The 52,826-nt window shown below is 37.8% G+C and carries 55 protein-coding genes and 1 pseudogene; 35 read left to right on the top strand and 21 right to left on the bottom strand.

Going from position 1 to position 52,826, the window contains the following annotated elements:
* From RMB06_RS03720 to RMB06_RS03700, 5 genes are all read right to left on the bottom strand, one after another.
* A partial coding sequence (locus RMB06_RS03720) for a CoA-transferase (protein ID WP_311078407.1) occupies positions 1-260 on the bottom strand: 260 nt, incomplete at its 3' end.
* Between the two features lie 18 nt (positions 261-278).
* On the bottom strand, positions 279-950 hold the full coding sequence (locus RMB06_RS03715; RefSeq protein ID WP_311078405.1) for a 3-oxoacid CoA-transferase subunit A: 672 nt from the start codon (positions 948-950) through the stop codon (positions 279-281).
* A 134-nt stretch (positions 951-1,084) separates the two neighbouring features.
* Positions 1,085-2,005 carry a catechol 1,2-dioxygenase gene (gene catA / locus RMB06_RS03710; RefSeq protein WP_002113693.1) on the bottom strand — a complete coding sequence of 307 codons (921 nt, stop codon included), beginning with the start codon at positions 2,003-2,005 and terminating at the stop codon, positions 1,085-1,087.
* A 159-nt stretch (positions 2,006-2,164) separates the two neighbouring features.
* Positions 2,165-2,455, bottom strand: coding sequence for a muconolactone Delta-isomerase (catC, locus tag RMB06_RS03705; protein WP_000897236.1), 291 nt, complete (start codon positions 2,453-2,455; stop codon positions 2,165-2,167).
* Positions 2,456-2,478: 23 nt separating this feature from the next.
* Positions 2,479-3,585, bottom strand: coding sequence for a muconate/chloromuconate family cycloisomerase (locus RMB06_RS03700; RefSeq protein ID WP_025466487.1), 1,107 nt, complete (start codon positions 3,583-3,585; stop codon positions 2,479-2,481).
* 100 nt (positions 3,586-3,685) lie between these two features.
* Between RMB06_RS03700 and RMB06_RS03695 the strand changes: the two genes are divergently transcribed.
* Entirely contained in the window at positions 3,686-4,600 is a 915-nt protein-coding gene (locus RMB06_RS03695) for a LysR family transcriptional regulator (protein ID WP_017386078.1), read from the top strand.
* A gap of 80 nt (positions 4,601-4,680) precedes the next feature.
* Entirely contained in the window at positions 4,681-5,475 is a 795-nt protein-coding gene (locus RMB06_RS03690; RefSeq protein ID WP_311078404.1) for a TorF family putative porin, read from the top strand.
* Between the two features lie 67 nt (positions 5,476-5,542).
* Here RMB06_RS03690 and RMB06_RS03685 read toward each other — a convergent pair whose 3' ends face one another.
* Both RMB06_RS03685 and RMB06_RS03680 read right to left on the bottom strand, forming a co-directional pair.
* Positions 5,543-6,259, bottom strand: a complete 717-nt coding sequence (locus RMB06_RS03685; protein ID WP_005069141.1) for a FadR/GntR family transcriptional regulator — start codon at positions 6,257-6,259, stop codon at positions 5,543-5,545.
* Positions 6,260-6,342: 83 nt separating this feature from the next.
* Positions 6,343-8,076: an IlvD/Edd family dehydratase gene (locus tag RMB06_RS03680; protein WP_311078401.1), complete on the bottom strand. Its 1,734-nt coding sequence runs from the start codon at positions 8,074-8,076 to the stop codon at positions 6,343-6,345.
* Between the two features lie 169 nt (positions 8,077-8,245).
* Between RMB06_RS03680 and abaQ the strand changes: the two genes are divergently transcribed.
* From abaQ to RMB06_RS03655, 5 genes are all read left to right on the top strand, one after another.
* Positions 8,246-9,550 (top strand): multidrug efflux MFS transporter AbaQ, encoded by a 1,305-nt coding sequence (gene abaQ, locus RMB06_RS03675; RefSeq protein WP_311078400.1) that lies wholly within the window; start codon positions 8,246-8,248, stop codon positions 9,548-9,550.
* Between the two features lie 10 nt (positions 9,551-9,560).
* Positions 9,561-10,559: an AraD1 family protein gene (gene araD1 / locus RMB06_RS03670; protein ID WP_311078399.1), complete on the top strand. Its 999-nt coding sequence runs from the start codon at positions 9,561-9,563 to the stop codon at positions 10,557-10,559.
* A gap of 10 nt (positions 10,560-10,569) precedes the next feature.
* Positions 10,570-12,144, top strand: a complete 1,575-nt coding sequence (locus tag RMB06_RS03665; protein ID WP_311078397.1) for an aldehyde dehydrogenase (NADP(+)) — start codon at positions 10,570-10,572, stop codon at positions 12,142-12,144.
* Between the two features lie 276 nt (positions 12,145-12,420).
* Positions 12,421-13,251: an alpha/beta hydrolase gene (locus RMB06_RS03660; protein ID WP_311078395.1), complete on the top strand. Its 831-nt coding sequence runs from the start codon at positions 12,421-12,423 to the stop codon at positions 13,249-13,251.
* Positions 13,252-13,430: 179 nt separating this feature from the next.
* A complete protein-coding gene (locus tag RMB06_RS03655) occupies positions 13,431-14,123 on the top strand; it encodes a type 1 glutamine amidotransferase domain-containing protein (RefSeq protein ID WP_311078393.1) in 693 nt (230 codons plus the stop codon).
* A 93-nt stretch (positions 14,124-14,216) separates the two neighbouring features.
* Here the strand turns inward: RMB06_RS03655 and RMB06_RS03650 are convergent, their stop codons facing one another.
* Positions 14,217-15,422, bottom strand: coding sequence for an FAD-dependent oxidoreductase (locus RMB06_RS03650; protein ID WP_311078391.1), 1,206 nt, complete (start codon positions 15,420-15,422; stop codon positions 14,217-14,219).
* Positions 15,423-15,580: 158 nt separating this feature from the next.
* Entirely contained in the window at positions 15,581-16,129 is a 549-nt protein-coding gene (locus tag RMB06_RS03645; protein ID WP_033847134.1) for an Rrf2 family transcriptional regulator, read from the bottom strand.
* A 407-nt stretch (positions 16,130-16,536) separates the two neighbouring features.
* On the opposite strand from RMB06_RS03645, the gene RMB06_RS03640 reads away from it, so the two are divergent.
* Positions 16,537-16,905 carry a hypothetical protein gene (locus tag RMB06_RS03640; RefSeq protein WP_311078409.1) on the top strand — a complete coding sequence of 123 codons (369 nt, stop codon included), beginning with the start codon at positions 16,537-16,539 and terminating at the stop codon, positions 16,903-16,905.
* A gap of 57 nt (positions 16,906-16,962) precedes the next feature.
* Here the strand turns inward: RMB06_RS03640 and RMB06_RS03635 are convergent, their stop codons facing one another.
* The 3 genes from RMB06_RS03635 to RMB06_RS03625 form a co-directional block, all read right to left on the bottom strand.
* Positions 16,963-17,982 carry an MBL fold metallo-hydrolase gene (locus RMB06_RS03635; protein ID WP_311078389.1) on the bottom strand — a complete coding sequence of 340 codons (1,020 nt, stop codon included), beginning with the start codon at positions 17,980-17,982 and terminating at the stop codon, positions 16,963-16,965.
* Positions 17,983-18,121: 139 nt separating this feature from the next.
* Positions 18,122-18,691 (bottom strand): TetR/AcrR family transcriptional regulator, encoded by a 570-nt coding sequence (locus tag RMB06_RS03630; protein ID WP_311078388.1) that lies wholly within the window; start codon positions 18,689-18,691, stop codon positions 18,122-18,124.
* Positions 18,692-18,771: 80 nt separating this feature from the next.
* Entirely contained in the window at positions 18,772-19,818 is a 1,047-nt protein-coding gene (locus RMB06_RS03625) for an AraC family transcriptional regulator (protein WP_206217868.1), read from the bottom strand.
* Between the two features lie 107 nt (positions 19,819-19,925).
* On the opposite strand from RMB06_RS03625, the gene RMB06_RS03620 reads away from it, so the two are divergent.
* Genes RMB06_RS03620 through RMB06_RS03600 form a run of 5 tightly spaced genes read left to right on the top strand, consistent with a single transcriptional unit; the run spans position 19,926 to position 24,553 of the window.
* Complete coding sequence (locus RMB06_RS03620; protein ID WP_311078386.1) at positions 19,926-20,729, top strand: SDR family oxidoreductase; 804 nt, start codon at positions 19,926-19,928, stop codon at positions 20,727-20,729.
* Complete coding sequence (locus tag RMB06_RS03615) at positions 20,726-21,472, top strand: acetoacetate decarboxylase family protein (RefSeq protein WP_206217866.1); 747 nt, start codon at positions 20,726-20,728, stop codon at positions 21,470-21,472. Before RMB06_RS03620 ends, RMB06_RS03615 begins: the two co-directional genes overlap by 4 nt.
* 13 nt (positions 21,473-21,485) lie before the next feature.
* Positions 21,486-22,355: a metal-dependent hydrolase gene (locus RMB06_RS03610; RefSeq protein WP_206217865.1), complete on the top strand. Its 870-nt coding sequence runs from the start codon at positions 21,486-21,488 to the stop codon at positions 22,353-22,355.
* A gap of 57 nt (positions 22,356-22,412) precedes the next feature.
* Positions 22,413-23,642, top strand: a complete 1,230-nt coding sequence (locus RMB06_RS03605; protein ID WP_311078384.1) for an NADH:flavin oxidoreductase/NADH oxidase family protein — start codon at positions 22,413-22,415, stop codon at positions 23,640-23,642.
* A 35-nt stretch (positions 23,643-23,677) separates the two neighbouring features.
* On the top strand, positions 23,678-24,553 hold the full coding sequence (locus tag RMB06_RS03600) for a metal-dependent hydrolase (protein WP_311078383.1): 876 nt from the start codon (positions 23,678-23,680) through the stop codon (positions 24,551-24,553).
* Between the two features lie 39 nt (positions 24,554-24,592).
* On the opposite strand, the gene RMB06_RS03595 is transcribed toward RMB06_RS03600, so the two are convergent.
* Complete coding sequence (locus RMB06_RS03595) at positions 24,593-25,528, bottom strand: LysR family transcriptional regulator (RefSeq protein WP_311078381.1); 936 nt, start codon at positions 25,526-25,528, stop codon at positions 24,593-24,595.
* A 178-nt stretch (positions 25,529-25,706) separates the two neighbouring features.
* On the opposite strand from RMB06_RS03595, the gene RMB06_RS03590 reads away from it, so the two are divergent.
* The 13 genes from RMB06_RS03590 to RMB06_RS03530 all read left to right on the top strand — a co-directional run bounded on the left by RMB06_RS03590 (position 25,707) and on the right by RMB06_RS03530 (position 39,963).
* Positions 25,707-26,471 (top strand): SDR family oxidoreductase, encoded by a 765-nt coding sequence (locus tag RMB06_RS03590; protein WP_000190712.1) that lies wholly within the window; start codon positions 25,707-25,709, stop codon positions 26,469-26,471.
* Positions 26,472-26,483: 12 nt separating this feature from the next.
* Positions 26,484-27,239 (top strand): glucose 1-dehydrogenase, encoded by a 756-nt coding sequence (locus RMB06_RS03585; protein ID WP_311078378.1) that lies wholly within the window; start codon positions 26,484-26,486, stop codon positions 27,237-27,239.
* A 44-nt stretch (positions 27,240-27,283) separates the two neighbouring features.
* Complete coding sequence (locus tag RMB06_RS03580) at positions 27,284-28,195, top strand: SDR family NAD(P)-dependent oxidoreductase (protein ID WP_000154577.1); 912 nt, start codon at positions 27,284-27,286, stop codon at positions 28,193-28,195.
* Positions 28,196-28,197: 2 nt separating this feature from the next.
* The gene (locus RMB06_RS03575) at positions 28,198-28,659 is read left to right on the top strand and encodes a MaoC family dehydratase (protein WP_311078377.1); all 462 of its coding nucleotides are present in this window, start codon (positions 28,198-28,200) and stop codon (positions 28,657-28,659) included.
* Between the two features lie 9 nt (positions 28,660-28,668).
* Positions 28,669-30,492, top strand: a complete 1,824-nt coding sequence (locus RMB06_RS03570; protein WP_311078376.1) for an acyl-CoA dehydrogenase — start codon at positions 28,669-28,671, stop codon at positions 30,490-30,492.
* 156 nt (positions 30,493-30,648) lie between these two features.
* Positions 30,649-32,022 (top strand): long-chain fatty acid transporter, encoded by a 1,374-nt coding sequence (locus RMB06_RS03565; protein ID WP_311078375.1) that lies wholly within the window; start codon positions 30,649-30,651, stop codon positions 32,020-32,022.
* A 137-nt stretch (positions 32,023-32,159) separates the two neighbouring features.
* A complete protein-coding gene (locus tag RMB06_RS03560; protein ID WP_311078373.1) occupies positions 32,160-33,800 on the top strand; it encodes an AMP-binding protein in 1,641 nt (546 codons plus the stop codon).
* Between the two features lie 73 nt (positions 33,801-33,873).
* Positions 33,874-34,776: a bile acid:sodium symporter family protein gene (locus RMB06_RS03555; protein ID WP_311078371.1), complete on the top strand. Its 903-nt coding sequence runs from the start codon at positions 33,874-33,876 to the stop codon at positions 34,774-34,776.
* 366 nt (positions 34,777-35,142) lie between these two features.
* On the top strand, positions 35,143-35,304 hold the full coding sequence (locus tag RMB06_RS03550) for a hypothetical protein (RefSeq protein ID WP_153227538.1): 162 nt from the start codon (positions 35,143-35,145) through the stop codon (positions 35,302-35,304).
* Between the two features lie 234 nt (positions 35,305-35,538).
* Positions 35,539-36,093, top strand: coding sequence for a TetR/AcrR family transcriptional regulator (locus RMB06_RS03545; protein WP_311078370.1), 555 nt, complete (start codon positions 35,539-35,541; stop codon positions 36,091-36,093).
* Positions 36,094-36,228: 135 nt separating this feature from the next.
* Positions 36,229-37,422, top strand: a complete 1,194-nt coding sequence (locus RMB06_RS03540; RefSeq protein WP_202732357.1) for an AAA family ATPase — start codon at positions 36,229-36,231, stop codon at positions 37,420-37,422.
* Entirely contained in the window at positions 37,419-38,384 is a 966-nt protein-coding gene (locus RMB06_RS03535; protein WP_202732358.1) for a hypothetical protein, read from the top strand. Before RMB06_RS03540 ends, RMB06_RS03535 begins: the two co-directional genes overlap by 4 nt.
* Before the next feature lies 1 nt (position 38,385).
* Positions 38,386-39,963 (top strand): DUF262 domain-containing protein, encoded by a 1,578-nt coding sequence (locus tag RMB06_RS03530; protein WP_202732359.1) that lies wholly within the window; start codon positions 38,386-38,388, stop codon positions 39,961-39,963.
* A 127-nt stretch (positions 39,964-40,090) separates the two neighbouring features.
* Here the strand turns inward: RMB06_RS03530 and RMB06_RS03525 are convergent, their stop codons facing one another.
* The 4 genes from RMB06_RS03525 to RMB06_RS03510 are packed head-to-tail and all read right to left on the bottom strand — an operon-like array spanning position 40,091 to position 42,452.
* Positions 40,091-40,543, bottom strand: a complete 453-nt coding sequence (locus RMB06_RS03525) for a hypothetical protein (RefSeq protein WP_311078369.1) — start codon at positions 40,541-40,543, stop codon at positions 40,091-40,093.
* Between the two features lies 1 nt (position 40,544).
* Positions 40,545-41,156 (bottom strand): hypothetical protein, encoded by a 612-nt coding sequence (locus RMB06_RS03520; RefSeq protein ID WP_014206866.1) that lies wholly within the window; start codon positions 41,154-41,156, stop codon positions 40,545-40,547.
* 5 nt (positions 41,157-41,161) lie between these two features.
* On the bottom strand, positions 41,162-41,695 hold the full coding sequence (locus tag RMB06_RS03515; RefSeq protein WP_014206865.1) for a PAAR domain-containing protein: 534 nt from the start codon (positions 41,693-41,695) through the stop codon (positions 41,162-41,164).
* A gap of 22 nt (positions 41,696-41,717) precedes the next feature.
* Positions 41,718-42,452: a hypothetical protein gene (locus RMB06_RS03510; protein WP_086398767.1), complete on the bottom strand. Its 735-nt coding sequence runs from the start codon at positions 42,450-42,452 to the stop codon at positions 41,718-41,720.
* 352 nt (positions 42,453-42,804) lie between these two features.
* Here RMB06_RS03510 and RMB06_RS03505 point away from each other — a divergent pair, with 352 nt between their 5' ends.
* Together RMB06_RS03505 and RMB06_RS03500 are read left to right on the top strand one after the other, a co-directional pair.
* Entirely contained in the window at positions 42,805-42,945 is a 141-nt protein-coding gene (locus RMB06_RS03505; protein WP_000770264.1) for a hypothetical protein, read from the top strand.
* Positions 42,946-43,073: 128 nt separating this feature from the next.
* Positions 43,074-43,517 carry a hypothetical protein gene (locus RMB06_RS03500; RefSeq protein WP_032063363.1) on the top strand — a complete coding sequence of 148 codons (444 nt, stop codon included), beginning with the start codon at positions 43,074-43,076 and terminating at the stop codon, positions 43,515-43,517.
* Positions 43,518-43,653: 136 nt separating this feature from the next.
* Here the strand turns inward: RMB06_RS03500 and RMB06_RS03495 are convergent, their stop codons facing one another.
* The gene (locus RMB06_RS03495; RefSeq protein WP_311078364.1) at positions 43,654-44,586 is read right to left on the bottom strand and encodes a LysR substrate-binding domain-containing protein; all 933 of its coding nucleotides are present in this window, start codon (positions 44,584-44,586) and stop codon (positions 43,654-43,656) included.
* Positions 44,587-44,685: 99 nt separating this feature from the next.
* Between RMB06_RS03495 and RMB06_RS03490 the strand changes: the two genes are divergently transcribed.
* The 3 genes from RMB06_RS03490 to RMB06_RS03480 all read left to right on the top strand — a co-directional run bounded on the left by RMB06_RS03490 (position 44,686) and on the right by RMB06_RS03480 (position 46,490).
* Positions 44,686-45,120 carry a DMT family transporter gene (locus RMB06_RS03490; RefSeq protein ID WP_311078363.1) on the top strand — a complete coding sequence of 145 codons (435 nt, stop codon included), beginning with the start codon at positions 44,686-44,688 and terminating at the stop codon, positions 45,118-45,120.
* 9 nt (positions 45,121-45,129) lie between these two features.
* On the top strand, positions 45,130-45,588 hold the full coding sequence (locus tag RMB06_RS03485) for a DMT family transporter (RefSeq protein ID WP_311078361.1): 459 nt from the start codon (positions 45,130-45,132) through the stop codon (positions 45,586-45,588).
* A 203-nt stretch (positions 45,589-45,791) separates the two neighbouring features.
* Positions 45,792-46,490 (top strand): helix-turn-helix domain-containing protein, encoded by a 699-nt coding sequence (locus RMB06_RS03480; RefSeq protein ID WP_311078360.1) that lies wholly within the window; start codon positions 45,792-45,794, stop codon positions 46,488-46,490.
* Positions 46,491-46,552: 62 nt separating this feature from the next.
* Here the strand turns inward: RMB06_RS03480 and RMB06_RS03475 are convergent, their stop codons facing one another.
* Together RMB06_RS03475 and RMB06_RS03470 are read right to left on the bottom strand one after the other, a co-directional pair.
* Positions 46,553-47,872: an MFS transporter gene (locus tag RMB06_RS03475; protein ID WP_311078359.1), complete on the bottom strand. Its 1,320-nt coding sequence runs from the start codon at positions 47,870-47,872 to the stop codon at positions 46,553-46,555.
* Between the two features lie 75 nt (positions 47,873-47,947).
* A complete protein-coding gene (locus tag RMB06_RS03470; protein WP_005305610.1) occupies positions 47,948-48,925 on the bottom strand; it encodes a hydroxyacid dehydrogenase in 978 nt (325 codons plus the stop codon).
* Positions 48,926-49,136: 211 nt separating this feature from the next.
* Between RMB06_RS03470 and RMB06_RS03465 the strand changes: the two genes are divergently transcribed.
* The 3 genes from RMB06_RS03465 to RMB06_RS03455 all read left to right on the top strand — a co-directional run bounded on the left by RMB06_RS03465 (position 49,137) and on the right by RMB06_RS03455 (position 51,489).
* Positions 49,137-49,814, top strand: a complete 678-nt coding sequence (locus RMB06_RS03465; RefSeq protein WP_311078356.1) for an RraA family protein — start codon at positions 49,137-49,139, stop codon at positions 49,812-49,814.
* A 156-nt stretch (positions 49,815-49,970) separates the two neighbouring features.
* Complete coding sequence (locus RMB06_RS03460; RefSeq protein ID WP_311078354.1) at positions 49,971-51,239, top strand: DcaP family trimeric outer membrane transporter; 1,269 nt, start codon at positions 49,971-49,973, stop codon at positions 51,237-51,239.
* A 61-nt stretch (positions 51,240-51,300) separates the two neighbouring features.
* Complete coding sequence (locus RMB06_RS03455) at positions 51,301-51,489, top strand: type II toxin-antitoxin system Phd/YefM family antitoxin (RefSeq protein ID WP_199986056.1); 189 nt, start codon at positions 51,301-51,303, stop codon at positions 51,487-51,489.
* Here RMB06_RS03455 and RMB06_RS03450 read toward each other — a convergent pair.
* Positions 51,486-51,557 (bottom strand): annotated as a pseudogene (locus RMB06_RS03450) (hypothetical protein); the annotation flags it as partial. The gene RMB06_RS03455 and the pseudogene RMB06_RS03450 overlap by 4 nt on opposite strands.
* Positions 51,558-51,764: 207 nt before the next feature.
* Here RMB06_RS03450 and RMB06_RS03445 point away from each other — a divergent pair.
* Positions 51,765-52,826: Ig-like domain-containing protein (locus RMB06_RS03445; protein WP_311078351.1), on the top strand; the 1,062-nt coding region annotated here is incomplete at its 3' end.

Here is a 52,826-nt window from a genome sequence, read left to right as displayed (position 1 = left end):
TGGAAAAAGCTACCACCTTCAAGCATGGTCACAAACTCTTTACCCGCATTAATCAGTTCAGGATCTTCTTCACCTGCAGCTGGCGGTGGGCCAAAAGCCAAAAGGCCATTTTCAGAATGAAGGAAAATATCTTTATCGTTAGGTAGGTAGCTTGCAATCTTGGTTGGTAAGCCAATGCCTAGGTTTACATAGGCACCATCTGGAATATCTTGTGCCACACGTTTTGCAATCTGGTCACGGCTGAGTTTCTGGTAGCTCATGTTATTTCTCCTTATTGCTTACTGCGCGGGCTGTACATGTACAACGTGCTGTACAAAAATACCTGGGGTAATGATGTGCTCTGGATCTAGGCCACCTAGCTCAACCACTTCAGAAACCTGAACAATGGTGACATCCGCAGCCATGGCCATAATCGGGCCAAAGTTGCGTGCAGATTTACGGTAAACGAGATTGCCCCAGCGATCGCCCTTGTAAGCTTTAATTAAGGCGAAGTCAGCCTTGATCGGATACTCAAGCACATAATCTTTCCCATCAATCTCACGGGTTTCTTTGCCTTCAGCTAAAAGTGTTCCGAAGCCTGTTGGGGTAAACACAGCGCCTAAGCCCATACCCGCTGCCTGAATACGACACGCCAGATTACCTTGCGGGACCACTTCAAGCTCGACCTTTCCGGCACGGTAAAGTTCATCAAACACATAAGAGTCTGACTGACGCGGGAAAGAACAGATGACTTTTTTAACCGAACCGGCTTTAAGCAGTTTCGCCAAACCATAATCGCCATTACCGGCATTGTTACTGACGATGGTTAGGCCTTTAACACCGAGTTCAATAAGACCATCAATGAGTTCAGCGGGTTGTCCTGCGGTACCAAAACCACCAATCAGAATGGTTGCACCATCTTTAATCTGCGATAGAACCTCGCTTAGTGAGGACTTACTTTTGTCAATCATGTGAGAAACCTTAGAGCATGAGGTAACGTGATGTATTACTACCGCTAAAAATTTATTTAAATTCTTAATGGTAGTAATAAATGGAATAAATTTTGTGAGTCAAAAGCGAACTTTTAACTCACATATACTTTCAATTAAGCACTAGCGCGACGACGTTCAACTTCAGTTGAAGGAGCAGCAGCGGCATCTTTAACAAGTTCGATGTTAAATGTGATGTGTTTGAAAGCGTGATCTAAACCACGGCGTTGAATTTCAGCTGGGTCAGTTACATCAACTGCTGTTGCAACTAAGCCGTCACGGGTTGCGAAAGCAAAGTCATCCCATAAGTACTCATCACCCTCAATGTTGAATTGAGTAGTCAGCTTGCGGTAACCTGGTGCAGAAACGAAGTAATGAACGTGAGATGGACGGTTACCATGACGGCCTAATTTGTTAAGAAGGGCCTGAGTTGTACCTTCTGGCGGGCAACCATAACCTACAGGCATAGTTGTTAATGCAACATACTTACCATCAGCATCAGTCAAGATGGTACGACGTAAGTTGAAGTCAGATTGAGACTTATCAAAGAATGAATAGTTACCCAAACTGTTGGCATGCCATACTTCAACTTTGGCATTTTCAATGATATTGCCATCAGTATCAGTTACAGTACCTTCAATAATTAAGGTATCGATTTTGCCAGATTCTGTACCATCATCCATACGTGCAAAACCAACAGATTCAGGCGCGCCAGCTACATAAAGTGGGCCTTCGATGGTACGTGGTGTGCCACCCGTAACACCAGCTTTGGCATCAGCTTCATCTGCACGTAAATCAAGATAATGCTCTAAACCTAAGCCAGCTGCCAAAAGACCAAGTTCGTTTGCTTGACCAGCATCTGTGAAATATTCCAAACCTTTCCATACTTCTGAAGGTTGGATGTCTAAATCTTCAATGGCTTGAAATAAATCCCCGAGAAGGCGCACTACAATTTGTTGAACACGTGCATCAACTTCGCCTTTTGCAGTGTCGACATTCATTTGTTTTACAAGCGCATCAATTTGTTGACGGTTCATACTAAAACTCCTTAAGTATGCAATACGGTTTTGGGTGGCAGCGCTGCGGGCATTTTGTCTTGCTAGCGAATAATTGCCGCCACGTTCCTTGTTACCTTCTGAATAATCTGCTTGGTTTTTAAATGGACTTCAGAGATCACATTTAAAAAATTCTTTTATTTACGAATCATCATCACGAACAGAAGAAGGGTGGCGATTAAGTGCCATCACTTCGATGTTCATGTAGGGATAGAGAGGTAAACCCTGTAAAATATTGTGCAATTCTTCATTACTCTCGACATCAAAAATACTGATGTTTGAGTACTGGCCTGTAATACGCCAGATGTGACGCCATTTACCTTGACGCTGTAAGTCTTGCGAATAGGCTTTTTCAACAGCCTTAATTTCATTTGCTTTGTCGGCTGGCATATCAAGTGGAATATGCACATCCATACGTACATGAAATAACATTGGAAACTCCTTATCCTGTTGCCTTAACGACGTAACTTCTCGACTTTATCTTCATCAATTTCAATGCCTAAGCCTGGAGCCGTTGGCAAGTGCAATTCAAAGTTTTCGTAACGTAGCGGTTCTTTCAGAATTTCTTCGGTAAGCAATAACGGACCAAATAATTCAGTACCAAACGCTAATGTTTCAAAGGTTGCAAACGCATGAGCAGAAGCCATGCTACCTACAGGGCCTTCAAGCATAGTGCCGCCATAAAGATCAATTCCAGCCAAACCTGCAACCTTGGCAACTTCACACGCTTCGATCAGACCACCAGATTGTTCAATCTTCACTGCAAATACATCTGCACCATGACTTTTTGCAATACGATATGCGCTGTCAGGACCAGTTAAAGCTTCATCCGCCATGATTGCGACATCAAAACGTTGGGTGAGGCGAGCAAGTGCTTCAGTATTTTGAATAGCACAAGGCTGTTCAATTAAATCAATCCCGCCATCTTGTAGCTGTTGAATACCTTGAATACATTCCAGCTCTGACCATGCACGATTTACGTCAACGCGTACACTAATATCTGCACCGAGTGCTTTTTTAATTGCAATCACATGATCAACATCGTGTTGCAAAGGGCGTGAACCAATTTTGAGTTTGAACGTGTTATGACGTTTTAACTCAATCATTTTCCGAGCTTCAGCAATATCTTTTTCTGTGTCACCAGACGCGAGCGTCCAAAGTACAGGTAAACTATTACGCAGACGGCCACCTAAAATTTCACTTAATGGCACGCCTAAACGTTTTGCCTGAATATCAAGTAGAGCGGTCTGAATGGCACATTTCGCAAAACGGTTACCATTAATATTCTTACGAATCAGTTTTAGTGTTTGAGCCACATTTAAATCTTTAACTGATGCGAGTAATGGTGCAAAGTAAGTATCAATATTGGCTTTGACACTTTCAGGACTTTCTTCACCATAGTTCAGTCCACCAATGGTGGTCGCTTCACCCCAACCTACAATACCATCCGTGGTCGTAATTTTAACGAGCACCAAAGTCTGAGTACGCATGGTAGTTACAGACAACTGGTGAGGACGGATAGTTGGAATATCCACAAGTATGGTTTCTATGGTTCTATACATGAAGTTTCAACTATTTCAAACTTGTTTACATACCATAGAAGAATGTAATAGCCTAAAATAGATATAGAACGGTATTTTAAGATACTAAAAAGGTATATTAATGGAATTAAGACATCTACGTTATTTTGTTACCGTTGTTGAAGAACAAAGTCTGACTAAAGCCGCTGAGAAGCTTTTTATTGCTCAGCCACCACTCACGCGTCAAATCAAGAAACTTGAGGAAGAGTTAGGCATTGATCTGTTTGTGAAAGGCTCACGTCCATTAAAAGTGACAGAAGCAGGGCTGTTTTTTTACCAACATGCTGTTCAGATTTTAACGCATACGGCTCAAGCAGCGTCTATGGCAAAAAAAATGAAGCTGGTCGAGAATGTTGTTAAAGTTGGCTATGTGAGTTCGCTTCTTTATGGGCGATTACCACAGGTCATTTATCTATTTAGACAAAAAAATCCTGACATTCATGTCGAGCTTATTGAATGTGGTACACGAGATCAGGTCGAAGCCTTAAAGTTAGGAAAAATTGATTTAGGTTTCGGACGGCTACCTATTAGCGATCCTGCCATTAAGCGACTTCTACTTCGAAAAGAAAAATTAAAACTCGCGATTCATAAAAAACATCCTTTAAGTGAGTTTCAAGAATCAGGAATTTATTTATCTCAAATTATCAATGAGACAATTTTCTCTTATCCAACGACACCTAAACCAAATTTTTCGACCACTATTCAAGCTTTATTTACCAAATTAGGTCTTGTTCCTGCCAAACTGACTGAAGTCCGCGAAATTCATATGGCACTTGGCTTGGTGGCATCTGGAGAGGGTATTTGTATTATTCCAGAAAGTGCCTGTGATATTGGAATGAAGAATCTAACTTATTTAAATATCTTAGACTTAGAAGCCTATAGTCCTATTTCTCTATCGATGCGCAATATGGACCAAAGTTCATATATTCCTAAAATCTTAGATTGTATTGAAGAGATCTATAGCGAAGAAGAAGTATCCAGAAATTTAAATTTATAACTTTTTAATACGTTTTAAATTGAATTATCATGTTATTTTAAAACTTTAAACTTATAGGTAATATTTAAAAGGATTATTAGATGAGAAAAATTTTAGGGATAGCTTCTCTTATTATGTCTAGTGGTTTTGTACATGCTGAGCAAATAAATGAACAAGAACAAATTTCTCCATACAGTGCTAATGTAACCTTCGCAAGTCAATATATATCACGTGGTTTTCAACAAACTTGGGGCAAGCCTGCTTTACAAATTGGTCTAGATTATGCAAATCCGAATGGATTATTTGTAGGGACTTGGGCTTCAAATGTAAGTTCTAACTATCTTCGAAATGCTTCAGTTGAGTGGGATTTTTACACAGGTTATATAAAAACTTTTGATAAGTTTTCGGCTGGAATGACGGTTTTTTATTACTACTATCCGGGAGCTAAAAGTACACCTGAAACGGGGAGTACCAGTTATAACTATGGCGAAATTGTGCCTCAAATTGGTTATGGGCCTTTGACTCTTAAATATTTTATTACCTATACCCCAGATTATGCAGGCTATAACTCAGATACGATGGGTGGTACAGAAGGTAAACGTTCACGAGGAACAACTTATCTAGATTTAACTTTTACTCAGCCTATCAATGAGTCTTGGACTTTTGGTGCTCACTATGGCTATGAAAGAATTAAAAATTTCTCGGAAGCTAACTTTCAAGATATGAAAGTCGAATTGATTAAAGATTTAGGGGATGGCTGGACTACTGGTTTAGCGTATACCAAAGCTTGGGATAAAGATGGGTTCTATAAGAAGTATAGTAATGGTGAACCCGATGCACCAATTTCAAACCCGATTGATTCGACATTTACTGTCTCAGTTAAAAAAGTATTCTAATTTATAAATAAAAAAGCCTGATGACTTTATTTTGAGCATCAGGCTTTAAATAGAAAATATATAAAAATTATTTTTTAATTAAATCGTAAGCCATTTTGGTGTCGTCAAGCTGAACAAGTGAAGCATGGCGAGCAGAAAGCGGATCTTTATTTTCAATTGCTGTCAAAATTGCTTTATGTCTAGGTAGTGAATGGCCTTGTAAATTTGGGCGCAGACTGGTGACTTGAATAGATTGCTGCAAAGGTAAAACCAGCATTTTCGACATATAAGCCAGCAAGTCATTATGGGTTGCTTTGGCAATTGCCAAATGAAATTGAATATCTGGCTCTATAAATTCTTCAACTGTTGTTGCTTTTTCCATTCCTTCATAGGCATGCTTAATACGTTCAATATCTTCTTCGTTTGCTGTACTTGCCGCAATATAGGCTAACTCTGGTTCCAAAACGCGTCGTACAGTAGAAAGGGTTTTAAAAAATTCGTGTTCAGGAGTGGTTTGAATCAACCAAAACAGTACATCCGGGTCAAGTAAATGCCATTCTTCTTTAGGCCTCACCACCGTTCCGATTTTTGGTCTAGAGTAAGTTAAGCCTTTAGCATTTAAAACGCGTATTGCTTCGCGAAAGACAGGGCGGCTGACTTTATATTCCTCACATAAATCAACTTCACTTGGGAGTTTTTCATTTTCTGAAATTTCTCCAGAAACAATTTTTAATCCCAATTGTTGAACAATTAATGCATGTTGGCTTTTGCTTGGAATAGGATTTTTATAGTCAGCTTTACTCATATTTCACTATTACGACATGTTGAATATCCTATGGTATAGATGACCTTGTGTTTTAACAAGATCATCTTTTTCAAGAATAAATATTAATGAGAATGACGTGGAACTTCTGAGCCACGGCAACCGACCAAGAAATCAAAATCACACCCTTCATCAGCTTGTAAAACATGTTCTACATAGAGTTTGCGGTAGCCACCAATAAAACTTGGCGGAGCTGGAGGTGCTAAATTCTCAAGACGTTGCTTAAGTTCTTCATCACTTACTTCTAGGTGGAGTTTACCTGCATAGGCATCGAGTTCAATAAAGTCACCATTTTGAACTACAGCTAAAGGTCCGCCAGCCATGGCTTCAGGGGCAACATGTAAAACCACCGTGCCATACGCTGTTCCGCTCATACGTGCGTCGGAAATACGAACCATATCGGTAATGCCTTTGGCTAAAATTTTTGGTGGTAGGCCCATATTTCCAACCTCGGCCATGCCCGGATAGCCTTTAGGGCCGGCATTTTTCATGACTAGAATACAAGTTTCATCGACATCAAGGTCTGGGTCATTAATACGGGTTTTATAATCATCAAAGTTTTCAAATACGACTGCACGACCACGGTGTTTCATCAGTTCAGGTGTGGCAGCAGATGGTTTAAGTACCGCACCTTTAGGCGCTAAATTACCGCGCAAAATACACATACCGCCATCTTGTCGAATTGGATTATCTATTTTCCGAATCACTTTATCGTTATAAATAGGTGACTGCTGGCAATTTTCCCAAATGCCTTGACCATTTACGGTTAAAGCCTGTGGATGTGGCAAAAGATTGGCTTCACCCATACGACGAATCACGGCTGGCAAACCGCCGCTATAATAAAACTCTTCCATTAAAAAATGACCCGAAGGCTGTAAGTCAACAATGGTTGGCATGCCACGGCCAACACGGTTCCAGTCATCCAGTTGTAAATCAACCCCAATACGTCCGGCAATTGCCTTTAAATGAATGACTGCATTGGTTGAACCACCAATAGCTGCATTGACTTTAATGGCATTTTCGAAAGCTTCTTTGGTTAAGATTTTAGAAAGGCGTAAATCTTCATGAACCATGTCAACAATACGCATACCAGACAGATGAGCCAGCACATAACGGCGCGAATCTACCGCTGGAATGGCTGCATTGTGTGGTAAAGAAGTGCCTAGGGCTTCAGCCATACAGGCCATTGTAGAAGCTGTGCCCATGGTGTTACATGTACCAGCCGAGCGCGACATACCAGACTCAGCAGATAAAAATTCATTTAAATCAATTTTTCCTGCTTTTAACTCTTCATGCATTTGCCAAACGATGGTACCTGCACCAATGTTTTTGCCTTTGTGCTTACCATTCAGCATAGGACCACCAGTCACTACAATGGCAGGAATATCACAGCTTGCAGCGCCCATTAATAATGCAGGGGTGGTTTTGTCACAGCCTGTCAGTAACACTACGCCGTCAATAGGGTTACCACGAATAGCTTCTTCGACATCCATACTGGCTAAGTTGCGGGTAAACATAGCGGTAGGGCGTAAATTCGACTCACCATTTGAAAACACTGGAAATTCAACAGGGTAGCCGCCCGCTTCTAAAATTCCTTTTTTTACGTGTTCGGCAATTTTTCGAAAATGCGCATTGCATGGGGTGAGTTCAGACCACGTATTACAAATTCCAATGATGGGCTTGCCTTGAAACTCATGATCTGGAATTCCTTGGTTCTTCATCCAGCTGCGATACATAAAGCCATTTTTATCCGTTGTACCAAACCAGGCAGCCGAACGAAGAACTTGTTTGTTATTCATACAAATTTCCCTATATAGTATTACTATTAGAATTAATTAATTTAAAAATACACCATAAATTTTATTTTTAAAAGGTTTGAAATTTAAATAGTATTACTATATTTTAAATTAAAAGGATAATTTACGAGCAAGATGCTCTATAAGTAAATAATAGGAAATGGAGTCGAACATGGATTTCGAAAAGGATGTAATACGGACGGTCACGTTTAAGCTGATACCTGCATTAGTCATACTATATCTGGTGGCATACATTGATCGGGCCGCTGTTGGGTTTGCCCATCTGCATATGGGTGCAGATGTAGGAATTGGTGATGCTGCCTATGGTCTAGGAGCTGGCTTATTTTTTATTGGATATTTTCTTTTTGAAGTTCCAAGTAATTTGCTTTTAGACAAATTTGGTGCTCGTAAATGGTTTACCCGCATTTTATTAACATGGGGCCTCATCACCATGGCCATGGCGCTTATTCAAGGCCCTAAAAGTTTTTATCTATTACGGTTTTTACTCGGTGTAGCAGAGGCAGGTTTTTTCCCTGGTGTTTTATATTTAATTACACAGTGGTATCCGGTGCGGCATCGCGGAAAAATCATGGGAATGTTTGTGCTTTCACAACCGATTGCCATGATGATTGCAGGGCCTTTAGCTGGTCTATTACTTGGCATGGATGGCATTGCAAACTTACACGGTTGGCAATGGTTATTCATTGCAGTCGGCTTACCCGCAGTTTTGTTAGCTCTACCGACATTCCTGTGGTTACCCGATAACATTGAGAAAGTGAAATGGTTGAGCATTGAACAAAAGAAGTGGCTTAAAAATGAACTTGTTAAAGATGAAGCCGAATATGACCAAACTCGACATGCTAATCCATTACATGCTTTAAAAGACAAACGCGTACTTTTATTAGCATTGTATTACTTACCAGTGACTTTAAGTATTTACGGTTTAAATCTCTGGCTTCCTACCATTATTAAGCAATTTGGAGGCGGTACTGATATTCAAATTGGGTTCTTATCTAGCATTCCCTACGTTTTTGGAATTATTGGATTATTAATTATTCCACGTAGTACTGACCGCCTGAAAGATCGTTACGGACACCTAAGTTTTCTGTATGCACTAGGTGCTTGTGCAATGTTTTTAAGTGCTTGGCTAAATTCTCCAGTCATGCAGTTGGCAGCTTTGGCTGTAGTTGCGTTCTGTCTATTTTCATCGACTGCCGTGTTTTGGACATTACCGGGTCGTTTCTTAACGGGTGCAAGTGCAGCGGCTGGTATCGCCTTAATTAACTCTGTTGGAAATTTAGGTGGCTATGTCGGGCCATTTGGCATCGGACTTTTAAAAGAATACACAGGAAATATGGCTGCTGGTTTGTATTTCTTATCTATCGTCATGCTTTTTGGCTTGATTTTGACTTATATCGTCTATGCCAAGCTCGAACGTCAAAAAACACAAACAGTGAATATTCAAAAGCCTTTGTAAGGAATAAAACATGCAAATTATTCAATTTGAAAATCGTGCAAATCAACGTGCCGTTGCCAAAGTAGAAGGCAATATGGCATATCCGATTAAAAATATTCAATCGGTTCGTGATTTAGCACTTTTAGCAATCCGCAATAAAGTTTCACTGGAACAACAAGTTGAGACATTAGGGTTTGAGTCCGAAACTTATGATTATTCATCTTTATTAGCAGACTTAAAGGTATTGCCGCCTTTAGATCATCCAGACCCAACGCACTGTTTAGTTTCTGGTACAGGTTTAACCCATTTAGGTTCTGCATCTGCACGCGACAAAATGCATCAACAAAATTTAAGTGATGACAGCTCGGTGACCGACACTATGCGAATATTTCAATGGGGGCTACAAAAGGGGCGTCCAGCACAAGGTCAGATCGGTGCACAACCGGAATGGTTTTATAAAGGTGACGGTTCAATCGTGGTAAGGCCAGGAGCTGAATTACCTTTACCACCATTTGCTGAAGACGGCGGCGAAGAACCTGAAATTGCAGGCCTCTATGTTATTGGCGAAGACTTAAAGCCTTACCGAATCGGGTTTGCGCTGGGCAATGAATATTCTGACCATGTGATGGAGCGTCGTAATTATTTATATCTGGCGCATTCAAAATTACGTTTTTGTAGTTTTGGTCCAGCTTTACGAACAGGCGAATTACCGAAACATTTAGTGGGAACCAGCCGCTTACGCCGTGATGGAAAAATCATTTGGGAAAAAGAATTTTTGTCGGGTGAAGACAATATGTGTCATAGCTTGGCAAATCTGGAATATCACCACTTTAAGTATCAACAATTCTTAAAAGCAGGGGATGTTCATATTCACTATTTCGGTACAGCCACTTTGTCTTTTGCCGACGGTATTCAAGCGCAAGTCAACGATGAGTTTGAAATAGAGATGAAAGAGTTCGGTCTCCCTCTTAAAAACAAACTAGCCCATACCCAACCAGAGCTATCGATTGGTTCAGTTATAACACTTTAAGGAATTTAAAATGGTCATTGGACACAACTTTATTGGCGGTTCACGCAGCGCACAAGGTACAACCTTATTAAAAAGCATTCATGCTACGACTGGTGAGGCTCTACCTTATGAGTTTCACCATGCAACCGAGCAAGAGGTGAATCAAGCTTGTGAAGCAGCAAGTCAAGCGTTTAAAACTTACCGCCATACATCACCTGAACAGCGCGCTACCTTTTTAGAAAATATTGCCGATGAACTCGATGCATTAGGTACAGATTTTCTTGAAATTGTCTCACAGGAAACCGCTTTACCGCTGGCACGTTTGCAAGGTGAACGTGCCCGTACTAGTGGACAAATGCGCCTGTTTGCCAAAGTACTACGCCGTGGTGATTTTTTAGGCGCCCGTATTGATACCGCTTTACCTGAGCGTCAGCCTTTACCTCGACCAGACTTGCGACAGATTAAAATCGGTGTTGGCCCTGTGGCAGTCTTTGGGGCAAGTAACTTTCCTCTAGCATTCTCAACTGCGGGTGGTGATACTGCTTCGGCACTAGCGGCAGGTTGTTCGGTGGTGATGAAAGCCCACAGTGGACATATGGCGACAGCAGATTTTGTAGCGCAGGCAATTGAGCGTGCCGTAGAAAAATCAAGTATGCCAAAAGGTGTATTTAACATGATCTACGGTAATGGCGTGGGTGAACCTTTAGTGAAACATCCTTTAATTCAGGCTGTGGGTTTTACCGGTTCACTTCGTGGTGGTCGCGCTTTATGTGACATGGCCGCAGCCCGTCCACAGCCAATTCCCGTATTTGCTGAAATGAGCAGTATTAACCCGATGTTGTTGTTGCCAGAAGCCTTAAAAAACCGTGGAGAAAAAATTGCACAGGACTTAGCCGACTCAGTTGTTTTAGGCTGTGGTCAGTTCTGTACCAATCCGGGTTTAATTTTAGGTATTAAATCAGCTGAATTTAGCCAGCTCATTAACAACCTAACCGAAATTATGGGTGGCAAACCTGCACAGACTATGCTGAATGCCGGCACCTTAAAAAGTTATACCGCTGGTCTTGAGCATTTAACTGAGCATCAAGGTATTGAACATTTGGCAGGCAATACTCAAAAAGGCAATCAGGCGCAGCCGCAACTGTTTAAAGCGGATGTTGAATTATTACTGGCAGGCGACCAACTTCTGCAAGAAGAAATCTTTGGGCCAACTACGGTCATCATTGAAGTGGCAGATAAAGCCCAACTCATTCAGGCGCTACAAAGCATGAATGGTCAGCTGACTGCAACTTTAATTGCCGATGAAGCAGATTTAACCGAGTTTGCAGATGTAGTTCCTGTGCTAGAAGAAAAAGCCGGTCGATTACTTTTAAACGGTTACCCAACAGGTGTAGAAGTATGTGATGCCATGGTACACGGCGGGCCATATCCAGCAACCTCAGATGCACGAGGCACCTCAGTCGGAACCTTGGCCATTGACCGTTACTTAAGACCTGTGTGTTACCAGAACTATCCGCAAAGCTTATTGCCAGAGGCTTTAAAAGACAGCAATCCATTGCAAATTTTAAGGTTGGTGAATGGTGAGATGACCAAAGAAGCCATCTAAAAATTAAAAAGAGACCACAAAATGGTCTCTTTTTATTCTTGTAATGAATAATAGTCGATAAACCTAATTCATTTAGCAATATAGTTAATCAGTTGTTATATCTTTTGAAAAAATTACTTTTACATTAATTGACTGAGTAATTACTGTTGCTCATATCAGAGCATGTTAATTTATGTGCAATATTGTTATTAGAACATCAAAGCTCATTTTAACTGAGTATAAATATTCAAACCTTTATAACGAATCTATAAACAGTTTTTCATCAGGAGAACAAAGATGGGATATGTAACCACAAAAGATGGCGTAGAAATTTTCTATAAAGATTGGGGACCACGCGATGCCCAAGTTTTATTTTTTCATCATGGTTGGCCTTTAAGTTCAGATGATTGGGATACACAATTACTTTTCTTTTTAGGGCAAGGTTATCGTGTTGTCGCATATGATAGACGTGGACATGGGCGTTCAAGTCAGGTGTGGGATGGTCACGATATGGACCATTATGCAGATGATGTGGCAGAAGTAGTTAAACATCTGAACATTAAAAATGCAATTCATATTGGCCATTCAACAGGTGGTGGTGAGGTAGTTCGCTATATCGCACGTCATGGTCAAGAAAACGTTACAAAAGCTGTCCTTGTTAGTGCGGTTCCACCACTTATGGTTAAAACTGAAAATAATCCTGAAGGTTTACCAAAAGAAGTTTTTGATGACCTGCAAAATCAAGTTCTCACAAACCGTGCGCAATTTTTCCGTGACTTGCCATCTGGCCCGTTCTATGGATTTAACCGACCAGATGCGAAGCCATTGGAAGGTATCATTTCGAACTGGTGGCGTCAGGGCATGACGGGTAGTGCAAAAGCGCATTACGACGGTATCGTCGCTTTTTCACAAACCGACTTTACAGAAGATTTAAAGAAAATCACTATTCCTGTTTTGGTATTACATGGTGACGACGACCAAATCGTGCCTTATAAAACTTCTGGGGTGAAATCGGCAGAATTGCTTCAAAATAGCCAACTCAAAATCTATCCAGGCTTTTCTCACGGGATGTTAACCGTGAACCATGAAGTGATTAATGCAGACTTATTGGCATTTATACGCGAATAATTAAAAGTCTTTAAACTTTAAAAAAGGCATTTTGAATGCCTTTTTTTATAATAAAAATAAATTGTAATCAAAATTGAAATAAGGTTCATAACTTTACCAAGCGCACACTTTCAGTAACAGCTTTCTATGTTTTGATAGATGAACGATAGAATTATAAGTATGAAAAATGAGGTGATGAAATGTCTAAACGCATATTACATGTCGTGACCAATGTTTCACGCTATAAGGATGTCGATGAACCAACAGGGCTGTGGTTAGGCGAGCTCACTCATGCTTATGACGAATTTGAAAAACAAGGTTATGTGCAAGATATTGTGAGTCCAAATGGCGGAAAAACTCCAATTGAACCAAAATCGCTTGTGCCTTTAGTGGCAGATAAATCTGTTAAAGACCGAGAAAAAGATCAGGCTTTTATTACGCTGCTGGCAAATACCTTTAAGCCTTCCGATATTAATTGGCAAGACTATGACGTGATCTATTACACAGGTGGCCATGGGGTGATGTGGGATTTTTTAGATAATCCTGAACTTCAAGAAATCACCAAAAACATTTATGAAAAGGGCGGCATTGTTTCGAGTGTTTGTCATGGCTATTGTGGCTTGCTCAATGTCAGACTTTCAAATGGTGACCGACTTATAACAGGCAAAAAGTTAACAGGCTTTGCATGGAGTGAAGAGGTTTTGGCAGGAGTAGCAAAAAAAGTGCCATACAATGCCGAAGAGTTAGCAAAAGAATATGGTGCTCGTTATGAAAAAGCTTTTATTCCTTTTGCACCATACGTCGTTCAAGATGGTAAGTTAATTACGGGTCAAAATCCGTTTTCAGCTAAAAAGACAGCTTTAGCGATAATAGAAGAGCTAGAAAAGTCGTAATTTAATGATTCAAATATAAAACCCTAAAAGTAGAACCAGCGATGGGCTTGCTTTTAGGGTTTTAAATAAATGAATTGGTGTAAAAAATTAACCTTAAGGAACAATTACAAAATCAGGGTTTGCTATTGCAAAAACTGCTTCACGGTCAGCAACTGGTGGATAAATCCAGACAGTATTAATTTCCTGTTTAATTTTTTTCGCTTCTTCACGCACAAATTGAACTTGTCGATCCCAACCTTCGGTATAAAGTGCACCCCAAGGACCTAAGTCAACACACGTCACATACTTCGGTTGGCTGTATGGATGAAGGGGTAAATCAACCAATTCTGCCGCAGCATTGTAACCCGCCACACGGCCTAAGCTCATAGCATGCTGACACGACATCACATTAAAATTGCCTAAATCATCGGTTGGAACTTTTACAGTGTCGCCAGTCACAAAAATGTTTTTTGCTTCAGGTGCATGTAAATAAGCATCCCCAATCAAACGGGCTAAATTATCTTTTTCTCCAGCAATTTGAGAAGTGAGTGAGTTAGCTCGCATGCCTGCAGTCCAGATCACTGTTTCTGCTTCAATTTTTTCGCCATTAGAAAGTGTCACGCCAGTAGCATCTAACGCCGTAACTCGTAGCCCAGCTTTACCCTCAACACCTAGCTCGTTAAGGGCTTCTCGAATGACAGCCGCAGCTTGGTCACCCATCGCCGCGCCAATTTCTGTTGAGGAATCCACTAAAACTACACGGGCATCAGTTTCACCTAAAATGCTACGCAGACGTTCAGGCATTTCGGTCACAGTTTCTAGGCCAGTAAGACCACCACCAGCAACAACCACTGTATTACGCGCTGCATTTGCAGGTTTGTTGGCTAAATTTTTAAGATGTTGATCTAATTTTTCTGCATCTTCTAGGGTGCTTACACTAAATCCATATTCGGTAAGGCCTGGTATAGGTGGCATAAAAGTCGTACTACCGGTTGCCAGAATAAAACGGTCATAGCTTAAAGTTTGTTTGCTGCTATCGGTGGTTGAAACTTCAATTGTTTGTTGATCGGTATTAATTTTATCTACCCAACCTGCCAGAAATTTAACCCCAACCACACTTAATAACTCTGAAATATCAGGGTTCATGTTTTCAAGCACAGCTTCATAAAGACGAGGACGGATCCCAACATTCGGGCTAGGGGAAACCATCACCACTTCAATGTTTTGTTCTTGCGAAGCTAAATGAATTGCTCTTTGTGCAGCAAGTGCAGCCCATAAACCAGCAAAGCCAGAACCAGCAATAATAATACGCTTACTCATTTGATTATCCTTTTGATAGATTTTCGGACAACACGTTCCAGCTCATCACAAAATTTAAGGTGAGAGAATCCTTTCTCTGATTGTCCGAAAAATCTGAGAAGGCGTTTAAAACGATTAGGGGGTGTTATTGCTCTAGGGTTTGAGACCCTTTCAGTTCATTAGTCGAGGGTATCCCGTGAGATTTTGTTTTTCCGCATTTTTGCTGTTCTTCCTTCGATGCGTTCATTGATCCAGCCATTTACATCACTAAAAAATACGTCGGGCGCATAACGACCAAAACGGTCAGCAATATCACCAAGTGTATGAGCACCTAAAGCGTCTCTCATGGCTTTTTCGGCCTGTAGCATGACTGCATGTACTGCACACACACCACTGGTTGCCCAATCTGGTGGGGCATTGTTAAAGACTGCACATTTTCCACGAACTTCTTGGCACTCAAAAAGCGGTTTTTCACCCTCAATTGCATTCACGATATCTAAAAAACTGATTTCGTGAGCAGATCGAGCCAGTAAATATCCACCACGAACACCTTCTTGAGCAATAACGAGACCTGCCTTTTCAAGTTTAGGAAAAATCTTGGCCATAAAACTCGGAGAGACTCCTTGTAATTCGGCAAGATCCTTACTACTTAAAGGTTTATCTTCATTGTTCACAAGAAAAAGAAGACAGTGAATCGCATACTCGACGCTACTAGTGATATAAGCCATTTAATTTCATAATTGATCAACTACAAACACAGACTAATGTAGTCTGTGTTTTAAGTCAACAATAAAACTAGGACAAAGTTAGTCCTAGTTTAAAGAGGGTTATTTAAAAGTGTTAACTATGAATGTATCTGATTGAATAATTTAAATTTTATTAAATAAACAGATTTTAATAATTTATAAAAAATATTTTATTAAGTTCTCTGAATCGTAAGAATGTCTAACAGGTGTTTAATCAAATAGTTCACCACTTATAAGTAAGATAGATGAAACGAAATAGGCATTTATCATTTATTTATAGAGTTATTTAAATTATATTTACGTAGATTGTTTTACTTAAAATATTAAATAGATTTATCTGAATAAAAATATTTTTTTATATAGCATGATGAATGAATAAGAGAGTTGTTTTGAAAACTGAATTTATTATTAGATGTATTTATGCACTTTGCCTTATCGGTGCAGGGTTCAACCATTTACAAACAGTTTTGATGCATGGTTTGTTTTGGGACTATAACAATGCGCCTTTATTTACTTGTATTTATTGGACATCTTTAACGTTTATTGATCCACTTGCAGCAATTCTTCTATTTTATAGACCTCGTATCGGCTTAATTCTAACTTTTCTTATTATATTTAGTGATGTCATTCACAACACTTGGATTACATTAAAGGTAGGGCGAGACTTGCTCAACTATATGTATATTTCCCAATTTTTATTTCAGGTTTTTGTTGTGTGCACAATTAAGTTTCCTTGGAAGGCACATAAGAAAAGTTAAAATTTAAATATTGGAGAGAAAAAGCATTCTTTTACTCTCCAAATAATTTCTTCAAACTTACGAACGCCACCAATAATTTTCGACATTTGGTTCATTAAGATTCAAGAGTTCACCCATTTGAGGCGTACTAATCGCTAAATTATTTTGTTGAGCCAAAGCGACAATACGTTCAAATGGATCATCCCAAGCATGAAGTGCCAAATCAAAAGTACCATTGTGCACAGGCAACAAATGACGTCCTTTTAAGTCGATATGTGCTTGTAACGTTTGCTCTGGCTGCATGTGAACATCGGGCCATTCGGGGTCGTAAGCGCCAGTTTCTAACATGGTGAGATCGAAAGGGCCATAACGATGTCCAATCTCTTTAAACCCATCGAAATAGCCCGTATCTCCACTGAAAAATACCCGTAGATCATTATCAATAATCACCCAAGAAGCCCAAAGTGTCGCATTGCTATCGCCCATACCACGGCCTGAAAAATGATGAGCAGGGGCAGCCACCAATTTTAGCCCATCTACCTGTGTGGTATCCCACCAGTCGAGCTGCTGAACCTTTTCTGCTGGAATTCCCCATTTAATGAGCGTATCACCCACACCAAGCGGTGTTAAGAAATGCTCAACTTTATCGTTAAGTTGCATGACTGCATGGTAGTCGAGGTGGTCGTAGTGATTATGCGACAAAATCACGCCTTTGATGGGTGGTAATTCGGCAATGCTAATCGGCGGCTGATGGAAACGTTTTGGTCCAAGCCATTGAAAAGGTGATGCACGCTCTGAAAAAACAGGGTCGGTTAACCAAAATTCATTTTGAAGTTTTAACAAGATAGTTGAGTGGCCCAAACGAAATAGAGAACGGTCAGGCGCACTTAATAACTGTTCTTTTGACAAACTTAAAACAGGAATTGCTTTGTTTGGAACAGTGTCTTTAGGTTTGTTAAATAGAAACTTCCACATAAGTTGAAGCGTTTTGCCAAAAGAAGGCTGGTGTTGGTTTGGACGCGTATTTCTAAATTTGCCATTATGTTGCTGAGATGGCATTAAGGGAGCAGGCAAGTCTGTTGTGTTTGAAATAGTCATTTTGTTTTTCCTTATTGGAACAAACCTATATGTACAAATAAGAACTTGAGCTAAGTACTTATTTTGATTTATTTAAATGAGTATTTACTCACTCATTAACTCATTCAAAAGTAAGGACGCCGTGCTTCCTTACTTTTATCTATATTGAAACTGCATGCCAAAAGGCTTCAAAACCTGATTTGCGATAACGCTCGGCTTGAGAAGGGTCTTGGGCAATAAAATTGAGTGTAACTTCAGCAAGCGCACCTAAAATTGAAGCAATAAATAACGGTGGGTAATCTCTTAATTTTCCGTCATTAATACATTCTTGAATGTTTTGGGTGAGGTCACAAAAGGTTTGCATGCCAATTTGTTTGCTTTGTTCAGTAATTTGTTCTGAGGTCGAAAGCTGCGCCATCACTTTACGTTTAAGGGGAGCTTCTAAACTCCAGTCCAAATAGCTTTGCCAGATATGCGACATTTGTGTTTGTAGGTCAGAATCAGCAGGGTAACCATGCATCATCACCTGACGTAACTCAGCCTTTATTGAAAGATATAACTGATTCAGCAGCTCTTCTTTATTACTAAAATAGGTAAATAAAGTACCTTCTGCCACGCCAGCAACTTTGGCAATTTTTGAGGTAGACGCACGCTCGCCAAGCTCTGCCAATGTTTCGATAGCAGCACTTAAAATTGCATTACGTTTATCTTCACTACGAGGACGAGCCATATACAAACAGATTAATTGAGTGATTACTCAATCATACATAAAAATATTAAGACAGCAAGAGATATTTTGTTTGATCAACATTATTGATTCTTTCTAAATGTAATCGGTGTTTGACCTGTCCATTTTTTAAATGCACGAGTGAAATTTGTGGGTTGTATATAGCCTAAATAAAGAGCTATTTCTTGTATTTCCATATCACTATTGAGTAGTAAGTTTTCAGCTTCTTTTTGTTGCACTTCTTCTAATAGATGCAGATATGAAGAACCGACTTGGCTTAAATGGCGCCGTAAGGTTCGGCTAGACATGTTTAAGCGATTCGCAATTTCATCAAATGTAGGGTAACCGACTTGTGGGTTTAAATTTAACTCTGCTTTTACGGTCAGGCATATATCTTTAATTTTTTCGGAAAAGCGGAGTTGTTCAGCTTCACATTGGGCTAGAGCTTGTTTGAAAGCAATCGGATCCGCCATTTTAATAGGTAAATCTAAAAGCTGTTTTTTATACCGAATTTGATTGGTTGGTTGATTAAAATGAATAGTAGGCAATAGGTGTTGATAAGCTTTGTGGTAGCTAGGTTCTGACCAGTCAACAGATAATTCAATATCAGAAAAATCATGCTCTCTCAAAAATTGACCAGCTTGAATCACTCCAATCATTAAACATTCATAAAAAAATCGTCTAAGCGTTGCAGCTTGTTCGGGTTGATTGCTGATAATCGGGTGAGTTTCATTAATTTCAATAATAGAAAACTCATTATTTTCAAGCAAAGCAATACGATAATCTTTTAATCGCATATTAAAGAATTGTGTTGAAACCTCAATCGCCTGATGAAGGTTTGGACTACTCATGAGGGCGTATCCCATCGGGCCATGAGCAGTTAAACGCAGTTTTAATCCATATTCATACCCCAAGCCAGAATCTTTCGACAATAACAAGCTTTCCCACGCCAGCTTGGACCATTGTACGGGAGTAATACGCGCATCTAATTGATCTAAAAGAGTTAAGGGAATTTTACTTTTCTTCAAAATTTCAAGCGCAGAAAATCCTTTGTCAACCATGATTTCTAATAACAAATGCGCATAAGAAATAGGAATGCTGGCTTTGGATAGCCCATAAGGATCTTTCATAGTGTTTTTTATTATGGCCGAAAATGATTATCAGTATGACTGATCTACATCTCACGCTCAAGTCAAAACTTCGGAATAATCAATTTATTCTATTTTGAGCAAGAATTATGAGTCTACCTATTCCACGATCTTTATCTCGTGTTGTGATTACAGGTGCTTCATCAGGCATTGGAGAGGAGTTAGCAAAAAAATTTGCTGTGCGAGGATATTCCTTAGTTTTAGTCGCTCGCCGTATCGAAAAATTAGAAGCACTGGCTGAAAAACTAAAAGTTAAATATCAAATATCTGTAGATTTATATCCATGTGATTTGGGAGATAGAAAAGCTAGAGCTAAGTTTCGTCACTATTTAGAAAGTATCGAAGTTTCCATTCTTTGTAATAACGCAGGTTTTGCGACTTTTGGACGTATTCAAGAGTTAGATGCAGATCGAGAGCGTGAAGAAGTCGAAGTCAATAGTGTGGCAATTCACGACCTGACTTTAGCTGTGTTGCCCCAAATGCTCAAAAGAAAATCCGGAGCAATACTGATAGTAGGTTCTACTTCTGGTCATCAACCGACTCCAGCAAATGCCACATACGCGGCAACTAAAGCATTTGCAAACTCATTTGCAGAGTCTTTGCATAGCGAACTAATTGGTACAGGAGTGACCTGTACTTTACTTGCCCCTGGTCCTACTAAAACAGGTTTTAATGAAGTTGCGGGTATCACCAAAATTGATGGAGTCGGTGGCAATTTTGTTTGGGTAACCGCTGAGCGAGTCGCCAAAGAGGCGATTCAAGGTATGGATTGCAATCGCCGTATTGTGATTCCCGGTTTTATTGCACAGGCACAAACTTTTGGGGGACGTTATACCCCGCGCATTATTTTGCTCCCAATTCTGAAACAAGTATTTTCGAGATTAAAATCATGAGACAACTCATCAATGATTTAAGTGTTCCACTTGGCCTAGCCAATCTTGGTAATAAGCTGTATCACAATGCGCAATATCTGACAGCTGTTGTTGAAGTTGATCAAAAAATCATAGCTCGTTGGTTACCGTCTGGAATGGAATTGATGAAACCTGCCAGAGCTGATTTGTTCTGTGCCTATTTTCCTGAAAATGTCTATACAGGCGCTTATCATGAAGCGGGTTTGTTTGTTCATATTAAAGTTGGCAATAAAACCGGAATTTTTTGTCCTTGGATGATTTTAGACGATGACCGCGCCATGATTATTGGACGTGAATTACTTGGCTATCCTAAAAAACTTGGTGAAATTAGCTGGGAAAATGATGGCAAGCATATTGTTAGCAAAGCTTCACGCCGAGGTACAACACTCATTGAAATGGAAGCCAAGCTGGGTGAAGTCATTCATGATGCGCCTCCAATTTTAGGTTTACCACATCGAAATATTACAGGTGGATTGGGGATTGGTTTACCTCGTGAAGTTCGATTTACCCCGAAAGAACACCCACTTGAAATCCGTCGTGTAGAAATGAACCTACGTTTTACGGGTACTGAAAATGACCCTCTACATGAGATGGGACTAGGTAATGTCATTGAAGCAAGACTGCATCGAGTTGATTTGTCAGGTGGGGTAATTCCTCCAATTCAAATACCTCGTTTACGTACGCCATTATTTTTATTGCGTCAGTTTAATCCTCGTGTTTTATAACTGGAGAATAAATATGAATGCGCTCTTTCAATCAAAAAAAATACAAGATTTTTCTAAAATCTCAGCTTCAATTGATATTCCTGTAAGAGTAATGGACTTTGCCTTTCCAGATGAAATTCCAGAGTTCTGGTTCAATAATAATGCCTTGCTTACGATGTTATTGACTGCATTATCGAGTGCTTTTCCAGATGGTGAACGTCAATTTATTCATAGTGTGCGGAATTATCAGGACAAAATTAGCGATCCTATTTTGCTTAAACAAGTCCGAGCTTTTATTGGCCAAGAAGCGCATCACGGTAAAGAGCATGATGCACTTAATGCCATGATGCTTAAAAAAGGTTACCCAGTTGCACGCATTTATAAACGCTTTAAAAAGATGAACCGTATGTTGCAGCAACGGTTTTCTTTAGAACATCAGTTAGCTTGCACGGTATGTATGGAACACCTCACAGCAATTTTAGCTGACTATTTCATTAGTACCGCACCCCAAGATTTAGAGCTATTTAATACCCATGTAAGGAAAATCTGGGCATGGCATGCGATTGAAGAAACAGAACATAAAGCTGTGGCTTTTGATGTGTACCAGTTGTTGGTCAATAGACCTTATTTCTTACGGCTGGTGATGTTAGAAACTACGCTTTCTTTTCTCATCATTACCAGCAGAGGAACAACCGAACTTTTACGAGCTTCTGGAAAACAAAGAGACTTAAAAGAACTTTATCAAGGTTTCCGTTATTTGTTTGGAAAACAAGGTCTAGTTAGACGGATTGGCAGACATTATCTCGACTTTTTCTCCGCAGGTTTTCACCCTTGGCAGCATGACAATCGGGACATGATGAACTTATTAAAAAAACAATATTTCAATGAAGAGCTGCTGAAATAATCAAAAGTTGATGCTTGTGCAGTACTCACAGAACAAACAATTTTAGGAATAATTACCATGGCACAGTCTACATCTACAAATTCTCCGTTACAGCAACCATTAAAATTGGCATGTGGCATAACCATACCTAACCGTATTGCAAAGTCGGCCATGAGTGAACAATTAGCTGATCGTCACGGCTCACCCACCACGGACTTACAACAGTTGTATGCAGCTTGGGCCAGAGGTGGAGCAGGGTTGTTAATTACAGGCAATGTGATGATTGACCATCGTGCCTTTGTTGAGCCGCGGAATGTTGTTTTACAAGATGAGCAATTTTTACAAGCAAATAAGTTATGGGCTCAGGCGGCTAAGGCCAATGGTAGCAAAATCATCATGCAAATTAACCATCCGGGCCGTGTTGCTGTCTTGCCACTTTTAAAAAAGCCGATCGCGCCCTCAGCAGTCGGGCTTGATTTACCTGCCATGAATATTCTTCGCATTCCACGTGCGATGACCGAACCGGAAATATATGAGCAGATCAATCGATTTGCTACAACTGCTGAGCTTGCTGTTAAAGCTGGCTTTGATGGCGTACAGGTTCATGCCGCACATGGTTATTTACTCTCACAATTTTTGTCACCACTCTCAAATGTTCGAAACGATGGGTGGGGAGGAAGTCCTGAAAATCGACGCCGTATGTTAATTGAAACGGTTCGAGCTGTACGAGCTGCAATAGGCAAAGACAAAATATTAAGCGTAAAACTCAACTCTGCCGATTTTCAAAAGGGCGGCTTAAGTCAGGAAGAGTCTCTACAAATTGCATTAGCTTTAGAAGCAGAAGGGATCGACCTATTAGAGATTTCAGGCGGGAATTATGAATCTCCTGCACAGTTAGGCTATGCACCAGATCGTTCTGCTCAACGTGATGCATATTTTATTGACTATACCACCGCACTTCGCAAACAAAGCAAATTACCACTAATGTTAACAGGGGGACTGCGAGATGTAGATTTCATGAACCATATTGTTGCCAGTGGTACGGTCGATTTGGTTGGACTGGCTCGGCCTTTTGCAGTACAGCCAGATTTAGCTAAACAACTGTTAGCCGGAAAATCGGTATTAAAACCAGCAAAAATTCCAGCCATTGGATACAAACCCGTCGATGCCTATTTGCAACTCGCTTGGCATGCTTCGCAGTTTCGTCGTATTAGCAGTGGGCAACAACCGAAAGCGATTAAGGGATTAGTACGAACATTGATTGCCTTTGGTCCCCGTATGGGCTTTAACATTCTGACTCAGGATTAATGGTAAGCCCTTTTGAAATATAAGGAATTGTAATCATGAATAGTTTAATTAGACAAAACCATGTCATTGTTCCACGGCGTCCTGTATTTAATTTCACTGAAACACCAAAGCATTGGATTTATGATGACCCATTAGTTTTACAAATATTAAATTCAATTAACCCAATTACACCTGCACCTGAACGTTGGTTTTGTCAGACTTTTAGAGATGCATTGCCTTATATTAAAGATGAAAAACTTAAAGAGGCAGCAATTGCTTTCATTAAACAAGAGGGTGCTCATAGTTATGGACATACTCTTGGAACTAGGCATATAGAGGCTTTAGGTATTGATTTAAGTCGTTATACCAAGATGATGAATTGGATATTTAATGACATGATTGGCCCAAAACCATTAGGCTATGAATTGAAGCACCCACGCTTAAAGTCATTGTGGTTAACGACCCGATTAGCAATGGTGGCTGCCGCCGAACATCTGACTGGAGTGTTAGGACATTGGGTTCTCAATGCAGAGGGGCTACAACAAGCGCCTGTCGATGTAGAAATGTTACGTTTATTGCAATGGCATGGAGCTGAAGAGGTAGAACACCGTGAAGTAGCCGATGCAATGTTTAGATACTTTAGCAATAGCAACGTACTTCGGGTTGGGGCGGCAGCTTTCACGTTCCCGCTATTTATTGTTCTGGCTTATATTGCTGTAGAAAATCTAGTAGAACAGGATGCACAATTACCACATCGTTTTCGTTTCAAAGATTATTTCCGAGCAGCTCGACAAGACCGTGTGCCTAAGGTTGACGATATAATACGTGCTTGCTTGCGATATTTTAATCCTCATCATAATCCTTTAAATGAGGGATCAACTGAGCAAGCATTGGCATTTTTAAATGATGGTAATTACCATCAGGTCACTTAAATGACTATATTATCTTTCTGAATCAGTTTTAAAATGATTTTATAAACTATTCATAAGCTGCAATATTTGGCTCTTACACCATACGATTTGGTGTTCATGGGACTTTTGCTGATCCCAATATAAATTCATCTGATATCCAACAATATCTATCGGTAGCGGATGCACCTTAATTTGAGGGTAAGTATCTTTAAAATGAGCAATTTGACACTGAGGAATCGTGAGTAAATGGTCCATTTGTGTAATTAATCGGATTGCCGTTTCATATTGTTGGCAGCGTAAACTAATCGTTCTTTTGATACCTTGTTTAGATAAGAAAAAATCTTCAAAAACACGACCTGTAGGACGAGAGGACACGGTAATGTGCTTAGCTTCTAAATAAATTTCTTTGGTTAGGTTTGTTTTGGATAATAAGGGATGCTGCTTGCGACTTATTACTACAAACTGATCTTTAGTAAGGCATTCATAACCAATGCTATCTTCAACCGAATGTTGCACATCAATCGCAAAATCGATTTTCCCTGTAGAAAGCTCATGTCTTAAGTTTTTACGATCAATGCGTACGCTATTTAACTGCAAATTAGGATTAAATTGAGTTAAGTGCTGAATAATAGAAGGTAAAAAAATTCCTTCATACTCATCATTCATAGCAATTGTGAGATGCTTTAAATCTCGTGCTGGCACAAAGTCATGCGTGCTTTGAATTGCTTGATGCATAAGTTGTAATGACTGTTCAATTTTAGGCCATAAACGTTTGGCTAAAGGTGATGGAACAACACCGTGTCCATCTCGAATAAATAATGGATCATTAAAATGATCACGTAAACGTGCCAAAGCATGGCTAACAGCAGGTTGACTTAGAAAAAGTTGTTCACTGGCCCGTGTTAGATTTTTTTCTTTATAAATTGCCACAAATACACGAAATAAATTCAGGTCAATACGAGCAAGAGAGGCAATATTATTATTCATTTCATTCATAGTTTGTTATTCAAACAATTCATTTTATTCATTGTAACAAGTTAGATATGGTCAGGAAATAGCGTAAGAAATAGAGTGATTAAAACCGTGAATTTTGAATGTAGCGCTTGTGGTAACCACATTTAGAAGCGTTGATTACTACTAATTTTTATAAAACCTATGAACATAAGGAAGTGATATGGCAACACATTTATTTGATTTGACTGGAAAAATAGCCTTAGTTACAGGTGCAAGTCGCGGCATTGGCGAGGAAATTGCCAAACTTTTAGCTGAACAAGGTGCACATGTAATTGTTTCTAGTCGGAAAGTTGAAGATTGCCAACGTGTTGCTAATGAAATTATTGCAGCAAATGGAAAGGCAGAGGCTTTTGCTTGCCATGTGGGTAAACTCGAAGATATTGCAGAAATTTTTGAATATATTCGTAAAGAACACGGTCGTTTAGACATTTTAGTCAACAATGCAGCTGCCAACCCTTATTTTGGTCATATTCTCGATACAGATATTGGGGCCTATAACAAAACGGTTGAAGTCAACATTCGTGGATATTTCTTCATGTCTGTCGAGGCAGGTAAATTAATGAAAGAACAGGGTGGCGGTGCAATTGTTAATACCGCATCTGTAAATGCCCTGCAACCCGGAGATCGACAAGGTATTTATTCTATTACCAAAGCTGCGGTGGTGAATATGACCAAAGCCTTTGCAAAAGAATGTGGACCATTGGGCATTCGAGTGAATGCTTTATTACCGGGTCTTACCAAGACCAAATTTGCTTCGGCACTATTTGAAAATGAAGATATTTATAAAAGCTGGATGGACACAATTCCATTACGCCGTCACGCAGAACCACGTGAAATGGCTGGAACTGTACTTTATTTAGTGTCAGATGCTGCGAGTTACACCAATGGTGAATGTATTGTGGTTGATGGCGGTTTAACTATTTAGGGAGGAATAGCAATGTACGAACATTATTCAGGTCAAGTGGTCTTAATCACAGGTGCGGCGAGTGGATTTGGTGCATTGCTGGCAGAGCAACTGGCGAAGTATGGTGCAAAATTAGTGTTGGGTGACTTGAATATTGAAGGGTTAAATACTGTAGTTGAACCGCTACGCCAAGCAGGAGTGGAGGTGGTTGCGCAAGTGTGTGATGTCAGCTCTGAAGCAGATGTACAGGCTTTGGTGCAAAGTGCAGTTACTCAGTTTGGTAGAGTCGATGTCGGGATCAATAATGCAGGTATGAGTCCGCCTATGAAAAGCTTTATTGATACCGATGAAGCAGATCTGGATTTGAGTTTTGCCGTCAATGCCAAAGGCGTGTTCTTTGGAATGAAGCATCAAATTCGTCAGATGTTGCAACAAGGGGGTGGCATTATTCTGAATGTTGCTTCTGTTGCAGGTTTAGGTGCGGCTCCCAAATTGGCTGCCTATTCTGCGGCAAAGCATGCTGTGGTGGGATTAACCAAAACAGCAGCGATTGAATATGCAAATAAAGGCATTCGAGTTAATGCAATTTGTCCATTTTATACAACCACCCCGATGGTGGTCGACAGTGAACTCAAAGAGAAACAAGACTTTTTAGCGCAGGCCTCGCCAATGAAGCGTCTTGGCCATCCAAGCGAAGTGGTGGCAATGATGCTGATGATGTGTGCCAAAGAAAACTCATATCTCACAGGTCAAGCCATTGCAATTGATGGCGGCGTGACAGCTTATTAAAACATTTATTAAATACATCTTATTCATATGTTTAGGAAAAAATCATGACAATTAATTTAAGCAATCGAGTGGCTATTGTTACAGGTGCAGGCGCAGGTCTAGGACGGGAACATGCATTGTTACTGGCTCGTTTGGGTGCAAAAGTGGTCGTGAATGATCTTGGTAGCGATGTAAACGGAAAAGGTGGTTCAACCATGGCGGCCCAAAAAGTCGTGGATGAAATTATTGCGGCTGGTGGCGAGGCGATGGCAAATGGTGCTTCAGTCACGGATATTGAACAAGTTCAACAGATGGTAGATGAAACCATAGCCCGTTGGGGACGTGTAGATATTTTAATTAATAACGCTGGAATTCTTCGAGATAAAACTTTTAGTAAAATGTCACTAGACGACTTCCGTACCGTGATTGATGTCCACTTAATGGGGGCAGTAAATTGCACTAAAGCGGTATGGGATATCATGCGCGAGCAAAAATATGGTCGTATTGTTATGACGACTTCATCCTCTGGTCTATATGGCAACTTTGGGCAGTCCAACTACAGTGCTGCAAAAATGGCATTGGTTGGACTCATGCAGACACTGGCTTTAGAAGGTGAAAAATCTAATGTTCGGGTGAACTGTCTAGCACCAACAGCTGCAACGCGTATGCTTGAAGGATTATTACCCGAAGAAGCTCTTAAAGCTCTTGCTCCAAGTGCGGTCAGTCCTGCAATCGCGACTTTGGTTAGCGAAGATGCACCTACCCGTATGATTCTTTGTGCTGGCGCAGGTAGTTTTGAAGCTGCCCACATTACCCTTACGCAAGGAATTTATTTAGGTACGGATGAACAAGTTCCGCATGTTTTAGCACAACGTTTAGCTGATGTTTCAGACCGAACAGATGAGTTTGTTCCTGTCAGAGGAGGCGCTCAGGGTGAGCTTGAGCTGAAAAAAGCTTCATTAATGGCAGGAGAATAATTTTGACAAAAAATACATTAAGCATCGACCAACTGGTTGAGTTGCAAGGTCAAGCATTAGGTAGCTCGCAATGGATGACCATTGATCAAAGCATGATTAATACCTTTGCAGATGTCACACAAGATCATCAATTTATTCATGTGGATGAAGAAGCTGCTCGTCAGACACCTTTTGGGGGCACGATTGCCCACGGTTTTTTAACACTCACTTTACTTTCAGCGATGGCCGCTCAGGTGTTGCCGACTGTACAGGGGCAGAAATCTGGCGTGAATTATGGCATCAATAATTTGCGTTTTATTAGTCCTGTACATAGCGGTAAGCGGGTGCGTGGAAATTTTCACTTAAAAAATGTTTCCCAAAAAAATAAGGGAAGTTATCAGTTGATCATGGAAGTCACGATTGAAATCGAAGATCAGGCAAAACCGGCACTTGTGGCCGAGTGGCTTACACTTGTAAATGTATAGGAATAAACCATGAGCAATGAATTAATTCTCTCTCGCCGTGATGTCGATTTTTTGCTATTCGATTGGCTAAAAGTCGAAGAACTCAGCCAACGCAATTCTTTTGCAGGACAGGACCGTTTTGAATATACGTCTGTTTTAAACGTTTACGAGGCTTTGGCAACCGATTTATTTGCTCCTCATAATAAAAAAAATGACAGTAATGAACCTGTTTTTGATGGTGAACGTGTAACTGTCAATCCTGAAGTCGGGGTAGCGCTTAAGGCTTTTGCGGATGCAGGTTTGATGAGTGCAGCGTTTCCGTCAGATTGGAATGGAATGAACTTACCCAATACCATTGAGCGTGCAGGTATGGCATATCTACTTGGTGCCAATTCGGGAACAGCGGGTTACGCCTTTTTAACCATTGGTAATGCAAATTTATTAATGGCTCATGGTGAACCTGAAAAAGTTAAACCCTATGTCAACGCTATGATAGAAGGCAAATGTTTCGGAACGATGTGCTTATCGGAGCCGCAAGCAGGTTCAAGTCTGGCTGATATTCGTACACGTGCGATTAAAACAAAAGATGGTCGTTATCGTTTGTTTGGAAACAAAATGTGGATTTCAGGTGGCGAGCACGATATCTCTGACAATATTGTTCATTTGGTTTTGGCAAAAATTCCAGATGAAAATGGACAATTACCAGCAGGTGTGCAGGGCATTTCTCTGTTTACCGTACCGCGCAAATTACTCGATGAAAATGGACAGCCAAGTGAACGTAATGATGTGGTATTAGCTGGCATTAACCACAAAATGGGCTATCGAGGAACAGTGAATTGTGTGCTGAATTTTGGGGAAGGTCGTTTCACACCCGAAGGAGAAGCAGGCGCAATTGGTGAGCTAGTCGGCGAAGCTGGTAAAGGACTGGCCTATATGTTCCATATGATGAATGAAGCCCGAATTTCGGTTGGACTTGGGGCAGCAGCATTGGGATATACTGGTTATCTTCATGCTTTAGATTATGCAAAAACTCGAGTACAAGGTCGCTCTCGTAGTGAACGCAATCCAAGTTCTCCACAAATTCCGCTCATTCAACATGCGGATGTTCGCCGTATGCTCTTGGCACAAAAAGCATATGTCTCAGGTGCGTTGGCACTATGCCTATATGCAGCCCGATTAACCGATGATATCCACTCGCTTGAAGATGCCGAGCAGCGCAATCAAGCCCATCAATTACTTGATCTATTAACGCCAGTAGTCAAAAGCTGGTCTTCTGAATGGGGGCTTGTGGCAAATGATTTAGCCATTCAAGTTCATGGCGGCTACGGTTATACCCGTGAATATAATGTTGAACAGTTTTATCGGGACAATCGACTCAACCCGATTCACGAAGGAACATTTGGCATTCAGGCGCTCGATTTATTAGGACGAAAAACACGTCTTAATCAGGGGCTGTCAATGAAGCTATTACATGAAAAAATCATGAAGACGGTTGAACAAGCCAAAGCAGAGTCTTCTTTAAAAGATCATGCAGATCAATTAGACCAAAAGTGGCAACTCATCCGAGATGTAACAGAGAAATTGCATGCCTTAACCGATGTAGAACTTCAACTGGCAAATGCCGCCAATTATCTGGAAGCTTTTGGACATCTTGTGGTGGGATGGTTATGGCTTGATCAAGCGTTAGTCATTCATAAACTCATGCCGAACTCAACAGACCCTGATTTTCTGCGTGGGAAGCTTGCCGCGTGTGATTATTTCTTTGGCTGGGAAATGCCGAAAATTATGAGCTGGTTAGCGGTACTTGATCCGGTAGAGACGACTCCACTCAATATGTCAGAAGAATGGTTCTAATAAGAACCATTCCTTAACCGCGCTGTTTGACAGAAAAGGAGAACAACCCGATTTTATAGAAAATGCCTAATAAGAATCACTATGTAAAACAAACATCAGGCGTTCAGTAAAGAGCGCCCTAATAAGTAAAAATAAAAATCTAGGACGGATTAAAAGATGAAAAAGAACACATTAGTCATGGTCATGGCTTCATTTTTTACGAGCCCACTCTATGCAGCAGCATTTGATCGAACAGGACAATCAATTTCTGCATTTCTACAACCCGGTAATTATTTTGAGGCAAGTTTATCTGTTTCAGACACTTCATTAGAAGGACAAGAAGCGGGTACAAACCCAACGCGTAATAGTATTTCTGATATTGCAAACTCTGATTATCGTCCCAGTGCAGCTTTGAAATTACAGTTAGCACCTCAGTTTTCATTTGGTTTTCTTTACGATCAGCCCTTTACTTCCGACTCAGAATATTATGGAAATAACAGCTTTGTTGCTAAGCCGAGTGATACGATTTTAGTACCAGGCATTGATTCAGCAACACTTGCCCAAAAGACCGGTAGAGAAGTCGTAACAGGTAACACCAAATCGAATTTTGTTATGCAAAATTTTAGTCTGATTTTTGGTTATCAACCGGATAAAAACTGGAATTTTTATGCAGGTCCTGTTTATCAGACGTTTAAAAGTAACGTCAATTTAAGAGGTCAAGTTTTCAGTTTATATAATGGCTATGACTTTAATGCCAAAGAAGTTGGAGATTGGGGATGGCTGGCAGGATTTGGTTATCAAATTCCCGAAAAAGCCATTAAAGCCTCATTGACCTATCGTTCAGAAATTATGCATGAAGTGACAGCCAATGAAAATGCGCCACTAGTTGATATGTTAAGTACGCAGCAAGGCCGTGATTTTCTTGATCAGCATTTGGCGTATATGGTTTCTATAGGACAACTCACTGAATCGCGGAAGGAGGCACTCAATCGTATTGTTGCGGGCTTACCCGAAGCAGGAACATCAGGCTCAACTAAGTTTAGAGCGCCAGAGTCAGTAAATTTGGAATTTCAGACCGGATTACGCAAAGGTACTTTATTGTTCGGTAACGTGCGTTGGGTTCACTGGAATGATTTTGAGTTTAAACCCTATCGTTTTGGCGAAATCTCAGAAGTTGTTGGGGTTCTATCAACGCCAAGTCGTCCAAACGGTTTTAATCTGGTTCGTTATTATGATGATCAATGGTCTGCCAATCTTGGGATTGGACAACGCCTAAGCGATAAATGGTCGGGTTCAGTTTCTGTAGGTTGGGACTCGGGAGCAGGTGAGCGCGTGTCCACAGGTGGGCCAGCTAAAGGTTATTACAGTGTTGGTCTTGGTGCGCAATATAGTCCAACTTCAAAATACTTTATTTCAGGTGGAATGAAGTATCTATGGCTCGGTGATGCCAAAGGTCAGCTTGGTGCTCAGGCAGGCAGTGAATATTATGTGGGTGAATATAAGAATAACTATTCAATCGGTTACGGTTTGAAAATTGGTTATAAATTTTAATTCAACTATTTGATGGATCGCTTAGTTATATAAACAGTTTATTTCTGTACGAGAGTAAGCAAATTAAGAGATTAAAGAAAATATAAAAAGTGGAGTAGGAACAGTTCCATTTCTCCCTCTCATAAAAGGACAATAAGATGACAAAACAGATCTGGTTAGATGAATATAAGCAATGGAATATAGAAAGTACGATTACATTGCCGGATGAACAAACTTCACTTCTCGATTTTTGGGACAACAGTTTTAATAAGTTCCAGCAAAGAAAGGCTTTTATATTTGCAGATCAATCTTTTTCTTATGCTGAAATTGATTTATATAGTCGACAAGTAGCAACATTCTTGCAAAGTTTAGGGCTAGAAAAAGGTACACGTGTTGCCGTGATGATGCCCAATATTATTCAGTACCCAATTATTTCACTTGCCGTCATTCGTGCAGGTTACATTCTGGTCAATATTAACCCTCTCTATACAGCACGTGAGTTAAAGCATCAATTAAATGATGCAGGCGCAAAAGTCTTATTTATATTAGAGCAGTTTTTACCTGTTTATGATGCTGTCAAAGAGCAAGTGGCGGTTGAACAAATTATTACCACCACCATGACTGAAATGTTGGTCGAGCAACCTACTGAATTAGACACCTTAGATTCTAAAAAACACGCTTTTAAGCAAATCTTATTGAAGACAAATGCCCAAGACTATATACGTCCTAAGCTTGTTCTTGAGAATACTGTGCTTTTGCAATATACGGGCGGAACAACAGGTGTATCGAAGGGCGCAGAATTAACTCATAAAAATATTGTCGCTAACTTATTACAAAATAACGTGGTTTTTAAAAGCTACTTTGGTGACCGAGATGCTTATGAAGATGAAATAGCGATCTGTGCCTTACCGCTTTATCATATTTTTGGTTTTACTGTCTGTTTATTGCACAGTGCAATGAATAAAGGTTATGCCACTGTTTTAGTTCCAAATCCGCGTGATTTAGATGCTCTTGTACATTGTTTTGAAAAATATCGTCCTACGGTTTTTCCTGCTGTAAATACTTTATTTAATGCGCTGCTTCATCATGAAGGCTTTAATAAATTGGACCACAGCCGTTTAGAAATTACCACGGGCGGCGGTATGGCAATTTTGAAATCCACTGCCGATGGATGGGAAAAACTGACAGGACGTATTATCCGTGAAGGGTATGGCTTATCAGAAACGTCGCCTGTTGCGACCTTTAATCCGCCAATCTCTAATACTTTTAGTGGCACAATCGGTATTCCTGTACCGAGCACGGATATTGCTATTTTGGATGATGAAGGTCAGCAATTAGCACCCGGTGAAACTGGAGAAATTGCAATTCGTGGCCCGCAGGTCATGAAAGGTTATTGGAATTTACCTGAAGAAACGAAAGCGGTCATGACTGCTGATGGTTTCTTTAGAACGGGTGATATTGGCTTTATGAATGAGAAAGGCTATACCAAAATTATTGACCGTAAAAAAGACATAATTTTAGTTTCAGGCTTTAATGTTTTTCCAAACGAAATTGAAGAAGTTTTAGCCCAACATCCCAAAATTTTAGAAGTCGCCGTGGTTGGCATTGCAGATGAAAAATCGGGTGAAGTGCCTAAAGCCTTTATTGTCAAAAAGGATGACTCTTTATCGGTTGAAGAAATCCAAATCTATGCAAAAGAAAACCTGACTGGCTACAAACAACCACGCTATATTCAATTTATTAATGAATTACCCAAGTCGAATGTGGGTAAAATTTTAAGAAAAGAACTAAAGGTTTAATAAAAACTTTTAATTAAAAACATAAGCGTATGGGACTAGAAGCTCCATAAATAAATGAAAAAGGAATGAGATTATGGGTTCAGGATTAATTACCGTATTTTTACCAATTGCACTCGCAATTATTATGGCTGGTTTGGGCCTAGAGTTGACCATAAATGACTTTAAACGCGTGCGACAACACCCAAAAGCCGTGTTTATCGCATTATTTTGCCAACTGGTTATTTTAGTCGGTATTGCATTTATTATTTGTAAGGTTCTTGCTTTACCACCAATGCTTGCTGTTGGATTAATGCTCCTTTCTGCATCACCGGGCGGGCCAACAGCTAACTTATTTAGTTATCTCTATAAAGGAGATATCGCTTTAAATATTACTTTAACGGCTATAAATTCGGTCATTGCTGCCTTTACACTTCCATTAATTGTGAATTTTGCAATACAACACTTTATGGAAAATGGACAAAATGTAGGTTTGCAATTCTCTAAAATCATACAAGTTTTTCTTATTATTTTAGTGCCCGTTGGGATCGGGATGTTAGTCCGTCATTTTGCGCCGCATACGGCTGAAAAGCTCAATAAACCTGTGCGTATCTTTGCTATCGTTTTTCTCGTATCGATCATCATATTAGCAGTTGCACGAGATTACCAAAATCTGATGACGTATATTGGGCAAATTGGATTGGCAACTTTGCTGTTCTGCGTATGTAGTTTAATGGTTGGCTATTTTGTTCCAAGATTATTGGGTGTAAATAGCTTTCAGGCAAAAGCTTGCGCGTTTGAAATTGGAATTCATAACAGTACCTTAGCCATGACCATTGCTTTTACAATAATGGCAAGCAGTATGGCCGCTATGCCAGCAGCAGTTTATTCATTATTTATGTACATTGTTGCTGCAATCTTTGGCACATTGTTAAATCGTCTAGAAAAGAAAGAGATCACACAAATATCAACTAAAACATATTCAAAGAATCTTCAGTAATATCTGGTAGATAAAGGTATTTAATTACCACCAAACGTTTATAGTTTGAATTAAAAGAGGAGGCTAATACCTCCTTTTTTAGTCTCAAAATTTAAAATATTTATGGCCGAGCAAGCGCAGTCACAATAAAAAAAAGCGTTAGAGTGCTGTTATAAAAGCAAATTGTTAAGCTAATATTTAAGGTTTTCCTTAATTATGTAATTAAATGAAAAACAATAATTTAATTAAATAATTTCTAGCCAATTTCACATTGACAGCTCAAATATTGAAGATTACCATTTGCGGGCTGGCCTACATTGCCAGCCGGTTTTGACGGACCGCTATTTCAACCACATCAGGATTATTTCTTCTGAGGAGTAGTCTTGTGTGCACACCTCGTTCCCTCCCGTAGCGGTAGGACGGGAGTGGGACACTTTCGAGTGTGCTGGAGTTGAAACCAGTCCGTCAACCCGCTTCCGTTCTGCCACCATAATTTATAATGCTTTGGCAGAACTCCCAAAAGAAGGAGTTGGCTATGCACATTCATAAATTATTGGCAGTCACTGTCAAAATCTATCTCGACACAACTTAAAATTTTAAAGCAGTTTGATGAGCTATAGGCTTTTCAGGCTTTAAATCATTACGTCTAAAACTTAGTAACAATAAAACTTGAGATGTGCCACGCACAGTCTTTACGGCTTTGCTGTGCCTTTTTTTCTCCCAGAAAAGGCACAGGCTTTTTTATCTCTTTTAGCAACAACAAGAATTTATAACGGTAAAACGATGCCAACTTTAGAAAGATCTTCCAAAAAATTACAGGTTCTTCATACAGCAATTGAGCTGTTCAATCTCTATGGATTTCACAATGCGGGTGTGGACTTAATCGTCAAAAAATCCAAAATTCCTAAAGCCACTTTTTATAACTACTTTCACTCAAAACAGCGACTTATTGAAATGTGCGTATCCTTTCAAAAAAGTAAACTCAAAGAAGAAGTGCTGGCAATTATCTACTCAAGCCGTTACCGAACCTCAAGCGATAAACTCAAAGAGATTATTGTTTTACATGTCAATTTTAATAGCCTGTACTATCTATTACTCAAAGCCATTTTTGAAACTAAACAGATTTACCCGCAAGCCTACTGTATAGCGCTTGAATATAGAAAATGGCTGCTTAAAGAGCTTTTTGATCTGGTTTTTAGTTTGGAAACTCACGCATTAAAACCAAGTGCCGACATGGTTTTAAATTTGATTGATGGCTTGATGTTCCAGATTTTAAGCTCAAAGAGTTTGAAGGAAAGGGATGTGGTGGTGGAGAGGTTTTTGGGGGGAACTGCATAACTTACTAGATTAAAAAACTTCAAATCCTAGTGTAGATAGCTGCTAAGTATAAAAAAATCTGTTAGATATAGTTACAGAACTAAGCTAATCATTTACAATTTATCAATTACTTGATTTATTAAATATAAGGTATTCATGCTTAATAGTTTTAGTCTTGATAAATACAAAGGTTTTGGTGACAAACAAGAAATTGAACTTAAACCAATAACATTATTGTATGGTGAAAATAATTCAGGGAAAAGCTCTATTTCTAGATTTTTGCCTTCTTTAAAGGAAAATTATAAGTACAATGATACTAATTTCTATCCTATTGGAATGTTGGGAAAGGCAAATAAAAATTTTATATATGGAACTTCAAGGAGAAGTAGTTTTGAACTTAATTATAAAGATATCAATATAAAATATCATTTTAATATTATTAATGATGAAGTTCTTATTACACAAATTTATATAGCTGACAATGATAATAAACAAGAAATTTTTAACCTTGATTTAGATAGTTTTATCTATCGTAATGATAATGATGAAAACGAATATATATTAAAGAATATGGTTCCTTTTCCAATAAAAACTGAGTTATGTAAAAAATTAAATGAAAAACTTGAAAAAATCAAAAATGGTGTTTTTTGGATATCCCCTTTACGTTATGTTCCTAAGCCAATAGAAGTATTTAATATAACAAAGATCCCAAAAAAAAGTGATGGATGCGATTCTATTCAAGTACTAGCCAATAGTAAAAAAGGTGATCAAAAAGTATTTAAAAGAGTTGATAAATGGATTGAAAAAATTTTTAAACAAAAATTAGATTTAAGTTTTTCAGCTGTTGGAGATTACGAGGTATTTACCACTAATATTTCTCCAATAAATTTTGAAATGATAAAAGTACCAATTGCTGAGAGTGGAATGGGAATTTCTCAAATACTTCCTATATTAATTATTTGTGCTCAAGTAATTGAAGGTGAAATAAAAAATGAAAATTATTTAATATTTGAAAATCCAGAATTACATTTACATGATGCTCTACATCAAGATCTTGCTGAAATTTTTGTAGAGGTAATCGGTCAGGTAGATATAACTAGAATTCTAATAGAAACACATTCTGAGGTATTACTGCAAGCAGTACAGCTGGAAGTTATTAAAGGTAAAATAAAATCTGAATCTATTTCTATTAACTGGATAAAAAAAGTTGAAGAGAAAAATATAGTTGAAAAAGTTATTGTTAATAATGAGGGGCAGCTTGATGAGAATTGGCCAGTGACAGCTTTTCAAACAAGTAATAACCTCGCAAAAAAACATGTCTTAGAATTATTATCAAGAGATGAACAATGAAATTTTTATTGACTAAAGAATTATTATCTTGTGCAGAAAAACATGGAGATATATATACTTTTATTACTTTGGCTGCAAAAAAACAATTTCAAATAATAGTAATTGAAGATGAGGAAAAGTTTGAATATTTTCAGAGAAATTTTAATCAGACAGTTTTAAAAGCTATTTTAGAGAAAATAAAGAAAGATTTAAAGTTATTTGTAACAAGAAAAAGTAAGTTTTTTAAAATTAGTATCTCTAAAGATGATCATAGTATTACTATTGATGAGGCTATAAAGTTAATTAGTCAACCATTTTTGGTTTGTATGGAAAATAATCGGAATGATAAAAACTTTTTAAATTTTTTTAGTAATAAAGAACAAAAATCTTTATTGCATGAGTTAGAGACCAATTTAGAACTATCATACTGGAGTGGAGGAGGTACTGGCGAGCTCAAAAAGAAATTAGAAAGTGATGAATTCTGTAACTTTAATAGTTATGTTTTTTTTGATTCTGATAGGTTACCTTTTGATGCAAAAACTATACAACACGCCTCTCAAGAGATTCAAAAAATTTGTTTAGATAAGAATATAAAATATTCTCTTTTACAGCGTAGGTTTATAGAGAGTTATATCCCTATGAAATCTTTGAGTGGATATGTATATCAAAATAGAAAAAATAAGAAAAAATATGGAAAACTTTTTCAAGAGTTTAGTAGTTTAAATTGTAATGATACACGTCATTTTTATAATATGAAAATCGGAATTAATGGCGATGTCGGAAGAGTCGGGGATAAGCAAAAACTAATAAAAACTTATTTTTATAATATTCCTTCTTCAAAAATTAAATTTTTTGAAAATGGCTTTGGAGATAAATTATCTTCGGTTTATGAAAAAGAAGTTTCTATATCGGAAAAAATGAAAGATATAGAGGGTTGGAATGAAATTAATGGTATTGTTAAAAATATATTAATGGTGATTTAAAATGGCGGCTATTTATACTGATCCTCAAATTCTTTTTATTGAACAAATTGTAGACCTGATGAAAGATGGCTTATTATTATGTCCAAAGTTTCAGAGAAATTTTGTTTGGGAACCTGAAAGACAGATAGAATTATTAAATAGTATTAGGAATGGTATTCCTATAGGCTCAATTATGGTATGGGAAACTAAAATTCCTGTTAAATGCTATAATGAAATTGGATCAATTAAACTTCCTATTGTGAGTGATCAAGTCTATAAAAAATATATACTTGATGGCTTACAAAGATTAACAACTTTATTTATTTGTTTAAATAGAAGTGATACTGATAATGAGTTTAATAAATTCTATTATGACTTAAAAAAGAAGAAATTTTTTTATAATTTAGATGTCCAATCAAAGCATGATTTTATGATGCCTATGAACATACTTTTAGATAGTGTGAGTTTATTAAAGTTTCAAAGAACTTTAATGCTTAAAGAAAATTTAAATAATTTTGAAGATATTATTGATGAAATAGATCAAATTTCTGCTGCATTTCGTCAATATAAAGTCCCTGTAATTCCAATTTCAACTGATGATATTAAATTAGTAACAAATACTTTTCAGAAAATAAATAGTAAAGGTGTTTTAGTTAATGCTCAAGAAATGATTCATGCATTAACTTGGAATGGAAATGATTACGATTTTAATGATGAAATTGAATCTCATAGAAATAATTTACTGTTTTTACAATGGGGGGATATTACAGAGGATATTCTATTAAAAACAATAAAGGTTAATTTAAATTTAAATATTTATAAAACAGATCCAACAGTAGTTAGCTCTAGAATAAATGCTAATATTAAAATAATACAAGATTCGGTGAATTATTTAAAGCAAGCTATTTTGTTTTTTAAAGAGGAAATTTTAGTTCCATCTATTAATTTTTTACCTTATTCTTTTCAATTAATTATTTTAGCAAATACATTTTATAATTCTAAGGTTAATTATGAAGATTTAAATATTGAGCAAAAAAATATTATAACTAATTGGTTTTGGTTTACGAGTTATACTGAAGTTTTTTCTGGAGCTAGTGATAATGAGGTGAAAAAAGTTATTGATAGTTTTAATAAAAGTTTCAAAAATAATGAAAAATACAAGCATTTTAAGAAAATTGCTAGTTATGATTTTGATAAAAATTTTAGTTATAATTTTAGATCTGTTAAAACTAAAAGATCAATCCTATATTTCCTTAAATTGTTTTCTGAAAAGAAAAGTTTTGAAGAAACAAAACGAATTGTTTCTATACTTCAAAAAAATGGGAGTGCATCTTTTTCAAATATTATAGAAAGTATTGAGCTGGATGAAATGAATAATAAATTTTATCCAACTATTGCAAATAAATATATTTATGCTCTTGATAGTTCAGTAGCTGATGATAGTTATAGCAATAAATATTTAGATCTTTTTTTGGATCAAGGAAAAATAAATACTAGCTTAGATATCAATGAGAAGATGAATTTTTTAGAGCAAAGATTTAGTCAAATTTTTTATATAGAGGAAAATTTCTATCAAAGTATACTAGACATTCAAAATTAATATAGATATATAATTGATATTAATTGCTTCTAATAAAAAAGAGACCAGTTAACGGTCTCTTTTTTTATTAGAATGAAGATAAATAGATTAATTGTTAACTAAAAAGGGTAAAATTTTAATCCCTTATTTATAAGCAAGGATGATCAAAGATTTCCTTATTCTCTTTTTTCAAAGTTTCTTGCCATTTTTGTTGATTTTCTTTGAGCCATTTATTTAAATCAGGCTCTTGCTCAATACTATGCTTTACAGCTTTTACATAAGTTGGGTTATTAACAAACTTACTCATTAAACATAAAGCATTTAAAGCAACAGGTCTTACAGACTTTTCAATTTTGGACTCTGCACTTGCTTGGTCATCATATCTTTTTAATAAACCAAGTTTAAATAAAGCATCATCATACAGTTGTTTCGTTAAAGCTGTAGGTGCTTGTTTTGGGGCTAAAGCATAAGTACCGGCATCAAGATTGAATACAGTAGGCAAAAAGGTAGCTTGAATATCTAGTTCTTCTTGTGGGGTTGGCTTAGCACTACAAGCAGTAGTAAAAATAGGTAAAAGGCAAATTAATAAATATTTCTTCATTCTAGAAGATTCCTTCGATTTCATCAGGATATAATCCTTGAGCAGCTAAGGTTTTTAACATAGTAGGATTGTAGTCTTGGTTAAAGTTTTGTCGATACATCTTTCTATTAATTTGTGTAGCATAACCATTTTTCCGTGAAATCATATGTGCCCCAGTCATGATATCGTCAATGCGTAAATCATCGATGGCACCTTTTAGGCCGACTAAATCCTCAATAGCAAATGAAGTACCGAATCTAGTTGTAAAAGCATTACTTTGGAAAACTGCCATTAAAACAGCTGCATCTTTTTCATAATGTTTTCTTAAATAATTTTGAAACTTTACATACATTCCAGTATGAAAGCCCGTAGAAATTAAAACGTCTTCGTTTAATTTGGCAATGTCATATTCCATGCCAAATCGTACTGCCAATAAAAACTCTAATTTATTCCTTCTTTCTACATATTCCCATTGTTGTAAAGACATCATGAAGGTGTAAGGCATCGCAATTGGTCGATCAAACTGTAAATAACAGAACGGCTTAGGAACATTACAGCTTTCAACTTTAGAAGGATAGCCATCCCAAGCTTTGCTATTAGGGGGAATATTCTTAGTAATTGGCTGATTACCCATAATTCTTACTCCAAAGGTGGCATTGGTTCTGAAAGATCTAAGGTTTCGATTTTGACTTGTTCAGGTTTTACGCCAGTCACAGTAAGTTCCGTTTTTCCTGCTTTATTAGTTTTACCTTCTATCTGTTCACCATTCGGAAGAGTAAGAATATATGGAAAATCGGTTAATGGTTTACCTGTATTCGGATCTTTAAATTTGAAAATGACACTATTTTCTTTTTCTGTATTTTGAACCAAGCTATCGTTTGTTGTAGAGCTCCCAGATCCGCTTGAACTGCCTTGATCACGAACTAATAAATTCTGACTTGGTAAGAAGGTTGCACCACAGCTAGTTTTATCACCAGCGACAATTATTGCACGACCATTAATCACAACAAGCGGGCTACTTGAGAGAGCAGTGACAGTAACTTTACATTTAGGGCAAAAATGAGTCATGCCCTCGACATGGGCGGCCTTACCATCAATTAGATATGTACTATCTCCAGTACTAACTATGCCACCGTGATCAGTGGTATTGCCGATAACAATTGCTGGTTTCATTAATAACTCCTAAAATAAATAATTATTTTTTATAACCTTTTCTTTGTAATCTTAATTGTGGATTATTACTTTTAAGTTTAGTAAAAGTTTTGGCTTGCCAAGGTTGTAGGAGAAAACTTGTTAACCATCCAGTTCCAAGAACTACAACAACAATCAAGAAATAATACCATAGAGCAATAGGTTCATTATTTTGGAATTCTTTTGATAAGAATAGAGCTTTTAAGAATATAAAAGCTAAGTAACAATAAATGAATAGCCATATGCAAAGTGGAATATATACTACCCAGAAATTTACCCATTTTTTTAGAATATATCTGTCTCCAGATTTTTCTAAATATTTGTCAAGTCTCAGAGAATATAGTCTTTTGGCTCGCTTAGGATCTTTGCGAGTAAATAAATATTTTAGTGTAAAAATATCGATTAAATTACTCTTAAAGTAGCTATTCAAAAGTGCTAATTCTTTAAGAGAGTTGGCATATAAAGCGTAGGGTTTATTCTTGGCTTGGTCTGCTTTTAATGGTTCAAAGTCTATTAGCTCATTTAATGCTTTAATATCGTCTTCGGTTGTATTTGGACTAGTAAAAATTTTAGAAAAAAAGATAGAGAAGAGTTTTAAAATTCCAATTTTCTCTAGGATAGTAATAAGCATTGATACAATTAAAATAAATGCGATAATAATTATACAAGTTTTCTTAATTTCTTCAGGTAAACCCAGCCTATCTAATAATTCTACAAAACTATTTAATTGATTTGCCATATCTAAAAATTATTAATATTTGAAATATCTTTATTTTGACAAAGAATATAATGAACAGCAATCATAAAATGTGATTTAAATCACATTTTAATTGTTTTTTGCGATAATTTTAACTTACTATGAAAAATGAAAAATATTTAAAGAATTTAATTTTATCTTAAAATTCAATGATGATCATTAATTATTCTTAGTATAAATACATAGTGTTAAAGGAAAAAAACTCACCAAGATATGGGTCTTTTTTATTACACATTGCTTAAAAAATATACAGAAAACTCTCTTAAACGAGTTGGAACGCTACAAACGCGAATGATACTTTAAGTTTCACTCTTCCCAATAAGTGAGGTGAGCAATGAAATTGTTAGCTTTGATTAGTATGGGAGTTGCAGCGAGTTATTGGTATAAAACTATAAAAGATAGCAAGCCAACTCTACTAAAACCAAATTTTGATGAAATAGTAAAAAACTTTGTATTAGCAGAATTTAAAGCCTAATGCATTTAATAATCTCAATTAAATAAAAAGCTCATCGGAAGATGGGCTTTTTTATTGTAGTGGTGTTTATTGAGTTTGGAGCAAATTGGTATTTATAATTGCTCCAAATTTTTAAATACAAATGGCAAATGACAACTACAGTAAGACTTAATCACACATCATCTTCTGGAACTAAAGGAGATGGACGTGATCAGAAAGAAAAATTTATAGATTATTGTGAATATAAGTATTTTCTACCTGATAGTCAGAAATGGGGTGTTTCAGTGAAAACTGAATTAACTCAAGCAGAAATAATAGAAAAGCAAAAATGCAATGACGCTATCAATAATCCTTTCACATCAGAATACTATCTTTTGCTTTGTCTCATAATTATTACGATTATATTTTTCACTTTTTGGAATATGAAAGGTTATCTTTCTATAAAAAGAAGAGAGCAAGAGACAGGAATTAAAGCGAATATATCATTTGAAATGAAAATCATATGTTTAGTTTCATTCTTTCTTACTCTCATTGTCGCGGGAGTATTGTACGCTCTCTATTTTCTATATCTTAATTATAAGTATCAGTACTGAAGTATCTAAGTTAGTCGAATATGTTTCGCTATAGAAATCCCACTAAATATTGATTATTAGTGGGATTTTTATTTTGAATCATTTTCAAAATGTAGTTTTTCATTTTTATTCTATAAACCATTATTAAAAGAAAAAATTAATTCTGCCAATACGGCCGCTCACCATAAATTTCAGCAAAATAATCGATCACCACTCGAATATTTAAAGGCGGATGGCGGACGTTGGGATAAAGGGCTGCGATATGCTGGGGTTGTGATTTAATCGCGACTTCATATTCAGGTAAAAGCTTGATTAAGTGTCCTTGTTTTAAAGCTTCACCAATCAACCAGTCAGGAAATAAAACAATCCCCATACCATGTAGTGCAGCTGTCATTAAGCTCTCGGCATTATTCGATGAAAGTAAAGGAGTAAGGGGGTAATGTATCCATTCTTCATTGGGCTTTCTCACTAACCAGCGGTTAGGACCTTCAAAACCTTTATAGACTAGGCATTTGTGTTGATTAAGTTCTGTTGGCTGATCAAGCGTACCGTATTTGGCAACATACTGAGGAGATGCTGCTAAATGATATTTTTGTGTAGCAAAAATACGTGCATGAAATGATGAATCAGTTAGCGTTCCAATCCGAAATATTAAATCTGTGCTTTCGCGTAATGGATCTATAAATTCGTCGGTTTGAATTAGTTCTATTAAAAGTCTTGGATAACGTTCTGATAAACCCGCCAACCACGGCGCAATATGCCGTTGACCAAAAAACACAGGGGCATTAATTCGGACGAGTCCCGATGGTTCTATAGTTTTATCTTGTAAAGCCTTTTGAGCTTCATCAAATTGTTCGGTAATTCTTTTTGCATATTCAAAAAATAATTTGCCCGATTCGGTCGGGGTGATTGCTCGCGTATTTCGGTAGAAAAGTTGCTGCCCCAACGCATCTTCAAGTTGTTGAATGGTTCGAGAAATCATGGAGGCAGACACATCTTCTTTACGCGCTACATTTGAGAAGTTTTGAGCATTGTAAACACTAATAAAGAAGCGAAGCGTGCGGATATCAATCGAATTTGTTAAATCCATTTGTGCAATTTCTGCAAAAGTGATTCATGAATTATGCTGTTTTTCTGATGAATTGGCTACCTTAGTATTCGTTGCCTAGATACAGATGAGGCAATGTAGATGCAAATTCTATTACTACTCCTAACCATTTTAGGGGGAATGGGGCTATCGGTCGAAGCTGGGCTTCTAGGGCCGTTAGGAAAGGAAGTGGGTGAGTTATGGGCCACCTTTAGTATTTTTGGTGTGGGTGCAGCACTTACCTTTTTACTCATGCTGTTTTTTAGTCCACGTAATAGTCCTTCATTTTTTACACTTCCATCTTGGCAATTACTGGGTGGCGTTTTGGGTCCTGCTTACGTCATTATTTTGACCATTACCACTCCAATTATTGGTATTGCCATGACCATGATTGGCATTTTAGCGGGTCAGGTGTCTAAAAGTCTGATTATCGACCACTATGGTTTGTTGGGGACTTCGCGTCGAAAGGTTGACCGTAAACGAATATTGGCACTCATCTTTATTGTTGCTGCACTTGTACTTGTCGCAAAAGCATAGGAGACCCGCATGACAATTTTAATGATTATTCTCGCCGTCCTTGGTGGTGCTTTACTGAGTGTGCAAGCCGCAATTAATGGTCAACTTGGAGCAAAAGTTGGTGTATTCCGTAGTGCTTTTTTGACTTTCTCAGTCGGTGCTCTAATTACTGCACTCCTTATTTTTTACTTTGAACCAAAACAAACCTTAACCTTGTTAGATGTTCCCAAATGGCAGTTGTTAGGTGCCATGTGTGGAGTGCCTTATATTGTTATTATGGTACTGGCCGTGCAAAGAATTGGAGCTGCGGTTGCTACGGTAGCTGTAATTTTTGGGCAACTTTTGATGAGTATTTTGATTGATAACTTTGGCTGGTTTGGTAATGAAATGCTCCATTTTTCACCGTATCGATTAGGTGCATTAATTTGCTTAGGGATTGCTTTATATTTTATCTATTCAAGTAGTAAAGACAAAAAGATAGAAGCGTAATACAAGCTTAAGATTGAAATTAATATAGGTCTCATTGTTGGTCGTAAAGCCTACTAATAATGAGGCTATACTTCATATTTTAAGTACTTTGATAAATGAATGAAGTTGCTGTCGAGAGATAGAATGAAAATATAAGAAATATGGTAAAGTTAAAAACCTAATTCAATACATTAAAATTGATATCAAGATATTGTAGGAAAAACATGGTTAAAATTAAACCTCACCCAGCAACAAGCGGAAATGCATCGGCTGATCGCCTTTTAACTTTGTTAACTGCTTTTAGAATAGGTGATAAATCTTTAACCCTAGCAGAACTCGCAGAACGAACAGAATTAAATAAAGCAACCATCATGCGCTTAATCGTTTCGCTAGAAGATTTTGGTTTTGTTAACCGTCTTTCGGATGGCAGATATACGCTTGCCAGCGAAGTTATGCGTTTAAATACAATTTATCAAGATGCTTTAGATCTAGAAAGACATGTGGTGCCGTGTTTACAGCAACTTGTTGATGAAACTGGTGAAACTGCTTCATTTTACGTTAAACATGGAGCATATCGTCTTTGCCAATATAGAGTGAACTCTACCCATCGACTGCGTGTTCATATTCAGCCGGGCGAAGTTCGACCAATGGATGGAGCAGCAGGCGCTCAAGCATTGCGATCAACACACGAACAGGTTTTAGCAAGAACTGAACCTTTTTATTCAACAGGTGTAACGGAGCCACATGCTGCTTCAATGGCATTGCCAGTATTTGACGCTCAAAGTGATGTAGTTGGAGCATTAGTCGTTTCGGGGCCATCAAGTCGTTTTACTGCGGAAATTGCAAAATCTGTGGGGGATTTTTTCTTCAAAATTGCAGATGATTTAACGAAAAGTTTGGGTGGTAAGAGTATTCGTAATTAATTCTAATATCGTAGATACAAAAAAAGGGGCTCATGATTTAGCCCCTTTTTTATGTATGTTGTTTATGAAGTACTTTGTGGTTGGTTAAACAAAACGGCTTTCTTTCTAGACATAACGAAAACCATAATAGCCGACACGAGATTTAAAGCAGCAAGTGGAAGTAAGGCAATAGCGTGGCTTCCTGTTGCATCATGAATTGCGCCATAGATATTCACCATCAACCCGCCACCAATCAAATTAGCACATGCACCAATGGCTGCTAGACCTGCCGCCGTTGTACTCGGTGACATCCATGATGATGCTAAAGCCCAGAAAGGACCTTTCATAGAATAAGCACCAATTAATACGACACTGAGTAAAAAGATTGTGCCAATAAGTGAAGACGTGAACAAAGCAATTAATAAACCAAATGAGATCATCAATAGTGTGATTGCTGTATGCCAACGACGTTCATTTTTACGATCAGAACTACGACCCCAAAAAATCATTGCAATAGAAGCTAGACCATAAGGAATCGCATTCACTAAACCGATTTCTAAATTACTCAAACCAAATGATTTAATTAATTGTGGCGCCCAAACACTCATTGTACTGCCAGCAGCAGAAGCACCAGAATAAATAATGATCATAAACCAAATATATTTATTCTTTAAAAGTTGCCATAGTGAAATATGGCCAATTGGGGTTTTTTGTTGACGTTCAAACTGTAATCTTTCAACTAACCAAGCTTTTTGTTCGCTATTAAGCCATTTTGCTTGTTCTGGTCGATCTGTGAGTGCAAATAGGCAGGCAATACCTAATAAAATGGCAGGGATACCTTCTAAAATAAATAGCCAATGCCACCCACGCATGCCCATCCAGCCATCTAGCGATAATAAAAGTCCCGATAGTGGTGAACCGATAAAGTTTGCACCCGGAATCGCCACCATAAATATTGCGACCATTCTGGCTCTATAGTTTGCAGGTAACCAATAGGTTAAATATAAAATGACACCCGGGAAAAACCCTGCTTCGGCAGCACCGAGTAAGAATCGCATAATATATAACGATGTAGAGCTTTCAACGAAAGCTGTTGCGGCTGTAATCACTCCCCACGTCACCATAATTCGGGCAATCCATACTTTTGCTCCAAATTTTTGCATGGCGAGGTTGCTGGGTACTTCAAATAGAAAATATGCAAAGAAAAATAAGCTACTGGCAAAACCAAAAGCAGTAGCTGTTAATCCAAGGTCTTCATTCATTTGTAATGAAGCCATACCAATATTTCCACGATCAATAATAGCGATGACATAACAAAGTGTTAAAAAAGGCAGTAATCGCCACGCCACCTTGCGCATCGTTTCGCGTTCAATCGCACTTACTTGAGAATATTCTGTAGACATAAAAAAATCCTTTTTTATATTCAGTATTTTAATTGTTCTCGCATCTAAAAGCTTAGAAACAATTGAGTTCCATGATTAGCTATTGAGTAACTTCCAGTTAGCGATAGCTCGTGGGTTTAGTAATTGGCCATCCCAAATACTCACAATCTGTTCAAGTGCTAAAAGACCGACGCGATTACGCGAATCTGTTGTGTTTGCTCCTATGTGGGGAGTCACAACCAAGTTAGGTAATTCCCATAGTGGATTATCTTTTTCTGGTGGTTCTGAAGAAAAGGTATCTAAACCTGCACCAGCAATTTTATTATTTTTTAGTGCATCAACTAATGCAGCCTGATCAATTAATTCACCACGTGCTGTATTGATTAAGATGCTTGAGCGTTTCATCTTTTCAAATTGGGCATGTGAAAATAAGTGTCTATTCTCTGCTGTAAGTGGGCAATGTAGGCTAATAATGTCACTGGTTTCTAAAAGTTTTTCAAAGTCGTGTTCCTGTTCTACATAATCGAGCTCTGGCAAATTTTGTAAAAACGGATCATATACTTTTACTTTCATGTTTAAGGGAGCCACTAACTTCATGAGTATGCTACCGATTGCTCCTAAACCAATTAAGCCCAGTGTTTTACCATATAACTCCACGCCATTTGCACTTGCTTTGTCCCAATGACCTTCTCGAATACGTTGGTCTAACCATGTGACTTGTCGAGCAACATTAAACATGAGTGCAAAAGCGTGTTCGGCAACAGATTGTGCATTCGCGCCTACTGCAATAGTGACAGGAATTTTTCGTTCAGCAGCAGCTTGAGTGTCGATTGTGTCAAACCCAACACCATGTTTTGCAATCACTTTTAAATTATCAGAAGCAAAAATCATATCTCTAGAAAGTTTGCCTGTTCGAACAATGATTGCATCAGGTTGTTCATCATGGATGAGTTTTTCCATTTCATCTTTTGCCATGTAGGGTTCAGTTGGAATCAACTGAATATCATGGGACTGAGCATACAGTAACGCATCTGAAGTTAATGTTGGCCCCGTGATAAGAACTTTACGTTTCATTTTGACTTACACTCCATTTAAGTATTTTGAGCAAAATACGTCCTTAATAATCCACATTATTAAAACGTCATTTCAAAAAAATAGTCAATAGTAAAAACTAAATTTAAAAATTGAGTAAAATTTAGTTTAAATTTAATTAAAAATGAAATGACATTTCAAAAAAATGCTGTCATATTAATTTGCACAAGAAAACTGATCTAAGGGAAAAGTTATGGCAATTGGTTTTAGAGTGCTAAAAAACGACAGAAAAGTTGAGCAAAAATGGATTGAGCAATATCGAGATCTACCAGTCGCTAATGTCAGTGACTCAATGAATCGAATGACTTCAGGTGGGGCTCAATTAAGACCAATGCATAAAAAGGGATATCTTTGTGGGCCTGCCATTACAGTTAAGGCTCGTCCGGGTGACAACTTGATGTTGCACTATGCTATTGATATCGCCCAACCAGGAGATGTTATTGTGGTTGATGCTGGTGGCGATCTAACCAATGCATTAATTGGAGAGATGATGGTTGCGTATGCCATTAAGAAAGGTATAGCTGGCATCGTTATTAATGGTGCGATACGTGATTCAGTTGTAATTGGAGAGGGAGATTTTCCACTTTTTGCGGCAGGAGTATCACATCGAGGACCTTATAAAGACGGACCGGGGGAAATTAATGTCCCTATCGCAATCAATGGAATGGTAATTGAACCGGGAGACTTGATTTTAGGTGATGAAGATGGGCTTTTAAGCGTGCCTTATGCAGAAGTTGAAGAAGTTTATCTGAAAGCAAGCGCCAAACATGCCGCTGAACAAAAGCAATTAGAGCAAATCGCCGTAGGTGAAAATGACCGTAGCTGGGTGATTAAGAGCTTAAAACAAAAAGGATGTGAATTACCGGAATAAGGTTATTCAAAACCATTCAAACACAAAGGGAACTAGCGAAGTCAATGATTGAGCTTCGTTAGCCTATCTAAAGTTAATTCAATAATCATTATTTTACTGATTGAAAAATAGGAAATTTCAATTCGGTCTATGTGATTTCGTCTAAAGGAAAAGGACATGAAATATAAAGGGATAATTTCTTTATCATTATTAATGAGTATGACTTTGCAGCAAGCCAAAGCTGAAAGCGAAGATAACTCAGCGCTAAATGAAAAAATAATTAAATTACAACAGCAAATAGATTATCTCATGGAGAGGCAGAATTTAAATCAAAATAGCGGATTGAATAAAGCACCTGAATTGAGTCAAAACAAAACATCAAACACTGACAAGCCTGTTTCGGATGAACAGACTAAAATTAAATTTTATGGAAATATACGTGTTGATACTGCATATGATTTTGAAGGTTCAACGCGTTCAATTGCGAATAAGACAGGATCAATACCATTAGACAATTCAAACTCAACAAGCAAATCATTAAATGTTTCTGCCGCGACTTCACGTGTAGGGGTGGATATCGTTAAGCCCACCTCGAAAGGAGACTTGGTTGGAAAGCTAGAAGCCGATTTCATGGGAAGTGGTGGAGATAACGGTAATGGTTCGGTTCGGGTTAGACACGCTTATATTTCACTAGGAAATTGGTTAATTGGTCAGACGACTTCACCTTTTGTGAATAGTGATACTGCTCCAAGTTTGGTTGATTTTACAGGTGCGATGGGCACAGGAACTCAGCGTAATGTACAGGTCCGTTATCAGCACATCGTTGATGCCAAACAAAAATTATTAGTCGCTTTGGAAGGCGGTGATGTTGAAAATAAAAATGTAGAAGGTGGAAGCCGTTTTCCTGCATTAACCATGCGATATGAATTTAAGAATCCAGATTTCTTGGTTCAATTGCATGGTATGGTTCATGAAAATCGAGCAGTTTCTGACACGAATGAAGAGCAAACTAAACTTGCTTGGGGAGCTGGATTAGGCACAAAGTATAAGCTTTCTGAAAATGACTCACTTGTATTCAATTACTATCACATAGCGGGTGATAACCGTTACATGCTGTATTCAAAAGATAATGATGCGTTCTACTTTGATCAAAATCGAATGTATTTAAGTGAATTTGATTCTATTGAGTTAGGGTATCTGCGCAAATGGAATGAAAATTTACGCTCTTCTTTGTCTGCTGGTAGTCTTATCTATAAAGATTCAAATTTTTCAGAAAATAACCCTGATCAAAATAAAAGGCTAATCAATGCAAGCGTCAATTTATTTTGGACGCCTGTTGAGAAAGTCGATCTTGGTGTTGAATACACCTATGGGAAGAGAGAAACATTTTCAGATTTAGAAGGGAAATTATCTCGAATCAACTTATTAGGTCGATACAATTTTTAATGTAATCACAGCCACTTTAATATCAGAAGTGGCTTTCTTTTATTCGAGAAGGACTAATATTATGGAACAAATTAATTATGCGAATGCAAGATCACAATTTTCGAAGGTCATGGAAAGAGTGCTGTTAGGTTACGCCGTAAAAATTACACGAAAAGAGAAAGATGCTGTGGTTCTAATCAGTGAAAAAGCATACCTTGAATATAAAAATGCAATGTTTGAGTTCAATAAATTAAAAAACAAAGATTTTTAACCCTTAACGATCCGCTTCTCAAGCATCTCTATAAAGGTTTTTAAAATAATATTATGATTTTTGCCTTTCTTCTATCATCATTTACTTTTGTTTTAAGCCATGAAAGCTAGTGTAGCTTTAGAAATTATTAAAATTAAAATCAAATTATTGTGCTAATTAAATATAGTCTTGGTGAGGTAAATTATATCGATTAATAAAATTATTATTATGAATTTTTATGGATTTTATTATTTTTTGTGGTAAATTTTTTGCGTTATAAATAGGTTTTTACAAAAATGCAAAACATACTTACTTTTATTAAAAATGGTCAAAAAATTACTTTAGATGCTTCTTTAGTTCAAAGTGTAAAAGATACTGGAAATGGTTTTGAAATTACTCTTAAAAGTGGTGAGGTAATTCAAGCTGAATCATATAGTATTAGTCCAAATAAACAGTTCATAGAGCAAGTTTCTAGTCAGCAAGTAGAAAATAATTCTGAGGCTGAGGAGAAAGTTGAAAAGGACGAAGTTTTAAAAGAAAAGAGTTTATTGGATTCACAAGCAATGTTATGGGGTGGTGCTGCGATAGCCCTTGGTGGTATTGCGGTAGCAGCATCAAGTGGTGGTGGTAGTGATAGCTCAGCACCTTCAGATCGGACTCCTCCAGCAAGTTTAACTAAAATATTGTCGAAAGATGGTAAAACGATAACTGGTTTAACAGAAGCTGGTGCAACTGTTACAGTTGAAAATATAGCTGGCCAAGTGATCGGTTCTGCTAAAGCTGGAGCAGATGGGACATTCTTAATTAATTTGGATAAAGCGTATATTAATGGTGAAACACTAAAAGTTTCTGCTCAAGATGCTGCTGGTAATAGTACAGTTAAACAAGAGCTTATCGCTTCTGATATTACGGCTCCTACTTTAGCATATGCTATTTCTTCTAATGGTAAAACTATTACAGGTTTGACAGAGGCTAATTCAACTGTCACCGTGAAAGATTTATCTGGAAAAATCATTGGTACTGCAAAGTCTGATAATGATGGAAAATATACAGTCATACTAGATAAAGCTTATTTAAATGGTGAAAATCTTACTATTTCTGCCGAAGATTTAGCTGGTAATAAATCAACAATTCAAACAATTTTGGCTGACGATAAAACTGCCCCATCAAGTTTAACTGCAATTATAGATGCTGCTGGTAAAGTGGTTACAGGTACGACTGAAGCGAATGCTGTTGTGATAGTTAAGAATACTGCAGGAACTGTAATCGGTACAGCTACCGCAGACGCTACAGGAAAATATTCAGTTACCCTAGATAAAGCTTACTTAAATGGTGAAAGTCTAAGTGCTACAGCAGCA

The sequence above is a fragment of the Acinetobacter sp. V104_13 genome (genome assembly GCF_031798995.1).
In the GTDB taxonomy this organism is placed as follows: domain Bacteria; phylum Pseudomonadota; class Gammaproteobacteria; order Pseudomonadales; family Moraxellaceae; genus Acinetobacter; species Acinetobacter pittii.
The sequence above is the reverse complement of the archived record's forward strand: the minus strand, read 5'-3'. Positions and strand labels throughout refer to the sequence as shown.

Coding starts and splice junctions, on each gene's coding strand:
- RMB06_RS03715 (WP_311078405.1), bottom strand. CDS start 950: ATGATTGACAAAAGTAAGTCCTCACTAAGCGAGGTTCTATCGCAGATT.
- catA (WP_002113693.1), bottom strand. CDS start 2,005: ATGAACCGTCAACAAATTGATGCGCTTGTAAAACAAATGAATGTCGAC.
- catC (WP_000897236.1), bottom strand. CDS start 2,455: ATGTTATTTCATGTACGTATGGATGTGCATATTCCACTTGATATGCCA.
- RMB06_RS03700 (WP_025466487.1), bottom strand. CDS start 3,585: ATGTATAGAACCATAGAAACCATACTTGTGGATATTCCAACTATCCGT.
- RMB06_RS03695 (WP_017386078.1), top strand. CDS start 3,686: ATGGAATTAAGACATCTACGTTATTTTGTTACCGTTGTTGAAGAACAA.
- RMB06_RS03690 (WP_311078404.1), top strand. CDS start 4,681: ATGAGAAAAATTTTAGGGATAGCTTCTCTTATTATGTCTAGTGGTTTT.
- RMB06_RS03685 (WP_005069141.1), bottom strand. CDS start 6,259: ATGAGTAAAGCTGACTATAAAAATCCTATTCCAAGCAAAAGCCAACAT.
- RMB06_RS03680 (WP_311078401.1), bottom strand. CDS start 8,076: ATGAATAACAAACAAGTTCTTCGTTCGGCTGCCTGGTTTGGTACAACG.
- abaQ (WP_311078400.1), top strand. CDS start 8,246: ATGGATTTCGAAAAGGATGTAATACGGACGGTCACGTTTAAGCTGATA.
- araD1 (WP_311078399.1), top strand. CDS start 9,561: ATGCAAATTATTCAATTTGAAAATCGTGCAAATCAACGTGCCGTTGCC.
- RMB06_RS03665 (WP_311078397.1), top strand. CDS start 10,570: ATGGTCATTGGACACAACTTTATTGGCGGTTCACGCAGCGCACAAGGT.
- RMB06_RS03660 (WP_311078395.1), top strand. CDS start 12,421: ATGGGATATGTAACCACAAAAGATGGCGTAGAAATTTTCTATAAAGAT.
- RMB06_RS03655 (WP_311078393.1), top strand. CDS start 13,431: ATGTCTAAACGCATATTACATGTCGTGACCAATGTTTCACGCTATAAG.
- RMB06_RS03650 (WP_311078391.1), bottom strand. CDS start 15,422: ATGAGTAAGCGTATTATTATTGCTGGTTCTGGCTTTGCTGGTTTATGG.
- RMB06_RS03645 (WP_033847134.1), bottom strand. CDS start 16,129: ATGGCTTATATCACTAGTAGCGTCGAGTATGCGATTCACTGTCTTCTT.
- RMB06_RS03635 (WP_311078389.1), bottom strand. CDS start 17,982: ATGACTATTTCAAACACAACAGACTTGCCTGCTCCCTTAATGCCATCT.
- RMB06_RS03630 (WP_311078388.1), bottom strand. CDS start 18,691: ATGGCTCGTCCTCGTAGTGAAGATAAACGTAATGCAATTTTAAGTGCT.
- RMB06_RS03625 (WP_206217868.1), bottom strand. CDS start 19,818: ATGAAAGATCCTTATGGGCTATCCAAAGCCAGCATTCCTATTTCTTAT.
- RMB06_RS03620 (WP_311078386.1), top strand. CDS start 19,926: ATGAGTCTACCTATTCCACGATCTTTATCTCGTGTTGTGATTACAGGT.
- RMB06_RS03615 (WP_206217866.1), top strand. CDS start 20,726: ATGAGACAACTCATCAATGATTTAAGTGTTCCACTTGGCCTAGCCAAT.
- RMB06_RS03610 (WP_206217865.1), top strand. CDS start 21,486: ATGAATGCGCTCTTTCAATCAAAAAAAATACAAGATTTTTCTAAAATC.
- RMB06_RS03605 (WP_311078384.1), top strand. CDS start 22,413: ATGGCACAGTCTACATCTACAAATTCTCCGTTACAGCAACCATTAAAA.
- RMB06_RS03600 (WP_311078383.1), top strand. CDS start 23,678: ATGAATAGTTTAATTAGACAAAACCATGTCATTGTTCCACGGCGTCCT.
- RMB06_RS03595 (WP_311078381.1), bottom strand. CDS start 25,528: ATGAATGAAATGAATAATAATATTGCCTCTCTTGCTCGTATTGACCTG.
- RMB06_RS03590 (WP_000190712.1), top strand. CDS start 25,707: ATGGCAACACATTTATTTGATTTGACTGGAAAAATAGCCTTAGTTACA.
- RMB06_RS03585 (WP_311078378.1), top strand. CDS start 26,484: ATGTACGAACATTATTCAGGTCAAGTGGTCTTAATCACAGGTGCGGCG.
- RMB06_RS03580 (WP_000154577.1), top strand. CDS start 27,284: ATGACAATTAATTTAAGCAATCGAGTGGCTATTGTTACAGGTGCAGGC.
- RMB06_RS03570 (WP_311078376.1), top strand. CDS start 28,669: ATGAGCAATGAATTAATTCTCTCTCGCCGTGATGTCGATTTTTTGCTA.
- RMB06_RS03565 (WP_311078375.1), top strand. CDS start 30,649: ATGAAAAAGAACACATTAGTCATGGTCATGGCTTCATTTTTTACGAGC.
- RMB06_RS03560 (WP_311078373.1), top strand. CDS start 32,160: ATGACAAAACAGATCTGGTTAGATGAATATAAGCAATGGAATATAGAA.
- RMB06_RS03555 (WP_311078371.1), top strand. CDS start 33,874: ATGGGTTCAGGATTAATTACCGTATTTTTACCAATTGCACTCGCAATT.
- RMB06_RS03545 (WP_311078370.1), top strand. CDS start 35,539: ATGCCAACTTTAGAAAGATCTTCCAAAAAATTACAGGTTCTTCATACA.
- RMB06_RS03540 (WP_202732357.1), top strand. CDS start 36,229: ATGCTTAATAGTTTTAGTCTTGATAAATACAAAGGTTTTGGTGACAAA.
- RMB06_RS03535 (WP_202732358.1), top strand. CDS start 37,419: ATGAAATTTTTATTGACTAAAGAATTATTATCTTGTGCAGAAAAACAT.
- RMB06_RS03530 (WP_202732359.1), top strand. CDS start 38,386: ATGGCGGCTATTTATACTGATCCTCAAATTCTTTTTATTGAACAAATT.
- RMB06_RS03525 (WP_311078369.1), bottom strand. CDS start 40,543: ATGAAGAAATATTTATTAATTTGCCTTTTACCTATTTTTACTACTGCT.
- RMB06_RS03520 (WP_014206866.1), bottom strand. CDS start 41,156: ATGGGTAATCAGCCAATTACTAAGAATATTCCCCCTAATAGCAAAGCT.
- RMB06_RS03515 (WP_014206865.1), bottom strand. CDS start 41,695: ATGAAACCAGCAATTGTTATCGGCAATACCACTGATCACGGTGGCATA.
- RMB06_RS03510 (WP_086398767.1), bottom strand. CDS start 42,452: ATGGCAAATCAATTAAATAGTTTTGTAGAATTATTAGATAGGCTGGGT.
- RMB06_RS03505 (WP_000770264.1), top strand. CDS start 42,805: ATGAAATTGTTAGCTTTGATTAGTATGGGAGTTGCAGCGAGTTATTGG.
- RMB06_RS03500 (WP_032063363.1), top strand. CDS start 43,074: ATGACAACTACAGTAAGACTTAATCACACATCATCTTCTGGAACTAAA.
- RMB06_RS03495 (WP_311078364.1), bottom strand. CDS start 44,586: ATGGATTTAACAAATTCGATTGATATCCGCACGCTTCGCTTCTTTATT.
- RMB06_RS03490 (WP_311078363.1), top strand. CDS start 44,686: ATGCAAATTCTATTACTACTCCTAACCATTTTAGGGGGAATGGGGCTA.
- RMB06_RS03485 (WP_311078361.1), top strand. CDS start 45,130: ATGACAATTTTAATGATTATTCTCGCCGTCCTTGGTGGTGCTTTACTG.
- RMB06_RS03480 (WP_311078360.1), top strand. CDS start 45,792: ATGGTTAAAATTAAACCTCACCCAGCAACAAGCGGAAATGCATCGGCT.
- RMB06_RS03475 (WP_311078359.1), bottom strand. CDS start 47,872: ATGTCTACAGAATATTCTCAAGTAAGTGCGATTGAACGCGAAACGATG.
- RMB06_RS03470 (WP_005305610.1), bottom strand. CDS start 48,925: ATGAAACGTAAAGTTCTTATCACGGGGCCAACATTAACTTCAGATGCG.
- RMB06_RS03465 (WP_311078356.1), top strand. CDS start 49,137: ATGGCAATTGGTTTTAGAGTGCTAAAAAACGACAGAAAAGTTGAGCAA.
- RMB06_RS03460 (WP_311078354.1), top strand. CDS start 49,971: ATGAAATATAAAGGGATAATTTCTTTATCATTATTAATGAGTATGACT.
- RMB06_RS03455 (WP_199986056.1), top strand. CDS start 51,301: ATGGAACAAATTAATTATGCGAATGCAAGATCACAATTTTCGAAGGTC.